Origin of the sequence: Williamsia sp. (assembly GCF_036566845.1) — a bacterium.
Classification (GTDB): domain Bacteria; phylum Actinomycetota; class Actinomycetes; order Mycobacteriales; family Mycobacteriaceae; genus Williamsia.
Genome location: NZ_DATCVM010000235.1, coordinates 1 through 46,421 on the forward strand (window position 1 = coordinate 1; position 46,421 = coordinate 46,421).

The 46,421-nt window shown below is 64.5% G+C and carries 49 protein-coding genes and 1 pseudogene; 34 read left to right on the forward strand and 16 right to left on the reverse strand.

The features are described from left to right. Nucleotides 1-1,264: lipase family protein (locus VIQ49_RS22185; RefSeq protein WP_331888723.1), on the forward strand; the 1,264-nt coding region annotated here is incomplete at its 5' end. A 109-nt stretch (nt 1,265-1,373) separates the two neighbouring features. On the opposite strand, the gene VIQ49_RS22190 is transcribed toward VIQ49_RS22185, so the two are convergent. From VIQ49_RS22190 to VIQ49_RS22200, 3 genes are all read right to left on the reverse strand, one after another. Further along, entirely contained in the window at nt 1,374-1,658 is a 285-nt protein-coding gene (locus VIQ49_RS22190) for a CD225/dispanin family protein (RefSeq protein ID WP_331888725.1), read from the reverse strand. A 961-nt stretch (nt 1,659-2,619) separates the two neighbouring features. Next, nucleotides 2,620-3,573 (reverse strand): LysR family transcriptional regulator, encoded by a 954-nt coding sequence (locus VIQ49_RS22195; RefSeq protein WP_331888727.1) that lies wholly within the window; start codon nt 3,571-3,573, stop codon nt 2,620-2,622. After that, nucleotides 3,567-3,701, reverse strand: a complete 135-nt coding sequence (locus tag VIQ49_RS22200; protein WP_331888729.1) for a hypothetical protein — start codon at nt 3,699-3,701, stop codon at nt 3,567-3,569. Before VIQ49_RS22200 ends, VIQ49_RS22195 begins: the two co-directional genes overlap by 7 nt. 196 nt (nt 3,702-3,897) lie before the next feature. On the opposite strand from VIQ49_RS22200, the gene VIQ49_RS22205 reads away from it, so the two are divergent. The 4 genes from VIQ49_RS22205 (at nt 3,898) to VIQ49_RS22220 (ending at nt 6,037) form a co-directional block, all read left to right on the forward strand. Further along, nucleotides 3,898-4,305: a hypothetical protein gene (locus tag VIQ49_RS22205; RefSeq protein WP_331888730.1), complete on the forward strand. Its 408-nt coding sequence runs from the start codon at nt 3,898-3,900 to the stop codon at nt 4,303-4,305. Between the two features lie 259 nt (nt 4,306-4,564). Next, a complete protein-coding gene (locus VIQ49_RS22210) occupies nt 4,565-4,981 on the forward strand; it encodes a hypothetical protein (protein ID WP_331888732.1) in 417 nt (138 codons plus the stop codon). 4 nt (nt 4,982-4,985) lie between these two features. Continuing rightward, the gene (locus VIQ49_RS22215) at nt 4,986-5,765 is read left to right on the forward strand and encodes a GntR family transcriptional regulator (protein WP_331888734.1); all 780 of its coding nucleotides are present in this window, start codon (nt 4,986-4,988) and stop codon (nt 5,763-5,765) included. Next, nucleotides 5,762-6,037 (forward strand): MucR family transcriptional regulator, encoded by a 276-nt coding sequence (locus tag VIQ49_RS22220; RefSeq protein ID WP_331888736.1) that lies wholly within the window; start codon nt 5,762-5,764, stop codon nt 6,035-6,037. The genes VIQ49_RS22215 and VIQ49_RS22220 overlap by 4 nt, the downstream gene beginning before the upstream one ends. A gap of 13 nt (nt 6,038-6,050) precedes the next feature. Here VIQ49_RS22220 and VIQ49_RS22225 read toward each other — a convergent pair whose 3' ends face one another. Beyond that, entirely contained in the window at nt 6,051-6,641 is a 591-nt protein-coding gene (locus VIQ49_RS22225) for an XRE family transcriptional regulator (protein ID WP_331888738.1), read from the reverse strand. A gap of 101 nt (nt 6,642-6,742) precedes the next feature. Then, nucleotides 6,743-7,699, reverse strand: a complete 957-nt coding sequence (locus tag VIQ49_RS22230) for an alpha/beta hydrolase (protein WP_414731689.1) — start codon at nt 7,697-7,699, stop codon at nt 6,743-6,745. A gap of 90 nt (nt 7,700-7,789) precedes the next feature. Between VIQ49_RS22230 and VIQ49_RS22235 the strand changes: the two genes are divergently transcribed. The 4 genes from VIQ49_RS22235 to VIQ49_RS22250 all read left to right on the forward strand — a co-directional run bounded on the left by VIQ49_RS22235 (nt 7,790) and on the right by VIQ49_RS22250 (nt 12,014). Next, entirely contained in the window at nt 7,790-8,938 is a 1,149-nt protein-coding gene (locus tag VIQ49_RS22235) for a pyridoxal phosphate-dependent aminotransferase (protein ID WP_331888740.1), read from the forward strand. A 73-nt stretch (nt 8,939-9,011) separates the two neighbouring features. Continuing rightward, on the forward strand, nt 9,012-9,620 hold the full coding sequence (locus tag VIQ49_RS22240; protein WP_331888742.1) for a TetR/AcrR family transcriptional regulator: 609 nt from the start codon (nt 9,012-9,014) through the stop codon (nt 9,618-9,620). A 68-nt stretch (nt 9,621-9,688) separates the two neighbouring features. Then, nucleotides 9,689-11,116 carry an adenylosuccinate lyase gene (gene purB / locus VIQ49_RS22245; protein WP_331888804.1) on the forward strand — a complete coding sequence of 476 codons (1,428 nt, stop codon included), beginning with the start codon at nt 9,689-9,691 and terminating at the stop codon, nt 11,114-11,116. A 127-nt stretch (nt 11,117-11,243) separates the two neighbouring features. Next, nucleotides 11,244-12,014, forward strand: coding sequence for a glucosamine-6-phosphate deaminase (locus VIQ49_RS22250; protein ID WP_331888744.1), 771 nt, complete (start codon nt 11,244-11,246; stop codon nt 12,012-12,014). Between the two features lie 22 nt (nt 12,015-12,036). On the opposite strand, the gene VIQ49_RS22255 is transcribed toward VIQ49_RS22250, so the two are convergent. Beyond that, a complete protein-coding gene (locus VIQ49_RS22255; protein WP_331888805.1) occupies nt 12,037-12,570 on the reverse strand; it encodes a TetR/AcrR family transcriptional regulator in 534 nt (177 codons plus the stop codon). 44 nt (nt 12,571-12,614) lie between these two features. On the opposite strand from VIQ49_RS22255, the gene VIQ49_RS22260 reads away from it, so the two are divergent. From VIQ49_RS22260 to VIQ49_RS22280, 5 genes are all read left to right on the forward strand, one after another. Further along, nucleotides 12,615-13,133: an MFS transporter gene (locus tag VIQ49_RS22260; RefSeq protein ID WP_331888746.1), complete on the forward strand. Its 519-nt coding sequence runs from the start codon at nt 12,615-12,617 to the stop codon at nt 13,131-13,133. Between the two features lie 173 nt (nt 13,134-13,306). Next, nucleotides 13,307-13,525, forward strand: coding sequence for a hypothetical protein (locus tag VIQ49_RS22265; RefSeq protein ID WP_331888748.1), 219 nt, complete (start codon nt 13,307-13,309; stop codon nt 13,523-13,525). A 92-nt stretch (nt 13,526-13,617) separates the two neighbouring features. Continuing rightward, on the forward strand, nt 13,618-13,983 hold the full coding sequence (locus VIQ49_RS22270) for a metalloregulator ArsR/SmtB family transcription factor (protein ID WP_331888750.1): 366 nt from the start codon (nt 13,618-13,620) through the stop codon (nt 13,981-13,983). Beyond that, nucleotides 13,980-14,432, forward strand: coding sequence for an SRPBCC domain-containing protein (locus VIQ49_RS22275; RefSeq protein WP_331888752.1), 453 nt, complete (start codon nt 13,980-13,982; stop codon nt 14,430-14,432). The genes VIQ49_RS22270 and VIQ49_RS22275 overlap by 4 nt, the downstream gene beginning before the upstream one ends. Continuing rightward, nucleotides 14,429-14,929, forward strand: coding sequence for a pyridoxamine 5'-phosphate oxidase family protein (locus tag VIQ49_RS22280; RefSeq protein WP_331888754.1), 501 nt, complete (start codon nt 14,429-14,431; stop codon nt 14,927-14,929). Before VIQ49_RS22275 ends, VIQ49_RS22280 begins: the two co-directional genes overlap by 4 nt. On the opposite strand, the gene VIQ49_RS22285 is transcribed toward VIQ49_RS22280, so the two are convergent. Beyond that, entirely contained in the window at nt 14,930-15,223 is a 294-nt protein-coding gene (locus tag VIQ49_RS22285; RefSeq protein WP_331888756.1) for a SelT/SelW/SelH family protein, read from the reverse strand. It lies immediately after the preceding gene. Between the two features lie 186 nt (nt 15,224-15,409). On the opposite strand from VIQ49_RS22285, the gene VIQ49_RS22290 reads away from it, so the two are divergent. The 3 genes from VIQ49_RS22290 to VIQ49_RS22300 are packed head-to-tail and all read left to right on the forward strand — an operon-like array spanning nt 15,410 to nt 19,247. Beyond that, the gene (locus VIQ49_RS22290; protein ID WP_331888758.1) at nt 15,410-16,180 is read left to right on the forward strand and encodes a thioesterase family protein; all 771 of its coding nucleotides are present in this window, start codon (nt 15,410-15,412) and stop codon (nt 16,178-16,180) included. Between the two features lie 59 nt (nt 16,181-16,239). Beyond that, nucleotides 16,240-17,133 (forward strand): phosphoribosylaminoimidazolesuccinocarboxamide synthase, encoded by an 894-nt coding sequence (locus VIQ49_RS22295; protein ID WP_331888760.1) that lies wholly within the window; start codon nt 16,240-16,242, stop codon nt 17,131-17,133. Beyond that, nucleotides 17,130-19,247 carry a S9 family peptidase gene (locus tag VIQ49_RS22300; protein ID WP_331888762.1) on the forward strand — a complete coding sequence of 706 codons (2,118 nt, stop codon included), beginning with the start codon at nt 17,130-17,132 and terminating at the stop codon, nt 19,245-19,247. Before VIQ49_RS22295 ends, VIQ49_RS22300 begins: the two co-directional genes overlap by 4 nt. A 78-nt stretch (nt 19,248-19,325) precedes the next feature. Here the strand turns inward: VIQ49_RS22300 and VIQ49_RS22305 are convergent, their stop codons facing one another. Beyond that, nucleotides 19,326-20,783: a DHA2 family efflux MFS transporter permease subunit gene (locus tag VIQ49_RS22305; RefSeq protein WP_331888763.1), complete on the reverse strand. Its 1,458-nt coding sequence runs from the start codon at nt 20,781-20,783 to the stop codon at nt 19,326-19,328. Between the two features lie 68 nt (nt 20,784-20,851). Further along, nucleotides 20,852-21,364 carry a MarR family winged helix-turn-helix transcriptional regulator gene (locus VIQ49_RS22310; RefSeq protein ID WP_331888765.1) on the reverse strand — a complete coding sequence of 171 codons (513 nt, stop codon included), beginning with the start codon at nt 21,362-21,364 and terminating at the stop codon, nt 20,852-20,854. A gap of 172 nt (nt 21,365-21,536) precedes the next feature. Between VIQ49_RS22310 and VIQ49_RS22315 the strand changes: the two genes are divergently transcribed. The 4 genes from VIQ49_RS22315 to VIQ49_RS22330 all read left to right on the forward strand — a co-directional run bounded on the left by VIQ49_RS22315 (nt 21,537) and on the right by VIQ49_RS22330 (nt 24,529). Continuing rightward, the gene (locus tag VIQ49_RS22315; protein ID WP_331888767.1) at nt 21,537-22,241 is read left to right on the forward strand and encodes a DUF2334 domain-containing protein; all 705 of its coding nucleotides are present in this window, start codon (nt 21,537-21,539) and stop codon (nt 22,239-22,241) included. 80 nt (nt 22,242-22,321) lie between these two features. Further along, on the forward strand, nt 22,322-22,570 hold the full coding sequence (purS, locus tag VIQ49_RS22320) for a phosphoribosylformylglycinamidine synthase subunit PurS (RefSeq protein ID WP_331888769.1): 249 nt from the start codon (nt 22,322-22,324) through the stop codon (nt 22,568-22,570). Beyond that, entirely contained in the window at nt 22,567-23,250 is a 684-nt protein-coding gene (purQ, locus tag VIQ49_RS22325; RefSeq protein ID WP_331888771.1) for a phosphoribosylformylglycinamidine synthase subunit PurQ, read from the forward strand. Before purS ends, purQ begins: the two co-directional genes overlap by 4 nt. Nucleotides 23,251-23,257: 7 nt before the next feature. Beyond that, nucleotides 23,258-24,529, forward strand: a complete 1,272-nt coding sequence (locus tag VIQ49_RS22330; RefSeq protein ID WP_331888773.1) for a M18 family aminopeptidase — start codon at nt 23,258-23,260, stop codon at nt 24,527-24,529. Between the two features lie 71 nt (nt 24,530-24,600). Here the strand turns inward: VIQ49_RS22330 and VIQ49_RS22335 are convergent, their stop codons facing one another. From VIQ49_RS22335 to VIQ49_RS22350, 4 genes are all read right to left on the reverse strand, one after another. Next, a complete protein-coding gene (locus tag VIQ49_RS22335) occupies nt 24,601-25,887 on the reverse strand; it encodes a VOC family protein (RefSeq protein WP_331888775.1) in 1,287 nt (428 codons plus the stop codon). After that, entirely contained in the window at nt 25,884-26,378 is a 495-nt protein-coding gene (locus tag VIQ49_RS22340) for an RNA polymerase sigma factor (protein ID WP_331888806.1), read from the reverse strand. Before VIQ49_RS22340 ends, VIQ49_RS22335 begins: the two co-directional genes overlap by 4 nt. 116 nt (nt 26,379-26,494) lie before the next feature. Continuing rightward, nucleotides 26,495-27,769, reverse strand: a complete 1,275-nt coding sequence (locus tag VIQ49_RS22345; RefSeq protein WP_331888777.1) for a PQQ-binding-like beta-propeller repeat protein — start codon at nt 27,767-27,769, stop codon at nt 26,495-26,497. Nucleotides 27,770-27,790: 21 nt separating this feature from the next. Continuing rightward, nucleotides 27,791-28,717: an AraC family transcriptional regulator gene (locus VIQ49_RS22350; RefSeq protein ID WP_414731691.1), complete on the reverse strand. Its 927-nt coding sequence runs from the start codon at nt 28,715-28,717 to the stop codon at nt 27,791-27,793. 71 nt (nt 28,718-28,788) lie between these two features. Between VIQ49_RS22350 and VIQ49_RS22355 the strand changes: the two genes are divergently transcribed. From VIQ49_RS22355 to VIQ49_RS22365, 3 genes and pseudogenes are all read left to right on the forward strand, one after another. Further along, a complete protein-coding gene (locus tag VIQ49_RS22355) occupies nt 28,789-29,631 on the forward strand; it encodes an NmrA family transcriptional regulator (RefSeq protein ID WP_331888781.1) in 843 nt (280 codons plus the stop codon). Then, complete coding sequence (locus VIQ49_RS22360; protein ID WP_331888783.1) at nt 29,631-30,107, forward strand: DUF1772 domain-containing protein; 477 nt, start codon at nt 29,631-29,633, stop codon at nt 30,105-30,107. Before VIQ49_RS22355 ends, VIQ49_RS22360 begins: the two co-directional genes overlap by 1 nt. Before the next feature lie 82 nt (nt 30,108-30,189). Beyond that, nucleotides 30,190-30,703, forward strand: a pseudogene (locus VIQ49_RS22365) (response regulator); the annotation flags it as partial. Nucleotides 30,704-30,937: 234 nt separating this feature from the next. Here VIQ49_RS22365 and VIQ49_RS22370 read toward each other — a convergent pair. Beyond that, a complete protein-coding gene (locus VIQ49_RS22370; protein WP_331888785.1) occupies nt 30,938-31,300 on the reverse strand; it encodes a helix-turn-helix domain-containing protein in 363 nt (120 codons plus the stop codon). A 77-nt stretch (nt 31,301-31,377) separates the two neighbouring features. On the opposite strand from VIQ49_RS22370, the gene VIQ49_RS22375 reads away from it, so the two are divergent. Continuing rightward, on the forward strand, nt 31,378-32,112 hold the full coding sequence (locus tag VIQ49_RS22375) for an NAD(P)H-dependent oxidoreductase (protein ID WP_331888787.1): 735 nt from the start codon (nt 31,378-31,380) through the stop codon (nt 32,110-32,112). Nucleotides 32,113-32,124: 12 nt separating this feature from the next. Here VIQ49_RS22375 and VIQ49_RS22380 read toward each other — a convergent pair whose 3' ends face one another. Then, nucleotides 32,125-32,973 carry an alpha/beta hydrolase gene (locus tag VIQ49_RS22380; RefSeq protein ID WP_331888789.1) on the reverse strand — a complete coding sequence of 283 codons (849 nt, stop codon included), beginning with the start codon at nt 32,971-32,973 and terminating at the stop codon, nt 32,125-32,127. A gap of 60 nt (nt 32,974-33,033) precedes the next feature. Between VIQ49_RS22380 and VIQ49_RS22385 the strand changes: the two genes are divergently transcribed. Beyond that, nucleotides 33,034-33,639, forward strand: coding sequence for a TetR/AcrR family transcriptional regulator (locus VIQ49_RS22385; protein ID WP_331888791.1), 606 nt, complete (start codon nt 33,034-33,036; stop codon nt 33,637-33,639). Nucleotides 33,640-33,924: 285 nt separating this feature from the next. Continuing rightward, nucleotides 33,925-36,462, forward strand: coding sequence for an ATP-dependent Clp protease ATP-binding subunit (locus VIQ49_RS22390; RefSeq protein ID WP_331888793.1), 2,538 nt, complete (start codon nt 33,925-33,927; stop codon nt 36,460-36,462). A gap of 62 nt (nt 36,463-36,524) precedes the next feature. Here VIQ49_RS22390 and kstR read toward each other — a convergent pair whose 3' ends face one another. Beyond that, entirely contained in the window at nt 36,525-37,178 is a 654-nt protein-coding gene (kstR, locus tag VIQ49_RS22395; RefSeq protein ID WP_331888795.1) for a cholesterol catabolism transcriptional regulator KstR, read from the reverse strand. Between the two features lie 220 nt (nt 37,179-37,398). Between kstR and VIQ49_RS22400 the strand changes: the two genes are divergently transcribed. The 7 genes from VIQ49_RS22400 to VIQ49_RS22430 all read left to right on the forward strand — a co-directional run bounded on the left by VIQ49_RS22400 (nt 37,399) and on the right by VIQ49_RS22430 (nt 46,313). Beyond that, nucleotides 37,399-39,603 (forward strand): acyl-CoA dehydrogenase, encoded by a 2,205-nt coding sequence (locus tag VIQ49_RS22400; RefSeq protein ID WP_331888796.1) that lies wholly within the window; start codon nt 37,399-37,401, stop codon nt 39,601-39,603. Nucleotides 39,604-39,695: 92 nt separating this feature from the next. Beyond that, nucleotides 39,696-40,754 (forward strand): acyl-CoA dehydrogenase family protein, encoded by a 1,059-nt coding sequence (locus VIQ49_RS22405; RefSeq protein WP_331888797.1) that lies wholly within the window; start codon nt 39,696-39,698, stop codon nt 40,752-40,754. A gap of 3 nt (nt 40,755-40,757) precedes the next feature. Beyond that, a complete protein-coding gene (locus VIQ49_RS22410) occupies nt 40,758-41,921 on the forward strand; it encodes an acyl-CoA dehydrogenase family protein (RefSeq protein ID WP_331888798.1) in 1,164 nt (387 codons plus the stop codon). Nucleotides 41,922-41,934: 13 nt separating this feature from the next. Next, nucleotides 41,935-42,966, forward strand: a complete 1,032-nt coding sequence (locus tag VIQ49_RS22415) for a bifunctional MaoC family dehydratase N-terminal/OB-fold nucleic acid binding domain-containing protein (protein WP_331888799.1) — start codon at nt 41,935-41,937, stop codon at nt 42,964-42,966. Next, on the forward strand, nt 42,933-43,433 hold the full coding sequence (locus VIQ49_RS22420; RefSeq protein WP_414731690.1) for a beta-hydroxyacyl-ACP dehydratase: 501 nt from the start codon (nt 42,933-42,935) through the stop codon (nt 43,431-43,433). Before VIQ49_RS22415 ends, VIQ49_RS22420 begins: the two co-directional genes overlap by 34 nt. After that, entirely contained in the window at nt 43,433-44,605 is a 1,173-nt protein-coding gene (locus VIQ49_RS22425) for a lipid-transfer protein (RefSeq protein WP_331888801.1), read from the forward strand. The genes VIQ49_RS22420 and VIQ49_RS22425 overlap by 1 nt, the downstream gene beginning before the upstream one ends. Before the next feature lie 37 nt (nt 44,606-44,642). Further along, nucleotides 44,643-46,313: an AMP-binding protein gene (locus VIQ49_RS22430; protein ID WP_331888802.1), complete on the forward strand. Its 1,671-nt coding sequence runs from the start codon at nt 44,643-44,645 to the stop codon at nt 46,311-46,313. Nucleotides 46,314-46,421: the final 108 nt, after the last annotated feature.

Below are 46,421 nucleotides of genomic sequence, written 5' to 3' on the forward strand. Positions count from 1 at the left end.
CCGCCGGCGGCGGTGCAGCCCGGAAATGACCGCGCCTCAACGGCAACAGCCGAGGACCTCACGGGTCCTGGTCATTGTTGCCACCCTGGTCACCTGTGCCTGTGCCGTCCTGCTCGGCGCAGTGGTCATCGATCCCCCGAGCCGCGGTGATCGGCCGCACGCAGCGGCCGGGGCGACGTCGACCACAGCCGGCCGTGCAGGAGACAGGGACGTGGAACCGGGCCCGGGCACGCTTCTCGAGACACGACAGTGGACATCTGCGGCCGGTGGCGTATCGGGACGGTGGGTACGCTATTTGACCGCCGACGACTCGGGTCGGTCGTTGGCCGCGTCGGCAGTGGTTTTCGTTCCCACCGGCGTGCCGCCGCAGCGAGGCTGGCAAGTGGTCGCGCTCGGGCACGGATCGGTCGGCATCAATACCGAATGTGGTCCGTCGCTCACCGGGAACCTCGCCGGTATGACCGCCGCGGTGCGGCGTTACCTCGACCGGGGAATGGCCGTCACCGTGGCGGACTATCCCGGTTTGGGAACTTCCCCCGGATCACACCCGTACCTCGACTCCTACGCCGCGGCGCGGTCGATGATTGACTCGGTCCGTGCACTGCGGGCCGTGTTCCCCCATGTGTCTTCGACCTGGGTTGTCCACGGCATCTCTCAAGGCGGCGGTGCCGCTTGGGCGGCCGCGGAGATCGCGGCCGACTATGCACCCGATCTTCGACTGCGTGGCGCGGTCGCCCAAGTGCCGTCGACAGACAAGTCCTATCTCGTCGACAAGGCAGTGAACGGCGTGCTGTCGGTCGAGCAGCAGGGCATACTCCAGTGGTTGCTTGAATCACTTTCCCGCGGTGACGATCTCGATCTCGATGACCTCCGCACACCAGCGTTGGCGGCGGTGTGGAACGACCTGAGTCGCTGTGGTGGAGATCCTGCCCGCGAACTCGCCTTGCAGTCGGTCAGCGCAAGCGACTTCATACCGGCCGACCGGGTCGTTGCCGATCGTCTACGAGCTCTTCTCGATCCCATGTCCCCACCACACGGCCCCAACGGATCTCCGATGCTGATCCTGTACGGCGGTGACGATCGGTTCCTGGACCGGGGTGGGATCGAAGAGTCCATCAGGAGCGCGTGTACGTGGGGTTCGTCGATCACTGTCGACTACCAGCCCGCCGCCGGCCACCTGACCATCGACACCACCTCGATTTGGCCATTCGTGCAGCAGGTGCTTCATGGTGAACCCGTACCCAACGATTGCAGCGAGTGGTGAGTCACCGACAGCGATATCACCCATCGGCTGGTTCATATGCGCCAGAACAATCTACCGTCGGATGCTCAGCTTAGGTTCTCGGCCAAGGTACGTGCCGATGCGGGTGGGATCAAGCAATCGCAGCGAAGTAGATCACGAATGAGATCAGGCCGAGTATGACGCCCCAGATGAGCCACTTCTTCGCGGACTGCGCTGCGGCATGGGCGCCCGCACGATCTCCCTGTGCCAACAACTTACTGATCTGGGACGACTTCACGATCGCGACGATGCCAAAAGGAATGCAAAACAGCACGGTGCACAGAATCGACAACACCAGGTACGTCGACTGTTTTGGGTCCTGCGCGCCCCCGGGCACTGGGCCTGTATTCCTGTGAGAACCCTGCGATTCTGTCATGGCAACCTTGAGCCTTCTATTCGATTGGCGAACACTGCGCACCATTTCTTGTCGGCCAGTGCTTCGATAGTTGACCACAGTTGGTTCCTGGCAATGCATAACACAGTGAATTGTTGTGTGGCGACAATTGGAAGCTGTGAGTAGGCCCGGAAAGGCAAGAGTGAGAATGTGGAAAGGAGGGAGCCTACGTGGTCAGGTGCCCCACTCGGATCGTTCGGGCTTCTCGTCTGGACACCGCGACCTGGCCCGCGCTGCTTCCCGATCGGCCTTGCTGACAACACGGCCTATGATCCACGCAACGACGATCGAGATTGCAATCCACAATCCCAGGACAATAGCAATCCACCACATAGCGACATCCCGGTTGGCTAGTTTAATGTAGCTGGTGGTCAATGATTTTCGAACAGTTCCGTCAACCGTAGGTCCTGGATTCCAGTTGCGCCCCTTGGCGATACATATTCCATGCCAGCCTTGTTTGCTGTAGCTTACAGCGGGCAAATGGGTATTCACCGACTCTACTCGATGAACAAATGACAGTTGTGTTGTGACAAGAATCTTGTGTACGTAGCGTGGTGCGGATTGATGTGTACCGAACGCGACATATGGTTCAGCTCGGAGTAAGTGTAACGCCGAGTGAGATGAGTCAGTCGGGCCGCCATCGATATGTTCGCTTCGCATGTCCTCCACCTCATCTTCCCAAGTCCCTACTGTAACTTGGGTTTCGGTCCTACTGTCACATCCACTCGCGGATGCTGTACTGGGCGATGTCTACGAGTCGACGACACTTCTGGCCACACGCCTTGCCGCTGGGGGATTGGTGGTAACCAGATGTGCGACAGGGGCAGTGGTGAAGTCGTATCGATTGCCGCTGTGCTCGGTTTACGCTCTTCGTTGACCGGTGCCTACGATTCGGGGCGCGAGAATCGTAGGCATTGCGATGAGAAGCTGTTGCCAGGACAGATCAAGAGACTATTCGCAGACCTGTCTCGGATTGGTTGGTGCTGGTGAGGATGTCGCGGAGTGGCGAGGGTACATGGGGCAACCAAGTGGCCTGGATCGGCGCGACCGGTGGGTCGGTGATCTCGATGACCCTGACCCGACCGTTGTAGGTCAGCCCCGGGCTGTCTGTGACGAATACCGCTGCGCCCGGGTGGGTATCGGCTGCAGTGCAGGGGCGTGTTCCGTGAGTGTTGGTGACGATCAGCCCGGGATCAAATCCGGCTCGGCGGCAGTGGGTGACGATGAAGTCAGTGTGGATCGATTGATTTCGTTGCTGCCACACGATGATCGGATACGGTGCGAGGTCAGCGGTGCCGATCTTTGACCGGCTGGACAGGGGGTGGGTCACCGAGATCGCCGCCCGGAGCGGACTGTGTGCGATGACGGTGCCTTCTTGGCCTGGTGGGCACTCGATCGCGACACGAAGTGCGACATCGATTGTGCCGTTAAGCAACGCCGCGCGGATGTTGCCCATGTAGACGGGCAAAGCCATGAACTGTTGGCTGGGGTATGCCGCGGCAACAGGCGCGATGATCCGATGGACCTCGTCGCTGGAGATTCCGGCGGTATGCCCGACGACAAAGGGCGCGGGCTCCGGCCGGGCGGCCTGGCGCACCGATTCGATGAGTTGTCGGCCACCAGAGAGCAATGGGATGGCGCGCACGTACAGTTCGCGTCCCGCGTTGGTGATCGCCAACGATCGTCCGGCGCGGGAAAACAGTTGCACGCCTGTCTCGGTCTCGAGTTGTCGTATCGACGACGAGAGGGCCTGCTGAGTCAGATGCAATCCTGCTGCCGCAGTCGACAGATTCGGTGATTCGACAACCTTGACGAAGTACTCGAGTCGGCGAAGGTGGAGTTGCGGAGTCCGAGTGCCGGAACCCGGGCCTGCCTTAGGGCTCGTGCTGGTCAGCACGACGGGCCGGCCGGCGACGATGTCGACACTGAGAGGACCTCACGTGTGGTGGCGTGATTGATGACGTGAAAATAGATCTCGTGCTCCAACGGGACATTGAGGTTGAACTGATAGCTGGTGGTTATCACGCTAGCATATGGTTTGCTTCAGTAATACATGAATTTGATGGTCCGCAGGAGGTGCGGGCATCGAGGCGAGCCTTTCGGGATGTGGCGGAACGTGTTGCTGCGGTGAGCCGATCGCTATCCTGGATGGATTTGACATCCAGAAGATGTGGATTGCTATAGTGCATACTCGTTCATTATTCTGGAGGGGAAACATCACATGAGTCGTATCTCGAGACTGTCCGGATCGCTCGCGGCGGGCGCCGTTGCACTTGGTGGCGCGCTGGTTGTGTGTGCGCCGGCCACTGCCGCCGACGTCGAGCATTACCCCGATCACCGTGCGGTAGCCGTCGAATTGAATCACGACGAAACGGTACTTGCGGCCCAGGTGGGAGTCGGCAATGTCATCGACTCGGTACTGGGTAACGACAACTGGTCGGTCGCGCTTGAAAACGACTCGAAGTATCAGGACGACTGGTACTACCGAGCTGACAAGGCCCAGATCTGGAACAACGTCACCGGGCAGCAGGTGATTGCCGAAGCTGCGTCGCGTCCGAATGGAACCGTCACCGTGGGTGTCTACTACGACGGAGAACCCATGCCGCTGTGGGTAGACCAGGACTGGTAATTCCGCCAGTATCGAGAAGGTCTGCGCCCCTTTGGCTGAAGTGCCGATGGGGCGCACCTGCCTTCCAGCGACGCGTTCAAATCGGCGGACCGGCCCGATTCCGACGCGTCGTTGCTCTCGCCTCCGGTGTGGATCTCGGACGAGTTCTCGCACAACGTTCATTTGTTGATAGTCAACGATTTGTCGATGTAGTCGCCTCACGCGCCCCTCCGCACGGAGAATGGCGTTGTATACCGTGCCCGCTCCACAGAAAGTGCCTATGACCTCGGGAGACAGCTTGAGATATCTGGCCACCCGCCAGTGGCAGAGGGGTGTGTTCGGCGCCCGATTACGCCTGCTGTTCGAGTCTGTGCTCGATTTCGATGGAATGCCGTTCACCTCAGGCGAGATCGCCGCGCGGTCTACGAGGATGGGGTTCCCGATCAGTGCGGCCGAGATCGGTGGGCTCCGGTGCGGCAGGTACGAAGCTCCGACGTTCCGGACTGTTGAAGGCATTGCGCGGGCATTCGACATCGATATCTGCTTCTTCCTGGAAAGAGAACCGGCTCAGAACATCCCGGCTTCGGTAGAGCTGCGCGACCCGCGGGTCGCGTCGATGGTCCGTTCGCTGAGTGACCTGTCGGAACAGGCGCTGGCCACGTTGATCGCCGCGATCGATAGGCGCAAGGATTTGTGATCGGATGCGCGACCTCGGTCAGCGAGGACAGCACGTAGTGGTTACGTCGTCGCCACTCTCGAAACCAGCGGACAAGGGCACGTTCAACGGCCGGCCCAGCGCCAATGAACGGCTCCTAGCGGACCTCAGGGCGAAGATTCTGGACGGGATATTGCAGCCGGGGACAGTCCTGTCGATTGCCGAGATGGCGCGCCGCTACCGCGTCAGCGCGATTCCGGTGCGCGAAGTGCTCCAACTACTCGTCGGGCAGGGCCTTGTGTCCCACCAGAGCCGGGGGGACTATCTCATCGCCACACTCTCGTCCGACGAACTGCAGGAGATCTATCACGTCCGTAGCAGTATCGAACTCGCTGCACTCGTACGCGCCTGCGAGCAAGTGACCGCCTCTGATATCGATCGCGCCAGAGTCGAGCACCGGGCGCTGCAAGACTCCACCGTCGCGGGTGATCCCATCGCATTCCATCGGCATTCCAGGCGATTTCATCAGGCAATGGTATTTCCGTGCCGGATGCCGCGGCTGCTGGCGATGCTCAACACCACCTGGGACCTGACCGAACCGTTCCAACTCATGCAGCACGCGCCGAGATCCACTCATCTGCAACTTCACGCGGACCATGACTTGATGCTCACTGCGCTCGCCGACCGCGATGTAGGTGCCCTGACCAAAGCTGCTCAGGCTCACGGCCATCGTCTGACAGTCATCGTCGACCAGGCCGCTGTGACCGGTGACCTTCCGGTAACCAGCTCGGCTGTAGACGATTCAGACGATCAGGATGTCTCATGACGCGATCGGATGACGGTGGCGGGCACGGCGATTTCGGAGTTCTGGACGACGATGGCGAGACTGTTCTGTGCCATGAATGCGGTCGCTGGTTCCGGTCCATCGCAAACCACATCGGTCCTGCACACGGAATAGGCGCCGACGAATACCGGGCACGACACGGCCTGGCATCAGACCAATCGCTGAGTTCGCGATCGACAAAGCGTCGTAAGGCGCACAGCGCCAGGCAGGTCGCCGCATTCGGCCAGTTGCGTGCACAGCACCGCAGCGTTTGACCGGCGGTTACTGTCACACCCCGGTGTGGTTGAGGATGAGTAGAGCATGCGCCGGCTGGTTGTCGACGAGCAGCCAGCGGTGACGGAGGTTCGCGTCGTGCCTGATGAAATCGCCGGCGTTCAATTTCCAGCTACCGGCACCCTCGACCTCGACCTCGAGGACGCCGCTGATCAGGTACACCGCTGCGAGTCCCGCCGATCGAAACCACTCGGAGATGCGGATGTCGGGTTCGAGCTTGTACTCGGTGACTTCCAGACTCGTCTCGCTGTCGAGCAGCAATGCATGACCGATGGCGGCGTCCGGCGCTGTCGACACCGGTATGGGTCTACCGTTACCGGCACGCACGATTCCGATGCGGTTCGAAAGGTTTGGTGGACTCGGCATGAGATCGCCCGGTGTCACCCCCAGGACCTCCGCTATTCGGTAGATGGTGACCATCGAGGGCATGCTTTTGCCACGCTCGAGGTGACTGAGAAAGGGCTGGCTGATGCCGGCAGTCGCCGCCAACGATCGCATGGACATGCCCGAGGCCTCACGCCGGGCACGCACCGCAGCACCGATCGCCGCGGCCAGGGCGAATTCATCTCCGGCCGACTCTGTCATCTGATTCCACCCGATCCGGGTATGCCGATACGGAACACTGTGCTGACTGCGATAGCTGCCAGCTATTGTTCGACCGAATATATCAGGGCCTGATTCGAAGGTCAGTCGGCGAGGCTGCGGCCGAGGAAGGCGATTTGCCCGGGGAGTACGCCCCGCCAATAGCGGTTGGTGTGGCCGCCCGGCGAGGTCCCGAACGCCGGAGGTGGCCGGAGCCCGGCCATCCACTGGCGGGTATAGGTGAAGAACTGGTCGCTCGATCCACATTCGATCAACAGTGGCAGCTGGGTGAACGAATCCTGTTGTCCGAAGAGGGAATTGGCGTGGTAGTCGGCGGGGGTGTCGAAGGCCCGCGGTGGAAAATTGGCGGGGTCTCCCCAGAGTGCCGGTGAGCTGACGGCGATCGCCGCCACCCGCGGGGCCCCGAGCATGGCACCGAGGCGCAGTGCGCCGTACCCGCCCATCGACCAGCCGAAGAACCCGATGCGATCGGTACGCAGGCCCAGTTCGGGGGCACCTTCGAGGAGGGGGAGGAACTCGTCGAGCACCATCGCGCCACCGTCGGTGCCGTCCGTTCGTGGGTGGTAGTAGCTACGGGCCGCGTCCACGGAGGCCAGCGCGAACGGGGCATTGCCCTTGGTTGCCCAGTCCTGCATCAGGCTCTGCATCTCCAGGCCGCCCATGAACGCGGCTCGATGATCGGTGTTGAGCGCGTGCAGGACCACGACCACCGGGAGTTCGCCGGTCACCCCGGCCGGGCGGGCCACCATCCAGTTCGTCTGGCGGCCGAGCATCTTCGCTGATTGGAAACTGCCCGTGAAAATCTCCGCGGCACCGGCGGGTGCAGCGGGTTGTGGTGTCTTGGCGGACGGATCAGCGGCACGCATCGGTTGGGGCGCGACCCGCTGGGCCTTCCCGTCCGAGCAGGCCGCCAGCAATCCGAGGGCTCCGGCCCCGAGCCCGGCACCGAGCAGCGCGCGACGGCCGGTCACCGGGCCACCGCGTGTCTGAGAGTCGCCGGGGAGTCCAGGCCGGGGCGCCTGGTTCGCGGAGGTAGTCATCGCCAGAACACCGTACCTGTGGGTCGCGCAGGAAAGCGTCCGAATGTGGTCGAACTCCCGGTTTTGAAGGGGAACAGATAGTTTCGTGTTATGCGTTCGCAATCCCAGAGATCACAGGTCGACATGTTCCACGTGATGGACGTGCAGGCCGCGATCGCTGCGCGGCGAGCCCGCGGACTCGACGTCATCTCGCTCGCCGCCGGGCAGCCCTCGACCCCGGCCCCGGCGCCGGTCCTGGCCGCGACCACCAGGGCGTTGGGGGAGTCGGTGCTCGGATACACCGAGTCGCTGGGCATCGCGCCGTTGCGCGAGGCGATCGCCGGTCATTATCGCGACACCTACGGCATTCCGGCCGAGCCCGACGATGTCGTCGTCACCACCGGATCCTCGGGGGCGTTCACGCTGATCTTCCTTGCAGCCTTCGACGTCGGGGACACCATCGCGATGGCCCGCCCCGGGTATCCCGCCTACCGCAATGCGCTGTCGGCGCTGGGCTGCGAGGTCATCGAGCTCGACTGTGGTCCGCAGACGCGGTTCCAGCCGACGGTCGAGATGCTCGAAGCCCTGGATCGGCCACCGGCCGGGCTGATCGTGGCGAGCCCGGCGAATCCGACGGGGACGATCCTGGATCCGGCCGAGCTGGCGGGCCTGGCGCGCTGGTGTGACGCCCACGGCACGTTGCTGATCTCGGACGAGATCTACCACGGCATCAGCTACGGCCGGGAGACGACATGCGCCTGGAACACCTCGCGGCAGTCGGTGGTGATGGGTTCGGTCTCCAAGTACTTCAGCATGACGGGATGGCGGCTCGGCTGGATGCTGGTTCCCCCACCGTTGCGCCGTCCGGTCGAACGGCTGACGGCCAACCTGACCATCTGCCCGCCGGCCATCAGTCAGTACGCGGCGGTCGCCGCCTTCGGCGCGGAGTCGAAGGTCGAACTCGACGGTCACGTCACGCGGTACGCCAGGAACCGGGAACTGTTGATCGATGGGCTGGCCGAGCTGGGTGTCGACGACATCGCTCCGCCCGATGGCGCCTTTTACATCTACGCCGACCTCGGCGACCGCACCGACGACTCGCTGGGTTGGTGCGAGGGGGTCCTCGAACAGACCGGGGTGGCGATGGCACCCGGGCTGGATTTCGACACCCGGCACGGAAATCGAACCGTCCGGATGAGTTTTGCCGGGGCAACCGACGACATGGGACTGGCCCTGCAGCGCCTCGCTGCGGTGTTTTAGCGCAAACGCTGGACTATGGCCGGTATTTGGCCGAAACGACCCATCGCCGCGCGGCCTTTGCCACCATGGCGGGGTGAACTCCGCAGGAACTCCCAAAGGCGCGCGTCGCCGGGCGCTGCTGATCGCCGCCGCGGGGGATTTGTTCCTGGAGGGTGGATTTGACGCGGTCCGCCACCGGGCGGTCGCGGACCGGGCCGGCCTGCCGCTGGCATCGACGACCTATTACTTTGCGTCCCTTGAGGATCTGGTTGCCGAGGCCGTCGAGCACGTCTGCGACGACGACCAGGTGGCGATTGCCGCGCGGAGCCGGGCGCTGCCCCGGCGGCGTCGCGGCGCCGAGGCGACCGCGGAAGCGCTCGCCGAGGTGTTCGTCGGCGACGGCACGCCGCGTGCGAGGCTGACCTGCCGGTACGAAGCGGTGATCCTGTGCGCGCGGATGCCCCGCCTTCATCAGATCCTCGCCGATCACCGGAACCGGTTGCGGAACGTCCACTTCGATGTCCTGGAGAAGTCCGGACGTAGTACCGACCTGGCGGGGATCGCCCAACTGATGGCCGTGGAAGACGGCGTGGTGATCGGTGCTCTGGCAGATTCTGTCGACGATGTCTTCTCCGCCGCCAAGATCGCGTTGTGCGAGGTGATCGACCACGTGGCCCCGGTCGCGCCGGTCGCGGTGGGCTGACCTGCGTCGGATGCGGACGGCATTGGCGGGTGCCGCATAATGTACGGGTGTCTGATACCGAGCAAACCCTGACGAAGCCCCGCGTATCCAATGTCCTGGCCGGTCGCTATGCGTCCGTTGACCTGGTGCGATTGTGGTCGGCGGAGTACAAGATCGTGCTGGAGCGTCAGCTCTGGGTTGCGGTTCTGAAGGCGCAGCGGGAACTCGGTGTCGACGTTCCGGCCGAGGCCATCGCCGACTACGAGCGGGTCCTCGACAACATCGACCTGGACTCGATCGCGCAGCGTGAACAGATCACGCGGCACGATGTGAAGGCGAGGATCGAAGAGTTCAACGCACTTGCCGGACATGAACAGATCCACAAGGGCATGACCAGCCGCGACCTCACCGAGAACGTCGAACAGCTGCAGATCCTGCGTTCACTCGAACACGTCCACGCCCACGGTGTCGCCACCGCGGCCCGGCTCGCCGAGCGCGCCGCACAGTACTCGTCTGTGGTGATGGCCGGACGTAGCCACAACGTCGCCGCGCAGGCGACCACGCTGGGTAAGCGCTTCGCCTCGGCCGCCGACGAACTGCTGATCGCGCTGACGCGGCTGCGCGAACTGATCAACCGCTACCCGCTGCGTGGCATCAAGGGCCCGATGGGCACCAGCCAGGACATGCTTGACCTGCTCGATGGCGACGTGGAGAAGTTGTCGGAGCTGGAGTCGAAAGTTGCTCGGCATCTGGGCTTTTCGAAGTCGTTGACCTCGGTGGGTCAGGTCTATCCGCGCTCCCTCGACCACGATGTGGTGTCGGCGCTGGTGCAGGTCGCGGCCGGACCGTCGTCGTTGGCGCAGACGATCCGCCTGATGGCCGGACACGAGTTGGTGACCGAGGGCTTCCAGCCCGGCCAGGTCGGCAGCTCCGCGATGCCCCACAAGATGAACACCCGCAGCTGTGAGCGCGTCAACGGCCTGCAGGTCATCCTGCGTGGCTACGGCTCGATGGCTGCGGAGCTCGCCGGCGCCCAGTGGAACGAGGGCGACGTCTTCTGTTCGGTGATCCGCCGGGTTGCCCTGCCCGACGCGTTCTTCGCGATCGACGGATTGATGGAGACCTTCCTGACCGTGCTCGCCGAGTTCGGTGCGTACCCCGCCGTGATCGCCAACGAACTCGATCGCTACCTGCCGTTCCTCGCGACAACCAAGGTGCTGATCGCGGCCGTGCGTGCCGGCGTCGGACGTGAGGTCGCGCACGAGGCGATCAAGGAGAACGCCGTGGCCGTGGCGCTGGCGATGCGGGAGGACGGCCGCGAACCGGACCTGCTCGACCGGCTCGCCGCCGACGACCGGCTTCCGTTGGACCGGGCGGCACTCGATGCCGCGCTCGCCGACAAGTCGGCCTTCATCGGTGCGGCAGAGCATCAGGTGGCCGATGTCGTGGCGCAGGTCGCCGAACTGGTGGCGCAGTATCCGGAGGCCGCCGCGTACACGCCGGCGCCCATCCTCTGACAGTCCCCGAAAGCTGTTCGACAGCAAGGCGCCGAGGGAAATTCCCCCTCGGCGCCTTCCTATGTCACAGTTTTCAGGGACGAGAAGGGTAGCGAGCTCGGGAGCCGGTAGCCGAGAATGGAATCCGATGGAAATCGTCATTGTCGCCAACGCAGATGCGGCCGGAACGGTGGTCGCCGACATCGTCGACCATGCCGTGAGGTCTGGTGCGACCACCTTGGGCCTGGCGACCGGGTCGTCGCCACAGTCGGTGTACCGCGAACTCGCGCGCCGCCATCGGGACGAGGGATTGACGTTCGCCGGCCTGCAGGCCTTCCTGCTCGACGAGTACATCGGCCTGCCCGAAGGCCACCCCGAATCGTATGCGCAGGTGATCCGGCGGGATCTGGTCGATCATCTGGACCTGGATGCTGATCGGGTTCTCGGCCCGGATGGAGCGGCTGCGGATCCGTTTGCCACCGCAATCGCGTACGACGAAGTCATCGTCGCGAATGGCCCGGTTGACGTGCAAATACTGGGTATCGGCGCGAACGGCCACATCGGTTTCAACGAGCCGACGTCCTCGCTGAAGTCGCGGACCTGGGTCACGACGTTGAGTGAGCAGACGCGACGGGACAACGCGCGATTCTTCGAGAGTCCGGAGGATGTGCCTCGCCACGCGATCACGCAAGGCCTCGGAACGATCTGCGATGCAAGGTATCTGGTGCTGATCGCCACCGGCGAACACAAGGCCACGGCGATAGCCGCTGCCGTCGAGGGACCTCTCGCCGCGGTGTGTCCGGCGTCGGTCCTGCAAATGCATCCACACGCGACCGTGGTGGTCGATTCCGCGGCGGCTTCCCGGCTTCGATTGACCGACTTCTACAAGACGGTTGCCGACCACAAGCTGCAGACGTAGCTGCACTGACCTGCGGCTCGCCTCATCGCGACGGAACCAGCAGTGCGTCGACGCTCTGGCTGACGACGTAGGCGGCGTCCGACGCGGCCAATCTGCCGACTCGCACCTCTGTGGCGGCGCCGTGCAGTAGATAGTGCACCGCGTTGACCAGCCACAATGTCGGGAGGTCGGTACGGAACGCGCCGGAATCCTGCCCGCGGCGGATCAGTCCTTCGAGTTGCTGGGCCGGCGCCTCGTGCAATTCTCTGATGCGCTCTTCGCCGAGTGTGCCCTCCGCGGCGGCCAGCAATGCCGACGACTGCCACACCAGCGACCAGCTCGACAGCAAGAGTTCGCGCAAGACCGCGCGGGGTTCGCCGGTCAGATCTACCTGCTTCAGGACTTCCTCCCCGGAACCCAGAGCGTCGGCCAGGGTGGCCTCGATGAGGTCGGCCCGCGTCCGGAAATGCCCGTAGATGGTCATCCGCCCGACGCCGGCAGCGGTGGCGATGTCTTCGATGCTGGCCCGGGGGTTTGTGGCGAACTGTGCGCGCGCCGCGGCGAGGATGCGGTCGATGCTGTTCTGGGCGTCAGCCCGTCGCCGGGGACGTGCCGGTTGTCATGTCTGATTCGAATCGGGAACCGATCATCTTCGATCCAGAGCCCCATCCGGCCCGGTGGCGCATCCTGGGATTCCTGGGCATCGCACAACTCATGTTGATACTGGACGCCACCGTTGTCGCAATTGCGTTGCCGCACAGCGGTTCTGATCTCGATATCAGTCGCGAGGCGGTCACCTGGGTCGTCAGCGCATACACGCTGACGTTCGGTGGGCTGATGCTCTTGGGCGGTCGGATCGTCGATCTTGTCGGCGCCAAGCGACTTGTCCTGACGGGTCTGGTCGTCTTTGTCGCCGCATCGGCTGTGACCGGATTCGCCAACTCCGCCGAGGCCTTGATCGGCGGCCGCATCGCTGTGGGTGCGGCGTTGCTGTCTCCGGCTGCGTTGTCGCTGGTGGTGACCCTGTTCGCGGGGGACGAGCGCAACAAGGCGCTGGGTGTGTGGTGGTGCTGGTTCTTGTTGCGGCACTGGGGTACGGGTTGTTCGTCTGGCGTCAGCGCACCGCCGCATCACCGCTGAAGGATCTGGGACTCCTGACGCGCCAGCCGGTGACCACGGGTGTGTTCCTGATAGTGATGGCGACCGCGTTGATGGTTGAGGTGTTCTTCCTCGGGACGTTTTACTTCCAGCATTCGCTGGGCTAGGGCGCACTACACACGGGTCTGCTCTTCTTGCCGGTTGCGATCGCAACCATGCTGGGCGCCAACGCAACCGGTCAGATCATCGGACGGATCGGAGCCAAGGCGATGTCGGTGGCCGCGATGTCGAGCACCGCGGCGGCCGGCATCGTCGGGGTCACACTGGCCGGGTTCACCCGCAGCTCTGTCGCCGCGGCGGCGGCTGCCGTGGTTGCGGCGCTCATCGTGTTGATCATCGCGCCGCGTAAGTCACCTGTCACGGCTCGTGAATGACATCGGTGATGAGAAGGGGGTTGACGAATCGCCCACTCGGGCTACTATTCAACTCATTGGTTGATAACCAATAGGTTGAATAACCTGGGCGGGTGAAAGTCGAGGCGGTAGCGGTGGCCGATCAACTCAGCGTCGTGTTCGCGGCGCTCGCCGATCCGACGCGGCGGGCGCTGCTGGAGCGACTGGCCGGTGGTGAGGCGACCGTGTCGGCGCTGGCAGAGCCGTTCGACATGAGTCTGGCCGCGGTGTCCAAACATCTGAAGGTGCTCGAACGGGCCGGATTGATCTCGCGCGGTCGCGATGCCCAGTGGCGTCCGTGTTCGCTCGAGGCGCGTCCGCTCGAGCAGGCCAGTGACTGGCTCGGTGACTACCGGCGTTTCTGGGACGGGAAGTTCGACCAACTCGAAGATCACATCAACCGGATCGCCGGGTCCGGCAACCGGAAGGAAGAATCATGACAGACACAGCAGGCCGAGAGTTCACGATCGTCCGCGAGTTCGCCGCCGGGCCCGAGGTGGTGTTCGACGCCTGGGTGGATCTGGACCAATCGTCACAGTGGATGTCGCCCGAAGGCATGACCACACCGCGCGAGCGCATGTACGGAGATCCGCGTCCGGGCGGCGGGTACGGCGCTGTGATGGTGCTCCCGGACGGGCTCGAAGCAAAGATCGACGGCGTCTACAAGGAGGTCGACCGGCCGAACCGTCTGGTGTTCACGTGGCCGGATCCGACCATGCCGGAGAGTGTTTCGGTCTGCACGGTCACGTTTGCCGAGTCGGCGCCGGGACGGACGACCATGACGTTCCACCTACTTGCGCCCGGACCGATCAGTCCTGATGATGGCGCCGCACTCGGCTGGGGCAGTTGCTTCGACAAGCTGAAGCGCCACGTGGAGCCGGCGTCATGACCACAGCCGTCCCGCTCCCGCAGGGAGATCTCGCATTGCTCGAACACGATGTCGCGCAGGAACTGTTGCACAAGGACATCCCGGCTCGACTCGCGTACGTTGCCGCCGACGGCACACCCCGGGTGCTGCCGATGAACTTCTGGTGGAACGGCACCGAAGTGGTGATGGCAACCTTCACCGGTGCCGCGAAGGTGCCGGCCCTTCGACGCCACCCGGCGGTTGCGCTGACGATCGACACCGTGAGCGACAAACCACATGTCTTGCAGATCCGCGGCGAGGCCGTCATCACCGACGTCGACGGAATCGTCGAGGAGTACGAGCTGATGATGCGCCGCGGGATGCCCGCCGAGGTTGCCGACGGATACTTCGCCGACCTGCGGGCCAGTGGTGCGCGGATGCATCGAATCGCCGTGATCCCGGCGTGGGCGGGTGTGCTCGACTTCCAGACGCGCTTTCCGGGCGCCGCTCCGGCCGCGTTGACGGACCGCCCTGACTAGTCAGTCCGGGTTCACGGCGTCCGCGTGGCCGAGGTTCCAGTCGGGCACCGCGATGTTCCGGACGAGCTTCTTGAGCGTCACGATGTCAGGGAAACCGTTGTCGCGCTTGCGTTCCCAGATCAGCGTGCCGTCCACCTCGATTTCGAACACGCCGCCGGTGCCGGGCACGAGGGTGACCGAGGCGAGCTCGGTTCCGAAGGTGTTGAGCAGTTCGGTGGCCATCCAGGACGCCCGGAGGACCCAGTTGCACTGGGTGCAGTAGGTGATGGTGACGGCAGCTTTCGATTCGCTCACGCGACCATTGTCGCAGCCTCCCGCGAAGGGCGTATCGATCGAAGCGCGGCACCGAAACTGATCGACGGCCCGACCAGGAACATCGATCGCCGGGATCTCGTTCAGGAAAAGCCGTGCAACGATCGAAAATCTGACGAGTACCGTTGGACTTCAGTTAACGGCTGATAACTGAACCGGAGGTATCTCGTGTCCTATTTCGAGCGGCTCGGCCCGTCGACCTTTCTTCCGACACCGCATGTCGGGGGTGCGTGGAACATCGAAGAACAGCACGTCGCCCCGGCGCTCGGGCTTCTGGTCCACGCGATCGAAACCGATCGTGATGCCCGACGCGATGACGGTCTCGTCATCGGCCGTTTGTCCTACGACATTCTCGGCACCGTCCGGATCGAGTCCTGTGACATCGAGATCACCGTGCTCAGGGGCGGGCGCACGATCGAGCTGGTCGAGGCCGTCCTGAGCAATGGGGGACGCGTGATCGTCCGACTCCGCGCGTGGCTGATGCAGGCGGCCGACACGACGTCATACGCCGGGACCGCGCTGGCGCCGATCGATCCGCCGGAGGCGTTCGAATCGTGGAATCCGTCCACCATCTGGCCGGGAGGTTTCATCGCCTCGGCCGAGGTACGTCGAAAGGAACTGGAACCGGGGCGCGCCGCGTACTGGGTCAGGACCACGATCCCGCTGGTCAAAGGCGAAGAGGTGAGCCGGTTGGCCTCCTTCGCGGGACTGTTCGACATCGCCAACGGCATGACCGTCCGCGCGGACCCGCGTGACCTCGCCTATCCCAACATCGATCTCACCGCGCATCTGTTCCGCCGGCCGGTGGGCGAGTGGCTCGGGTTCGACACCGCAGTCTCGTTCGGGCCGACAGGTGTCGGGCTGACCAGCAGCACCTTGCATGACGTGACCGGGCCGCTGGGGGCGCAATCGCAGATACTCACCATCCGGTCCCTCTGACCGGCGTCGCCGGTGACCTGGCAACACCGGGTGATGCTCCGGCCACTAACCTCAATGACATGCGTCCTGCTCTGGAGTCCTATGAACACCTCGCAGCCGGGAAGGTGCGGGATCTCTATTCGATCGACGACAACACCATGCTGATGGTGGCCTCCGACCGAATTTCGGCCTTCGACCACATCTTGTCGACGCCGATCCCGGACAAGGGGCGCATCCTGACCGCGATGAGTGTGTATTACTTCGGTGCACTCGGAGTTCCTCATCATCTGGCGGGTGGGCCCGAGGATCCGCGGATCCCGGCGGAGTTGCTCGGCCGGGCGCTGGTGGTCAAGAAGCTCGACATGCTTCCCGTCGAGTGCGTTGCCCGCGGATATCTGACCGGGTCGGGTCTGCTCGACTACAACGCCACCGGGTCGGTCTGCGGGATCGAACTCCCCGCCGGTCTCGGGGAGTCGAGCAAGCTGCCCGAGCCCATCTTCACGCCCGCGTCCAAGGCTGACATCGGTGAGCACGACGAGAACGTCAGCTTCGACGCGGTGGTGGCCACCGTCGGCGAAGAGCTGGCGAATCGCCTGCGCGACCTGACCCTCGACATCTACTCGCGCGGTTCACAGTTGGCTGCCGACCGCGGAATCATCCTGGCCGACACCAAGTTCGAGTTCGGTCTCGACGGCGACGGTACTGTGGTGCTCGCCGACGAGGTGCTCACCCCGGACAGCTCGAGGTACTGGGACGCCGACACCTACATACCGGGGCAGGTGCAGCCGAGTTTCGACAAGCAGATCGTCCGTAACTGGCTCATCAGCCCCGATTCCGGATGGGACCGGGCCGCTGACACCCCACCGCCGGTACTGCCCGACGACATCGCGCACCGCACTCGAGCCCGCTACATCGAAGCGTACGAACGTATTTCAGGCCTGTCATTTGATGATTGGCCGAGAGGAGAGCAGTGACCGAGACCTCGCAGGATTCCACAGCGATCGTTCCGCGCGCAGCGAAACAGATCCCATTCGAACGCACCCATCACGGTGAGACGGTGATCGACCACTACGAGTGGTTGCGTGACAAAGATGATCCCGAGGTCATCGCGTTCCTCGAGAAACAGAACGAGTACACCGCTGCCCGCACCGCCGAACTGGCCGACCTCCGCGCCGACATCTACGGTGAGATCAAAAGCCGCACACAGGAAACCGACATGTCGGTCCCCACGCGGCGGGGTCAGTACTGGTACTACGCCCGCACTGAGGAAGGCAAGCAGTATTCGCTGAGCGCGCGCTGCCCGATCAGCGGCCCGGACGACTGGACACCACCGACCGTGGAGCCGGGTCAGCCGGTTCCCGGTGAAGAAATCCTGCTCGACTCCAACGTCGAGGCCGAGGGTGCCGATTTCTTCAGCCTGGGAGCGTTGTCGGTGAGTGAGGACGGCACGCTGCTGGCCTACAGCGTCGACAACACCGGCAACGAGCGATACACGATGCGGTTCAAGGACCTTCGTACCGGTGAGCTGCTCGCCGACGAGATCGCCGACACGGCGCCCGGTGCGCTGTGGTCGCTCGACGGGCGTCATGTCTTCTACCAGACGGTCGACGAGGCCTGGCGTCCCGATACGGTCTGGCGGCACGATCTCGGTGCCGGCACACCAGACGTCAAGGTGTTCCATGAACCGGACGAGCAGTACTGGGTCGGTATCGGTGGAACCCGCAGCGACAAGTACCTGATGATCACGATCGGATCGAAGATCACCTCGGAGGTATGGGTCCTCGACGCACACGATCCCACCGGTGAGTTCTCGGTGGTGTGGCCGCGTGAAGAGGGTGTCGAATACGGCGTCGAACACGCCGTGATCGAGGATCAGGACCGCTTCCTGATCCTGCACAACGCCAATGCCGAGAACTTCGAGTTGCTCGAGGCGCCGGTCAGCGATCCCACCGCAACCCGTACGCTGGTCCCGCACGACGCCGCGGTACGCCTCGAAGACGTCGACGCGTTCTCCGGTCAATTGGTCCTGAGCTACCGGCGCGAGGCATTGCCACGACTGTCAATCGCTCCGCTGACCACCGGCGAACCGGTGTTCACCGAGGTCACGTTCGACGAGGAGTTGTACTCGGCCGGTCTCGGCGCGAACCCCGAATGGGCGGCCCCGCGTCTGCGCATCGGCTACACGAGTTTCATCAACCCCACGGAGGTCTTCGACCTCGACGTGGCGACCGGTGAGCGCACTCTGCTCAAGCGGCAGCAGGTCCTCGGCGACTTCGATCCGGCCGACTATGAGCAGCGGCGGGACTGGGCCACCGCATCCGACGGCACCAAGATCCCGTTGTCGGTGATCCGCAAGCGCGGCGCCGACACCGGGCCGGCCCCGACATTGTTGTACGGCTACGGTTCCTACGAATCCAGCAACGACCCGGGATTCTCGATCTCCCGGTTGTCGCTGCTGGACCGCGGCGTCGTGTTCGTGGTCGCGCACATCCGTGGCGGTGGCGAGATGGGCCGTCACTGGTACGACAACGGCAAGACCCTGACGAAGAAGAACACCTTCACCGACTTCGTCGCCGCGGCACGGCATCTCATCGACACCGGTGTCACCGACTCCGATCATCTGGTGGGCGAGGGCGGCAGCGCCGGTGGTCTGCTGATCGGTGCCGTCGCCAACATGGCGCCGGAATTGTTCAACGGAATCCTGGCCGTCGTGCCGTTTGTGGATCCGTTGACGTCCATCCTCGACCCCTCGTTGCCGCTCACGGTCATCGAGTGGGACGAATGGGGAAATCCGCTCGCGGACAAAGAGGTCTACGATTACATGCGGTCGTACTCACCGTATGAGAACGTCGACGCATTGCCTTATCCCGAGATCCTGGCGGTCACCTCGCTCAACGACACCCGGGTGCTATTCACGGAGGCGGCCAAATGGGTTGCCCGGCTTCAGGCCAACACCACCGGTGATGCCCCGATCCTTCTCAAGACCGAGATGAAAGCCGGCCACGGCGGCGTCAGCGGCCGGTACAAGCAGTGGGAAGAGGTGGCGTTCGAGTACGCCTGGGTCCTGCGGCAGACCGGCGCCATCTGATCTGCGCCACAACCGAATTCAGGCAACAGCGCCGCCCGGGAAGATCTCCCGGGCGGCGCTGTACTTCTGCGTCGAACGTCAGTGCATCATGACCGGTGCGGGCTGGTCGCCGTTCTCCATCGTCCTGGCCACCGGCTTGCGCGGCAAGAAGAATGCCGGGATGAAGCAGAGGGCGATCAGGAGGGTGGTGATGACAAATGTGGACCCGAAGCCGTCGGCCATCTCGCTCAGACTGTCGGCGCCCTTCAGGTTGTTCACCAGGATCACCGACGTGATGGCGGTACCCACTGAACCGGCGGCCTGCTGAACCACGTTCATCAGCGTCGAACCGTCCGGCACCTGCTTGTCGGACAGGGTTGCCAGCGCGGCCGACATGATCGGCATCATCGTCATACCCATGCCGAGACCCTGCACGAACAGTGCGGCGCTCAGCAGCCAGAACGATGTGTCGGGGCCGAGGAAGATGAAGGCACCCATGCCCAGTGTGATCAGGACGATGCCCGCCATCACCAACTTGCCGGGGCCCTGCCGGTCGGTCAGTTTGCCCGACATCGGCATGGTCAGCATCGCGCCGAGACCCTGTGGTGCCAGCAACAAGCCGGTCATCAGAGTCGACTCGCCGCGAACACCGATGTAGTACTGCGGGAACAACAGCGCGGCACCGAGGAACGCGATCATGAAGAACGTCATCGTGAGGACGGCCATGGTGAGTTTGCGGTTCTTGAACAGACTCAGATCCAGCAGCGGGTTCTTCGCGCGGGTGGCGTGGAACACGAAGCCGATCATCAGGAGCAGGCCGATACCGGCGGTCACCAGCACCGTGGTGTCGGTGAAGCTGCCGTGCTCGGTGCTCAGTGAGATGCCGTAGAGGAACAGGGCCAGACCCGGTGACAGCAGCAGCAATCCGACGAAGTCGAACGTCGGGCGGGCCTTCTCGGATTGTCCGGGCAGGACGGCAAATGCGTAGAGGAAGGCTGCGATTCCGATCGGTACGTTGATCAGGAAGATCCAGTGCCAGCTCGCGTATTCGATGAGTGCGCCTCCGATGATCGGGCCCATGATGGGGCCGAGCAGCATCGGGATTCCGAGCATTGCCATCACCGAACCGACACGTGCGGGGCCGGCTGCCTTGGTCAGGATCATCATGCCGACGGGCATCAGCATGCCGCCGCCGAGACCCTGCAGGACTCGGAACACGGTCAGGGAGGTGATGTCCCAGGCGAGCGCGCAGAGCGCCGAGCCGATCACGAACAGAACCAGCGACGTCAGATAGACATTCTTGGTACCGAATCGGGCCGCGGCCCAGCTCGACAGCGGGATCACGGCGGCAAGTGCCAGTGTGTAGCCGGTGATGGTCCAGGCGGCTCCGGCCTGGTTTGTGTCGAACTCATCCTGGAATGTGTTCTGCGCCACCGACACAACGGTGGTGTCGAGGATCGCCATGATGGCGCCGAGGACGACGACTACGGCGATCCTCAGAACAGCTGGATCGAGTCTTTGGCTCGGTGGCGCGGCGGCCTTATCGGTCGAGGTCATGTATATGCCTTCTCAAAAGGGTTGAATATCATCGTTTTTCGAGTTCGTCGGCAACGCCGACGGAATGCTTACATCGAGGCCTGGGCGTTGGCACACGGCGAGGGGGCGAGAAAGTCGCCGGCCAGTACAGGCAGCAGCGCGTTGTTGAGATTTGCGCGCAGTTCGCCGGGCAACGCCGTGACCAGGTTCCGGATCGAATCGTGACGCCGATGCACGGCGATCGCAACTGCTTTTTCGCCCGCTTCGGCGAGGGCGACGCGTTTGATGCGGCGGTCGAACTCGTCTTCACGCCGGGTCACCATGTCCAGACCGACCAGCTTGTCGACGGCCCGCCCGGCGGCGGCGAGGGAGAGCCGCAGCTCGTCGGACAGTTCGTTGACCGACAGGGGGCGGCAGTGGCGACCGAGTATCAGCAACGCCTTGAAGTGGCTGAACCCGAGTTCAGTGTCGATGATGTCGTCCATCGTGTCGACGTCCATGGCGGACAACAGGCGCATGAGGAACTCGTGCAGGCTCTGGAAAGCCTCCTCGACCTCGACCTCTTCGGGCGAGGGTCGCGTGGCGACATCAGTTATTGACACCGGCTAACGGTAATGCTGACGCAACTATTGATGCCAGCGCAACCAATGTGCGATCGATTACAGGGGTTCACAACTGTGAGACCTGTCACGGCGGCGATTGTGGTTCAGGTCTTTGCGTGTTGGCCACCTCGACGCAACCGTCCGACCACTTACGACGGCGATACTGATTGCCGTGACGGGACAACTCATCGTGTCCATCTCGGGCATCAGAACGGAAACCCTGGAGGCGACCGCGGCCTTCACCGAGCGCCTCGCCGCGCGCGACGTCCCGGTCTCGTTGCTGGTCTCCCCGCGTCTGAAGGGCCGCTATCGCCTGGTCGACGACGACGCCACCTGCGAATGGCTGCGCGGGCGAAGGGCCGGTGACGACGCGATCGTGCTCCACGGATACGACCAGGCGCCGGTGCGGCGTCGGCGGGCGGAGTTCGCGGTGCTCGGTACTCACGAAGCTGACCTGCGACTACTCGCCGCCGACCGCGTGCTCGAACGCATGGGATTGCGCACGCGGATATTTGCCGCACCTCGCTGGAACTCCTCGCCGGGTGCCCGGCAGGCGCTGCCGGGCCGGGGCTTCCGGACCGATCTCGGTCTGACGTCCATGGACAACCTGGTCACCGGTCATCGGCTGCGTGCCCGGGTGCTGGGCATCGGCGACGGCTTCGGGACCGACGCGTGGTGGTGCAGACTGCTGATCGCCAACACCGTGCGAGTGGCCCGGCGTGGCGGTATCGTCCGGCTCTCGGTGGCGGCGAAGCATCTGGACACCCCGGTGGCCGCCAACGCTCTGATCAATTGTGTGGATCTCGCGCTGCTGCAAGGAGCTTGGCCGACGACCTATCGGACCGTGGAGTCGGCGGCTGCCCGTCGCGCTGCCTGATCGGAGTCCTCCCGCCGGGATGTCTGCGATCAGCCGGTAGAGTTACGTCCAGCAAACCGCAGCTGAAGAGGAGTTCCGAAGTGGCTCGAGTCGTAGTGGACGTCATGCCCAAAGCCGAGATCCTGGACCCGCAGGGGCAGGCGATCAGTGGCGCCCTGGGCCGACTCGGATTCGCCGGTGTCTCCGACGTCCGGCAGGGCAAGCGATTCGAGCTGGAGATCGACGACTCTGTCGACGACGAGGCGCTGGACCGGATCGCCTCCGAACTCCTCGCGAACACCGTCATCGAGGACTACTCGGTGACCCGCGTCGACGGTGCAACGGCGTGACCGGAGCGCGCATCGGGGTCATCACCTTCCCCGGGACACTCGACGACATCGACGCTGCCCGGGCCGTACGGCTCGCCGGCGGTGAAGCGGTTGACCTCTGGCACGGCGACGGCGACCTCAAAGGTGTCGACGCCGTGGTGGTGCCCGGCGGATTCTCCTACGGCGACTACCTGCGTGCCGGTGCCATCGCCCGTTTTGCGCCCGTGATGGGTGCGCTGGTCGAGGCGGCGGGCAAGGGTTTGCCGGTTCTGGGTATCTGCAACGGTTTTCAGGTGCTGTGTGAGGCCGGATTGCTGCCGGGGGCGCTCACGCGTAACCAGGGACTGCACTTCATGTGCCGCGACCAGTGGCTGCGTGTGGAATCCAACACCTCGGCCTGGAGCACCCGATTCGAACAGGGGGCGGAGATCCTGGTCCCGTTGAAGTCGGGTGAAGGCCGTTTCGTCGCCTCTGAAACAGTGCTCGACGAGCTCGAGGGCGAGGGCCGGGTGGTTTTCCGATACGCCGGTGACAACCCCAACGGTTCGATGCGGTCCATCGCCGGTATCTCCAGTGCCGACGGTAAAGTCGTCGGGTTGATGCCGCATCCGGAGCACGCCACCGAAGCGCTGACCGGGCCCAGTGACGACGGGCTGGGTCTTTTCTACTCTGCCCTCGACGCCGTCCTCGCCAACGCCTGAGTCCCACATGGTGACAACGTCCGCCGACGCTGCCGGCCTCTGTAGCTTTGTCGACGCTTCGCCGTCGCCGTTCCACGTTTGCGAATCGGTGGCAAAGATTCTGGAAGCCAATGACTTTCGGGAACTGAAAGAACAGCACCAGTGGCCGTCCGGGCCGGGGCGGCACTACGTCATCCGCGGCGGTTCGATCGTCGCCTGGGACAGCACGGCCCGTGGCCGCAGCTTCCGCATCGTCGGTGGCCACACAGACAGTCCCAACCTGCGTGTCAAACAGAACCCGGACCTTCGTTCGGCCGGGCTGCGGATGGTCGGGCTGGAGAAGTACGGCGGCGCCTGGCTCAACTCCTGGCTCGACCGTGATCTCGGAATCTCCGGACGACTCGCCATCCGTGAGCCCGACGGTCTGCGTGAACAACTGATCCGCATCGACGAACCGGTACTGCGCGTCCCGCAGCTCGCGATCCACCTCTCGGAGGACCGCGGCGGGGTCAGCCTGGATCCGCAGCGTCACGTGAACGCGGTCTGGGGCGTCGGTGTCGACGGACCGCGATTCATGGAATGGATTGCGGCGCAAGCGGGTGTGGCGCTCGATCAGGTTCTCGGTTGGGAATTGATGACCCATGATCTGGCCCCGAGCCGGGTCGTCGGAGTCGGCGGTGACCTGATCAGTGCACCGCGCCTGGACAATCAGGGCACCTGTTACGCAGGTGCCAGAGCGCTCATCGACGCCATCGAATCGGAGTCGTCGGCGGCCATCCCGGTACTGGCACTGTTCGACCACGAAGAAGTCGGCAGCGGTTCGGACCGCGGTGCGTCGTCCGACCTACTGAGCACCGTCCTGGAACGAATTGTGCTGGCGGGCGGTGGATCTCGTGAGGACTACCTTCGGTCGATGGCGATGAGTGCCTGCGCGTCCGGCGACATGGCCCATGCCACGCATCCGAATTATCCCGAACGCCATGAACCGGCCCATCAGATTGCCATCAACGGTGGTCCGGTGCTGAAGGTGAATCAGAATCTGCGCTATGCAAGTGATGCGGCCGGCGAAGCGCTGTTCGCGGTCGCGGCCGACAAGGCCGGGGTTCCACTCCAGCGTTACGTCCACCGCGCCGACCTGCCCTGCGGGTCGACGATCGGACCGCTGACCGCCACGCGCACCGGCCTCAACACCGTGGACGTCGGTGCGCCGCAGCTCGCGATGCACAGCGCTCGCGAGGTCATGGGCAGCGCCGACGTCGGCATGTACTCCGCGGCCCTCGCCGCCTTCCTCGCCCCCTGACCCGCCCGATCTTGGTGGGTTCTGGCGAGCATTTTCCCAGGTGGGCGTCACCAAAACCCACCAAGATGGGGTCAGTACTGGCCGAGGTAGAACCGCGCGCCCTGGTCGTCGAGGCATTCTGCGGAGATGGCGTACGGCTGCTGTGACGGTTCGGCGATCACGGTGCCACCGCCATCGCGGACCCGCTGCACTGCCACCTCGATGTCGTCGACAACCCACATCGGGACGGCCGCCGAACGGTCTTGTCCGCCGACGAAGCCGGTCATCGGGTGCATGCCCTCGACCTCCCAGCCGTCGTCGACCCGTCCACCGCTGAACGTCCAGCCCAGTACCCGGCCGTAGAAGTCGCGTAGCCGTGCACTGTCCGGGGTGTAGAACGTCATGTACGTGAGCTCGCCGTGGCCGGTGGCGTTGAGTGACGGACGCGGATTGGTGCCGGCCGGCCGGTACACCGCAAAGGCGACGCCCTGGTCATCCACTGCGTCGAGGAGTTCGCCGAAGTAGAACTGCTGCACATCGTTTGCGGTACCGCCGGCCGCGACAATGTCGGCCCGTGCCTCGGCGATGTCGTCAACGGCGTACGCGCACAACATGGTCGGGTCACCTGGTACCGAGAAGATGCCGAGACGATGGGAAAGGTTGGTGACCTGGCCGGTGGCGGCGTCGAACTCCCAGCCGAGGACCGATCCGTAGAACTCTGCGGCCCGGTCGACGTCGTTGGTCCAGAGTGAGCAGTAGCCGATGTCCCCGCGATGGATCTGCTCCACCTTCTGACCGGTCATCGGTCCGGTGATCATCCACCGGTGACCGAACGGGTCGGTGATGACTCCGGTACGCGTACCGTGATCCTCGTAAGGCTCGCTTTCGATCTTCGCGCCACCCTCGCGTGCCTGCCCGAAGACAGTGTCCGTGTCGGAAACCGGCAGCATGAGTGACACCGATACCGACTGTGGCTGTGGAGCTTTCAGTCCCAGCTCGGCGAACTCCCCGGCCAGGTAGATCACTCCACCGCCGATCAGAAGCTCCGCGTGGCCGATCTTGCCGTCGGCCATCACGATGGGTTCCCCACGGAGACGGGCGCCGAGATTGGCCACGTACCAGTCGATCGCTGCGGAAGGGTCGGCAACGGTCAGGTAGGGCAGCGCCCCCGGACGTTCGACGGCAGTGAGGATTTCCGGGGTGCGACTCTCGGCGGTCGGCGCAGAGCTGATGTCGGTACTCATGGTGACTCCTTCGGGTAGTTCGAGTCCGCGCTCGAGGCGGGTCCGCAGGCGACGTGCGAAGTCGGCGTCGGGTGACACCGGCACGTCCGCGGTGGCCAGGACCGTGAACGGGTCAAATGAGTTGGGAACGTTCATGACTGGCCTCCCTTCACTACGGGCGCGGTGTGGTCGGGGTAGGCCGCGCGGAATGCCCGTTTGGCCCGGGTGAGTAGTGCTTCTGTCGCGGTGACGGTGCGCCCGAGAATCTCGGCGCATTGCGGCACGGTGCAGTCGTCGACGTATCGCAGCGTCAGAACGGAGCGATGGGTGTTCGACAGCCGGGCCAAGGTGTATTCGGCGAGCATGCGGTCGAGGTGAACGTCCCATTCATCTCCGCCCGGATGATCCGGGACCTCTTCCACCGGTGTCGGGGTGCGTTGCATCTTGCGCCAGTGGTCGGCCAGTTTGTGCCTGGCGATACCGATGAGCCAGGCGACCGTGGGTTCGACGGGATCGTCGCCCCGCGCCCGGTCCATCGCGGCGAGGAACGTCTCCGAGGTGACGTCCTCGGCGACGTTCTTGTCACCGGCCCGTCTGATCACGTATCCGTACACCGCCGGCAACGCCTCGTCGTAGAGAGCGAGCAGCGCGGTACCGGCCGGCGCAGGGCCGGACGGTTCGTGGGTATTCCCACCCGTTGAACTGCTCACGTACATATAGTCGTCCGCGACGGGGGTTTTCCGACGCCTAACCGGATAAGTTCTTACGACGGAGCGAGCAGCGAGAGCGTGGTGCCCTCCTCGAGCACGAGGTAGCCGTCTACAACCGCGGGCTGGCCCCCGACGACCGAGCGCTCCCAGACAACCTTGCCTGTGGTGATGTCATATGCCGTCAGCTGGGAGTTGCCGCCGAACACGATGGTGTTCCCGCCCTGTCCGACGCAGCCGAGGATGTCGATGTTGGTGGCGGGACTCATCGCCTCGCCGCGCGGCAGTTCTCCCAGTTTGGTCGCGGATGCGAGATCGAGAACCGCTCGCGTACCGTCTTTGCGGGCGAAGGAGACCGTGTCACCGCAGGGCCGGGCACCGACCTTCGACAACTCGGCTTCGGAGACCTGCCAGAGTCTGGTCGCCTGTTGCGGGTCGAATGCGGCGTAGGTGCCCTGGGTCTGGAAGATCTGCTCGCTGCCCGCGCCCGTCGTGACCGCAAGGGTCGAAGGGCCCGGCACCAATTGCTGTTTGTCGTTGTTCGACGTCCTCGTGCCGTCGGGGAGGAGGAACTCGACGTGCTGCGCTCCACGCTCGGAGAACTGGGCCGCGATGCCGGTCGGGTAGACCACCAGATCGCAGGCGCATCCGAACCGGTCGTCACCGGTGGCCGGGTCGATGAGGTGTTGCGTGCCGTCCGAGGACCTCACGATCGCCACGTCGCCGCTCACCTCGACGGTCGCCGCACCGGCGAATGTCCGGGCCCAGATCTCGGTGCCGTCCGGGGCATTGCGGCTCACCTGGTAGCCCGAACTGTTCACCCGCAGGAAGTCGGGTCCGTATCCGGTGACGGCCTGCGTGTTGTCGAGGTCTGAGGCGGATTCGAGTGATCCTGTCTCCAGGTCCGCGGTGTAGAAACCGTCGGGGCGATCCGCGAGCCGCACCGCGCAGCCGACCTCACCGCGGGCATTGAGGGCGCAGCTGCCGAGCCCGGCGTCGATCGGCCGCGACCAGAGACGGTCACCGTTTGATCGATCGATGGCCAGGTAGGTGTTGCCGAGTCCGGACGGGTAGGCGATCAGCCAGGTGTCCTGGAAGGTGCCGGTCACCAGGGGCGTCGCACCGGCGTCGTAGGCACGCATGTCGCTGAGGTTTAGGCTCCACCGCTCTTCGGGTTCGCTCGGATATGACCGGAGTTGACCGTTTCGGTAGTCGGAGGTGCGTTGCGGCGGGGTGTCTATCGCCATCACGGCACCCACGGTCACCACCATGAGGATCGACAGCAGGAATACGACGAATCCGATTCCCGGGGCGGACCGGCCTGTGAGCATGAGGCCCATCCAATCATGGGATCAGCCGGCCAAGGACCTGCGGTAGTCGCGGGGGCTGACGCCCCGGACCCGTTTGAACGCGGAGCTGAGCGCATAGGCGCCGCTGTAGCCGACCTGCGCCGCAACGGTATCGAGCGTGAGGTCGCCGCCGGCGATCAGGTCGGCCGCCATCGACAGACGCCAGTCGGTCACGTAGGCCATCGGTGATTCGCCGACCAGTTCGGTGAACCGCTTGGCCAGCACCGCCCGGGACACCGCACACCGGGTGGCGAGACCGGCCACCGTCCACGGATGTTCCGGATTGTTGTGGATCAGCGTCAGCGCCCGTCCCACGATCGGGTCTGTCTCGGCGGCAATCCAATTCGACCCGGACTCGGCCGAGGCGAACCACGACCGCAGCGAGTCGATCAACACCAGGTCGAGGAGCCGGTCCAGCATCACCTCCTGGCCTGGGGAGTCGCGCAGGATCTCGGTCCCCAGGAGATCGAGTAGCGGAGAACTGTTGTTCTGCACGATGACCAGTCTGGGTAGCGCGCTGAGAAGGCGGGCGGACACCTCCCCGGCGACACCGTATGAACCGACCAACGACACGGATTCGCCGTCCGCGCTGTTGCCCCAGCTGCGTACTCCCAGGCACATCTCGTCGATCAGTTCGGCACCGTCGTCGCTGACGCAGCGCTGGCCCTCTTCGATGATCGCCGTGGCCTCGGACGTGCCGTCGCCGAAGGTGTACGGGTCGGGGCCGCGGATGATGGCGACGTCGCCGGGGTGCACGGCCGACTGCTCCCCGTCGTCGAATGCGATGGTGGCGATGCCGGACACGGTCACCACCACTGTCAGCGGGGCCTGGTCTTCGACCCGGACCGACCACGGCGGAGACATCACCACCCGCAACAGGAACGCATTCTGTGCACGTGGTCCGTTGAGCACACTTCCGAGGACATCCACAAGACGATTAGACATGAAATCGAGCGGATAAGCCATGGAAACGCTCGCAGGGGTCGCCTGTACTGGAATGTATGACAAACACCACAGCACCCCAACAGCAACGTCCCGTCCTCGTCGTCGGTGCCACCGGCAAAACCGGTGGCAGAGTGGCCGATCGACTGCAGCGATCGGGTCTGCCGGTCCGGCTTGCCAGCCGCACGTCGACCACACATTTCGACTGGACCGATCGCAGTACCTGGAGGCCTGCCCTCGACGGTGCCGGCGCGGTCTACATCACCTATCAGCCGGATCTGATCGTGCCGAACGCGGCCGACGACCTGGCCGCCTTCGTGACGGCGGCCGGCGACGCCGGGATCGAGCGGCTGGTGCTGTTGTCCGGACGTGGCGAGCCGGAGGCGCAGGCGTGCGAACAGATCGTCCTGAACTCCGGCATCGGAGCAACGGTGTTGCGGTGCAGCTGGTTTGCCCAGAACTTCAGCGAGGCGTTCCTGGTCGACGGGATCCGCGGCGGTGAGGTGGTGCTGCCCGTCGGGTCGGTGGGCGAGCCGTTCCTCGACGCCGACGACATCGCGGACGCCGCCGTCGAAGCGCTCACCGGAGGAACCGGCCATGCCGGACGTGTGTATGAACTGACCGGCCCCCGGTTGCTCAGCTTTGCCGACGCCACCGCAGAGATCGCGGAGATCCTCGGGCGCGACATCGCCTTCGTGACGGTCCCCGCCGCCGACTACCGCGCCGCGATGCTGGCGGAGGGCATGGGAACCGAGGACACCGACATGGTGATGGCCCTGTTCGGAACGTTGTTCGACGGGCGCAACGAATCGGTGACCGACGGAGTCCGCGCGATCCTGGGGCGCGAACCGACCGACTTCGCCGATGTGGCGAAAAGAGCTGCCATGCAGGGAGTCTGGTGATGATTGTGGTGCGTGAGTCGGTGCTCGTCCTCTCCGTGGTGACGGTGGGGCTGATGGCGGGGCTGTATTCGGCATTCGCCTACGCGGTGATGCCGGCTCTGCGAAGGGTCGACGACAATTCCTTTGTGGCGACGATCCAGCGGATCAACGTGGCCATCGTCAACCCGCTGTTCCTGCTGATCTTCTTCGGTGGGCTCGGGTTCACGGTGATCGCGGCGGTGCTCTACCGCGACGAGCGGATGCTGTGGTGGATCGTTGCCGGCGCGGTCCTGTACGGCGTGACGCTGGTGATCACCGTGGCATTCAACATTCCGCTGAACAATCAGATAGCGGCAGCCGGAGACCCCGATCGGGTCAGTGATCTGCGCGCCGTCCGGGAGGCCTTCGAAGACCACTGGGTGCGGTGGAACCTCGTCCGGGCAGTGGCGGGCACTGCAGCATTGGCCGTGCTCGTGGCCGGTCTGGTGACCGCGTAACCGGCCACTTCCCGGCGGCTGGCCTCTGGCAACGGGATTTTCGATAGGCCGACGATATGCGACGGCTCCTAGCATGGACGGCATGCGAGTACTGGTGGTCGAGGATGAGCCGTACATGGCGGAGGCGGTACGCGATGGGCTGCGCCTCGAAGCGATCGCAGCCGATGTGGCCGGAGACGGCGACACGGCCCTGGAACTGCTCGGCATCAACACCTACGACATCGTTGTACTCGATCGGGACATCCCGGGTCCCTCCGGCGATGAGATAGCCGAGAGCATCGTCGCCTCCGGCAGCGGCATGCCGATCCTGATGCTCACGGCCGCCGATCGGCTCGATGACAAGGCCTCCGGATTCGAGCTCGGCGCGGACGACTACCTCACCAAACCGTTCGAAGTGCGAGAGCTCGTGCTCAGGCTCAGGGCGCTCGACCGCCGGCGTACACAAGGCCGCCGGTGCGGGAGGTCGCGGGGCTCCGACTGGATGCGTTCCGCCGCGACGGCCGGTACGTTGCACTCACCCGGAAGCAGTTCGCGGTGCTCGAAGTCCGATCACCGCGGAGGGTGGGGTCGTCAGCGCCGAGGAACTCCCCGAACAAGATCGCCTCGTCCTGATCGCATCCATAGACCGTGAGGCCCGTCACCGGAAGCGTCTTGACGGGCGATCCCGGTGTTTCGCTGCGGCATAACGCTCTTCGCGCGGGTTCGTGGTTGTTCATGGGTCCCATTCAAGGGACGTCGGCGTTGTCGGGGCGTATCAGCTTTTCGATATGCCGGCGATATGTGCCGGCGCAGACGTGGCCGACCCGTCAACAACACCTGCGAGCAGTGGGTCAGCGGGTGGAAGCGGCGCTGCCGCCGGGTTCTCCCGCTGCGTCGAGATAGGACTTGCCCCAGTCGTTCAGGGCATCGACCATCGGCCCGAGTGCGTGTCCCATCGGTGTCAGGGAGTATTCGACCTTCGGTGATACCTGTGAATGGACGGTGCGTACCACGATGCCGTCGGCTTCGAGTTCCCGGAGTTGCCGGGCGAGGACGCGCGGTGTCACCGGGCCCACGGCTCGCCCGAGTTCGCCGAAGCGATGAGCGCGTTCGGCGAGCTGTTTGACGACGGTCATCTTCCAGGCTCCGCCGAGCACGGCGATGGCGACTTCGACGGGGCAGACCTGCGCGGCGCGTTCCACTGGCTGTCGCATTGCACTATCCATTCGGTCACCATGGACAAATTTGTACGTACTGTTGCTATCGCTCCTGTGAATGCAGACTAGTGGACATGGCCTCACACAGTGGAAAAAAGGTTCTCTGGGTGCATGGGCATCCGCGCGGTGGCTCCTTGAATCATCAACTGGTGCAAGCAGGTTCGGAGACCCTCGGTCACGTTGCAGACCTCACGGTGGTCGATCTCCACGCCGTCGGATGGAATCCGGTCCTGAGCGTCGACGAGCTCGCAGGTGTCACACCCGACGATGTCGCCGAGCAACAACAACTCGTGCGCGACGCCGACTTGTTGGTTGTGCAATTCCCCATGTGGTGGCACTCGATGCCGGCGATCGTCAAAGGATGGTTCGACCGGGTGTTTGCCAAAGGGTTCGCGTTCGGGATCAAGGATCCGCGGACCGGACGGACGTTGAAGATGGGGGACGGCGGACTGGTCGGACGTCGGGCACTGACGATCGTCACCGCTGGTGACCGGCCATCGTCGTTCGCTGCCCGCGGAATCAACGGCGATGTCGACCTGCTGCTCTTCGGATTGCTGCACGGCACGTTCTGGTATTCCGGGATCGCACCGCTCGAACCACATTTGATCGCCGGAACCGACCAGCCGGGCTGGGATGGGGCCGAGACCGAGATCTCGCGGCTGGCCGGGCGCCTGAGGGGAGTCTTCGGGGAACCACCGATTCCCTATCGGACACTCGCCTCGGGCGACTACGGCGCCGATCGGATCCTCGATCCGGGCATCGCGCCGCGGGAATCCGGGCCCGCAATCCACGTCCGGTGCTGCGGCTGATCGCGTCGGTGTCTAGCGATGCGACTTCGCCGAGATCCTCGCGATCTCGTCCACCACAGTGCCCGGATCATCGAGTGAGACAAATGTTCTCGCGCCCGGGACCGCGGAGAAGCGGGCGTCGGGGAATTGGGCGGCGAGGCGGCGGCCGAGGTCGGGCGTGAAGCATTTGTCTGCTGCGCCCCAGACCAACGACACCGGTTTGTCGAATGCGCCGAGCCGGCCGGTGACCTCGTTGAGTTCGGATGGGCTGATGGTCGCGAACAGTCGGGTGAGGTCGCGCCGGATCTGTGCGGATTCGCGTGCCGGTGCCACCCAACGCTCGGTGAGGCCGGCCGGGAGGTCGTTCGCGAGCAGGCCGAAGCCGATCGGTGAATGCCGAATTGTCCTGAACCTCATCAATTTCATCGACGGTGCCAGAACGGCCGGCATCTTCAGGAGCGAGAAGATCGCGCTGAAGGGGAACGGCGGGAACGTGTCGAACGCGTCGCAGTTGGTGAGCAGCAGCCGTCCGACGCGATCGCCGTGGGCGTCGACGGTGTACTGGCACAGCGCACCCCCGGTGTCGTTGCCGACCAGCGTCACATCGTCGAGGTCCAGGCCGACCATCAGTTCACGGATCACGCCGGCGATCCCGGTGGGGCTCAGGTCGGCATCCGGCTTCATCGGTATCCGATGTGAACCCAGCGGGAGAGTCGGTAGGTAGCAGCGGAAGCCCGCTGCCGCGAGGCCGGTGGCCACGTCACGCCACAACTCCGCGTCGACAAGTGCTCCGTGGATGAAGAGCACCGGGGGTGAGGGGGAGTCCGCCGGGCCGACGGACGTGTATTCGATGGTCCCGAGTGTGGTCTCGATGGTTGGCATTTTGGGTATCCTTCGCAGACAACTTACGTACACCTAGCATGAAAGTTACATACAGTCTGTATGGAAGTCAATCGTCGTACCCAAGCCGACCGCACCGCCGCGACGCGGACCGCGTTGATCGGTGCCGCTCGCGCCCTCTTTGCCGAAGACGGGTTCAGCGCCGTCGGAACCCAGACGATCGTGGCGAAGGCAGGCGTGACCCGCGGAGCGCTCTATCACCAGTTCGCCGACAAGGCCGAACTGTTCGTCGCCGTCTTCGAGCAGGTGGAGGAGGAGGTGATGGCCGCAGTCGCTACCGCCGTCGCCGACGCTGCCGCCGACGGCCCCATCGAAGCTTTGGAAGTGGGTGCCGCGGCGTGGCTGGAACTCTGCGCCGACCCGCAGGTGCACAGGATCGTGCTCATCGAGGCTCCGGTGGTGCTCGGCTGGGAGCAGTGGCGCGAGGCGGGTCAGCGTCATGCGCTCGGCATGGTCGAGGCGCTGATCGCCGAAGCGGTCTCCAGCGGCGCCGTTGCGGAGCAGCCGGTACGTCCGCTCGCACACGTCATGATCGGCGCCCTGGACGAGGCGGCGATGTACGTGGCGCGGTCACCCGAGCCCGGTAAAGCCCGCGCCGAGATGCTCGATGTCACACGAAGGTTGATTAGAGCCATGACGATCGAATGACTCTCAACCGTTCGCTGACGGCGTATCGCAGATCGAACACCCCGCGTAAGCTGCGGTGTTGATGAGGTTCCGGATCAAAAACCGGGTCCGTGGGACGAACAGGGCGACACATCTGCGGTGCCGGTGACCTGCGGCCATTAGAGTGGAGTCAAGGCCGCTGAGGGCGAGATCTCGATGTCGTCGTCGGCATAGGCCCACCCTGGGAAGAACGACGCCGATGGACCAGTCAGACTGGGACAAGAAGCAGTAGGCCGAGGTCGACCCATTGAAACGTAAGGGAGAACAATGTTCGAACGGTTCACCGACCGCGCTCGTCGGGTTGTAGTCCTGGCTCAAGAAGAAGCGCGGATGCTCAATCACAACTACATCGGTACCGAGCACATCCTGCTGGGTCTGATCCACGAGGGCGAAGGCGTTGCCGCCAAGTCACTCGAGTCGTTGGGGATCTCCCTCGAAGGCGTGCGCAGCCAGGTCGAGGAAATCATCGGCCAGGGTCAGCAGGCACCGTCCGGGCACATCCCCTTCACCCCCCGAGCCAAGAAGGTCCTCGAGCTCTCGCTGCGTGAGGCACTGCAGCTCGGCCACAACTACATCGGCACCGAGCACATCCTGCTCGGCCTCATCCGCGAGGGTGAGGGTGTCGCTGCCCAGGTGCTGGTCAAGCTCGGCGCCGACCTCAACCGCGTGCGCCAGCAGGTCATCCAGCTGCTGTCGGGCTACCAGGGCAAAGAGCCCCAGGAAGCCGGCACCGGCGGTCGCAGCACCGAAGCGGGCACACCCTCGACGTCGCTGGTCCTCGACCAGTTCGGTCGCAACCTGACCGCGGCCGCGTCCGAGGGCAAACTCGATCCGGTCATCGGGCGCGAGAAGGAAATCGAGCGCGTGATGCAGGTGCTGAGCCGCCGCACCAAGAACAACCCGGTGCTCATCGGTGAGCCCGGCGTCGGTAAGACCGCCGTCGTGGAAGGCCTGGCCCAGGCCATCGTGAACGGCAACGTTCCCGAGACCCTCAAGGACAAGCAGCTCTACACCCTCGACCTCGGTTCGCTGGTCGCCGGTAGCCGTTACCGCGGTGACTTCGAAGAGCGCCTGAAGAAGGTCCTCAAGGAGATCAACACCCGCGGCGACATCATCCTGTTCATCGACGAGCTGCACACGCTCGTCGGCGCAGGTGCTGCCGAAGGCGCGATCGACGCCGCCAGCATCCTCAAGCCGAAGTTGGCTCGCGGTGAGCTGCAGACCATCGGTGCGACCACCCTCGACGAGTACCGCAAGTACATCGAGAAGGATGCCGCCCTCGAACGTCGCTTCCAGCCCGTTCAGGTCGGCGAGCCCAGCGTCGAGCACACCATCCAGATCCTCAAGGGTCTGCGGGACCGTTACGAGTCGCATCACCGCGTCTCGATCACCGACGGTGCCCTCGCTGCCGCTGCGACGCTGGCCGACCGGTACATCAACGACCGGTTCCTGCCGGACAAGGCGATCGACCTGATCGACGAGGCCGGCGCCCGGATGCGCATCCGCCGGATGACCGCACCGCCAGATCTGCGCGAGTTCGACGATCGCATCGCCGATGCCCGCAAGGAGAAGGAATCGGCGATCGACGCCCAGGACTTCGAGAAGGCCGCGAACCTGCGCGACAAGGAGAAGCAGCTCGTCACCGAGCGCGCCGAGCGTGAAAAGCAGTGGCGCAGTGGCGACATGGACATCGTTGCCGAGGTCGATGACAACGAGATCGCCGAGGTCCTGGGTAACTGGACCGGCATCCCGGTGTTCAAGCTGACCGAGGAGGAGACCACGCGTCTGCTTCGCATGGAAGATGAGCTGCACAAGCGGATCATCGGCCAGACCGAGGCGGTCAAGGCGGTGTCGAAGGCGATCCGTCGTACCCGCGCCGGTCTGAAGGATCCCAAGCGTCCGTCGGGTTCGTTCATCTTCGCCGGCCCGTCCGGTGTCGGTAAGACCGAGCTGTCCAAGGCGCTGGCCAACTTCCTGTTCGGCGAGGACGACGCGCTCATCCAGATCGACATGGGCGAGTTCCACGACCGCTTCACCGCGTCGCGGCTGTTCGGTGCACCTCCCGGGTACGTCGGCTACGAAGAGGGTGGCCAGCTCACCGAGAAGGTGCGCCGCAAGCCGTTCTCCGTCGTCCTGTTCGACGAGATCGAGAAGGCCCACCAGGAGATCTACAACACGCTCCTTCAGGTCCTCGAGGACGGCCGTCTCACCGACGGTCAGGGTCGTACGGTCGACTTCAAGAACACCGTCCTGATCTTCACCTCGAACCTCGGTACGGGTGACATCTCCAAGGCCGTGGGTCTGGGCTTCTCGCAGTCGAATGCGGAAGGCTCGAACTACGAGCGGATGAAGCAGAAGGTCAACGACGAGCTGAAGAAGCACTTCCGTCCTGAGTTCCTCAACCGTATCGACGACGTCATCGTGTTCCACCAGCTCACGAAGGACGAGATCATCAAGATGGTCGACCTGATGATCGCTCGCGTCGAGACGCAGCTGAAGAACAAGGACATGGCCATCGAGCTGACCGAGAAGGCCAAGAGTCTGCTCGCCAAGCGTGGATTCGATCCCGTCCTGGGTGCCCGGCCGTTGCGCCGCACCATCCAGCGCGAGATCGAGGATCAGCTGTCGGAGAAGATCCTCTTCAACGAGATCGGTGCCGGCGAGATCATCCTGGTCGACGTCGAGAACTGGGACGGCGAAGGCGACGGCGACGACGCCAAGTTCACCTTCAAGGGTTCGAAGAAGCCGATCGAGCTTCCGGACACCCCGGTGGAGCTCGCCAAGACCGGCGACTCCGAGAAGTAGAAGTCGACAAGAAGGGGCGCAACCACGAAAGTGGTTGCGCCCCTTCTTTGTTGTGGGTGTGGTCAGGCCTGGGGTTCGCGGTCTTTGTCGCGGCCGGCGAGCAGAAGCGTGATCGTCAGCTCCAGGCGATTGGTGACGTCGGTGGCCGAGGCGCGGCGGGTCAGCCACTGGACGAGGTTGGACATCCAGACGTCGGAGACGACGCGGGCGATCTTGAGGTCGAGCTCGGTCGGCTCGCCTTCCACCATGGCATTCGCCAGCAGGCGGTCGATGATGGTTGCCACCTTGTCGACCTCGGCGGAGGCGGAGGCGTCGGCGAACATGAACGCTCGGGTCATAGCCTCGGTCAGCAGCGGATCCCGTTGCATCGCAAGGGTGATCATGTCGAGGACGTGACGCAGGCGCTCGAGGGCGGTGTCGCCGCGCAGCCGCGTCTTGTCGGCCCGGGCTTCGACGGCCTCGAACTCGCGGGCCAGTGCGGTGACAAGCAGGTGGACCTTCGACGGGAAGTACCGGTACAGGGTGCCGACGGCGACGTCCGCGCGGTCGGCCACAGCACGCATCTGCACGGCGTCGTAACCGCCTTTGGATGCGAGAGCGAGGGTCGCGTCGAGGATGCGTCGTCGGCGTTCACGCTGGGCGCTGGAGCCGAGGTCGACCTCGGAACCGACGGCAGCGTCGCTGACCGATGCGGCGGTCGGATTCGGGCTTGCCATCAGTGGACTGACCTCTTTCGTCTCTGCGCCCCGGGGTGGGACCTGGAGCTATCGCTGAACGCGAAGTGCATCTGGCCAACTACACATTAATCGCTACTGCCGAAAATGTGATTCGTTGCCGCGTGCCACGGCCCCCTTCATTCTGAGGCGTTGAACGTGCAATATTAGAACAGGTTCTACAACGCACCGACAACCCCGAGTAGTCAGGATGTTCAGGTCTATGACGATCGCTTCCACTCAAGAACATACCGCTGTGGCCGACGCAATTGGTCGATGGTCCAAAAAGGTGTCGGTGATCACCTCGGTCCGTGCGGCCGAGCCGGACTCCGCCGTTCAGGCTGACGCCTGGCCTGCACTGTTCCCAGAACTCGCCGCGCTCGGTGTGTTCGCGGCAGCGGTACCGGAGAGTCTCGGCGGAATGGACGCGATGTTCATGGACCTCGCGGTGATACTGGAGCGAACTGGACACGATCTTGTCCCGGGTCCGGTGGCGGGAACGGCGATCGGGGCTCTGCTGGCGGCGGTGGCCGGTGGCCCGAATGAGAACGCGTTACTCGGGCAATTGCTGACCGGGGAGGTGGGGGTTGCGATCGCAACAGGGGTGTTAACCGGTCGCGAAGCCGCCCAGGCGAGCGAATCCGAACGGGGCGTGTTGTCCGCCGACGGCGATCTGGGACTGGTGGCCGGCTACGCCGACGGCGTTGCGTTGCTGGCGCAGGTGGACATCGCCGGAAGTCATCGATGGGTGTTGCTGGAACCGAAGACGCCCGGGGTGGTCACCGAGAAGGTCGAGGGCATCGACTTCTCGATGGACCTGTCGCGGGTCCGGCTGGATCAGGTTCGGATACCCGCCCGTGAGGTGCTGCACGTGTCGGATTCGTTTGTGCGGGCGACGGTGATCGCAGGCATTGCCGCGCAGGCGGCCGGAGTCGCCCGCTGGTGCCTCGACACCGCCGTGGAGTACGCGAAGGTGCGCGAGCAGTTCGGGGCGCCGATCGGGAGCTTTCAGGCCGTCAAACACATCTGTGCGGAGATGCTCTGCCGCAGCGAGCTGGTGGGCGCCGCGGCCTGGGATCTCGCGGTGGCCATCGACGAACTCACCGAAGCCGAAGGCCCCGACCGCGCCGCGGCCACCGAGCAGCTGGAGATCAGTGCGGCGGCCGCCGCGGCCGTGGTCGCCGATCTGACCGTGGCGAATGCCAAGGACTGCATCCAGGTGCTGGGCGGAATCGGGTTCACCTTCGAGCACGATGCGCACCTCTACCTGCGCCGGGCATTGGCGTGGCAGGCCCAGCTGGGTAGTCCGGGGCAGTGGCGCACCCGGGTCGCGGAGCTGAACCGGGCCGGAGTTCGGCGCCGGTTCACGATCGAATTGGGTGAGGCCGAGCGGGACCGACCGCAGGTCAGGGAGCGCGTGGAGTCGATTGTGGAGGCCCCGGATCGGCGCCGCGCTCTGGCCGCCACCGGATATCTCACGCCGCATTGGCCAGAGCCCTACGGTCTCGGTGCCGACGCCTCGCATCAGGTGCTGATCGATTCCGAACTCGAGCGGGCCGGGATCCGGCGTCCCGATCTGGTGATCGCCGGCTGGGCGATCCCGACAATCGTCGCGCACGGCACGGACGCGCAGCGCGAACGGTTTGTCCAGGCGACGCTCGACGGCGAGGTGACGTGGTGCCAGCTGTTCTCGGAGCCGGGCGCGGGCTCGGACCTCGCGTCACTACGCACCAAGGCCACCAAGGTCGACGGCGGCTGGCGGTTGCAGGGACAGAAGGTGTGGTCGTCGCATGCGCATGAGGCCGAATGGGCCATCTGCCTGGCCCGCACGGATCCCGATGCCCCGAAGCACAAGGGGATCACGTACTTCCTCGTCGACATGGCCTCGGCGGGGATCGAGACGCGACCGCTGCGCGAGCTGACCGGGCGCTCCCTGTTCAACGAGGTCTTCCTCGACGATGTGTTCGTCCCCGACGACTGTGTGGTGGGGGAGGTCGACAACGGGTGGCGGCTCGCTCGCACGACGCTGGCCAACGAGCGGGTGGCGATGGGCGGTTCGGCGCTGGGCAAGGAGATGGAAGCGCTCCTCGAGCAGATCGGTGACTCGTCATTGACCGATGCACAAACCGAAGGTCTTGGTGACCTCATCGTTCAGGCGCAGCTCGGACAGGTTCTGGACCTACGGACGGTGCTCGGCTCGATCAACGGCACGGACCCCGGGGCGGTTGCCGGTGTCCGCAAGCTCATCGGGGTTCGGCATCGGCAATCGGTGCCGGAGTTCTCCCAGCACTGCCGCGGCACCGAAGGGCTGGCGCTGTCCGCGGCCGCCGACACGTTCCTGTTGAACCGGTGCCTGTCCATCGCGGGCGGCACCACGCAGATCCTGCTGACCGCGACAGCCGAGAGGCTCTTGGGCCTGCCGCGGTGAACGCCCGATGCAGCTTGGCGCAACTCGAAACAGACACCATGTTCGTCTGATACAACTAGAACAGGTTCTAATTCTTTGGAGGGGTGTAGGACGTGGATTTCACGCTGGATTCCACCGCCCAAACTGTGAGCGATGTCATGGACTCCGTGCTGGAGAGGCACGAGACGGTCTGGGACGCGAAACTGACAGAGCACGGCGGATTCGAGACGGCACTGTGGGCGGCACTGGCCGGTGGAGGCGTGCTCGCGCTGCCTTTGCCCGAGAGCTCGGGCGGCGACGACGTCGGTGTCGGTGGACTGGTCCCCGTCGCCACCGCGCTCGGGAAGTCTGCGGCCGTCACACCGGCCATCGGCACCCTGATCTCGGGGCTGGCGCCGCTTGCTGCCAGGGCTCCCGAGCGTGCCGCCGAACTCGGTGAAGCCGTGCAATCCGGCGGCTGGCTCGCCGCGGCCATCAACGAACCAGGTGCGGCCATGAGCACGACGCCCCACACCACGTTGTCGCGCGGAACGCTGACCGGCACGAAAACCGGTGTGCTGCATGCCGACGGTGCCTCTGCTCTGCTCGTCGCCGCCGATGCCGGTGTTGCCATCGTCGCCGCCGACAGCCCGGGTGTGACCATCACCCGGACCACGTCGTCGTCCGGATGGGGCGAGTACTCAGTCGAATTCGACAACGTCGCGGTCGAGAATGTCGTCGAGGGCGATCCTGGTTGGCTTCTCGATCACTACTCGCTGGGTATCGCCGCCTACGCGGACGGTTTGATCGCCGGCGCGATGAAACTGACGGCCACACATGTCACCGAGCGCGTGCAGTTCGACAAACCCATCGGGACATTCCAGGCCGTACAGCAGCAACTCGCCGACATCTACGTGGTGGCGCGGTCGATGACACTGGCGACCACGGCTGCCGGGTGGCGGCTGTCCGAAGGGCTCGATGCGGGGCCGGACCTGGCGGTGGCGACGTACTGGCTGGCGCAGGAGATCCCGGCGACCATGCGGACGATGGTCCATCTGCATGGTGGCATCGGTGTCGACCTCACGTATCCGTTGCACAGGTATTTCTCGATCGCCAAGGACCTGGCGCGTCTGGTCGGGGGACCCACCAGTCGTCTCGACGCGCTGGCGGAGCAGGTAGAGGCAGGAGCGTAACCGATGTTCATCGATCTCACCCCCGAGCAGCGCAGTCTGAAATTCGAGCTCCGCGAGTACTTTTCGACTCTGATCTCGCCGGAAGACGCGAAGGTGATGCTCACCGAGCGCCACGGACCCACCTATCGCAAGGTGATCCGGAAGATGGGCAAAGACGGCTGGCTCGGGGTCGGATGGCCGGTCGAGTACGGCGGCCGGGGCTTCGGCCACATCGAACAGCAGATCTTTGTCAACGAGGCGGCGCGCGCCGACGTGCCTTTGCCGGCGGTGACGCTGCAGACGGTGGGGCCGACGCTGCAGCTCTACGGCAACGATGAACAGAAGCAGCGGTTCCTGCCGGCCATACTGGCAGGCGAGGTCCACTTCGCGATCGGGTACACCGAGCCTGACGCGGGCACCGACCTGGCATCGCTCAAGACAACCGCGGTCCGCCGCGGTGACGAGTTCATCGTCAACGGGCAGAAGATCTTCACCACCGGTGGCCACGACGCCGATTTCGTGTGGCTCGCGTGCCGGACCGACAAGGATGTGGCCAAGCACAAGGGCATCTCGATCCTGATCGTCGACACCACCGACCCCGGATACAGCTGGACGCCGATCATCACCGCAGACCACGCTCATCATGTGAATGCCACGTACTACTCGGATGTGGTGGTGCCGGCGAACATGGTCGTCGGTGAGGTCAACGGTGGATGGCGCCTGATCACCACGCAGCTCAATCACGAGCGTGTGATGCTCGGTCCCGCCGGACGCCTCGATGGACTCCTGGCACGCATCACAGCGTGGGCCCAGCGGCCGGGTCCCGATGGCACCGTTCCCGCCAAACACGGTGACGTCAAACGCGCCCTGGCCGAACTGCACGCCTACTACCGGGTCAACGAGTTGCTCAACTGGCAGGTTGCGGCCGGTGGGGACTCGATCTCGATGGCCGATGCCGCGGCGACGAAAGTCTTTGCCACCGAACGGCTTCAGCACGTGCACCGGCTGATCGACGAGATCATCGGACGCCACGGCGACTTCTCTGACCCGGAGACCGCCGCGCTCGCCGACTGGTTCGACGTCCAGGCCAAACGCAATGTCGTGATCACCTTCGGTGGTGGGGTGAACGAGGTGATGCGCGAGATGATCGCCACCGCCGGCCTCGGACTACCCCGCGGAAAGCGCTGAGAGGAGCCCTGCCATGACAACCGTTGATGCTTCAGCGATCATCGCGGCCACTGACCAGGTCCGGGCGGCGGGCACCAGTGCCCCTGTCGCGGGCCGGGATCCGATCAACACGGCCATGATCAACAACTGGACCGAGGCAATCGGGGACACCAACCCGATCTACGTCGACGACGAGGCCGCCCGCGCCGCCGGGTATGACGGCATCGTCGCGCCCCCGGCGATGGCGCAGGTCTGGACGATGCGAGGGCTGACCCGCGCCCGCGCCGTCGACGATCCCCTCGGGCTGGTGACGCAGATTCTCGACGACGCCGGCTACAGCTCGGTCGTTGCGACCAACTGTGATTCGACCTATCACCGGTACACGAAGCCGGGCGAAGAGGTGACCATCGAGGCCGCACTCACGGATGTGGTGGGGCCCAAGCAGACCGGGCTCGGGGAAGGCTGGTTCTTCACCACCAGGAATACCTGGAGGGTCGGCGACGAAGTGGTCGCCGAGATGGACTTCCGGATCCTCAAGTTCCGCCCACCGGCGAAGGATCCGGTGTCGGACGAGAATGCAGGGCCATCCACCGACGACTCGGTGATCTCGTCCCTCGGCTCACCGACCGCCGATTTTGATCCGGCGAAGATGATGCGCCCCACGCCTTCTCTCGACACATTGTTCTTCTGGGACGGTGTTCGTGAGCATGAGCTGCGCATCCAGAAGCTGGAGGACGGATCGCTGCGCCACCCGCCGGTGCCGGCGATCTGGAAAGCCAAGGGAGAGAACACCGACTACGTGGTGTCGTCGGGCTTGGGCACCGTCCACAGTTACGTCGTGCACCATGCCCCCAAGGTCCCCGGACGTTCGTTGCCGTTTGTCGTTGCACTGGTCGAACTCGAAGAAGGTGTGCGGCTGTTGGGTGAGCTCCGCGGGGTCGACCCGGCGCAGGTCGGCATCGGACTGCCGGTACGCGTTGAGTTCCTGGACTTTCCGGCGTCGGACGAGGCCGACGCCTGGACGTTGTATGCATGGCAACCTGCCGGAACAGGAGCGCAGTCGTGAGTGCCGATCCCACCGTCCCCCCGACCAACCCGCCCGCCGTTGCCGTCGGCCTCGAACTGCCGGAGCTCACGGTGCGCGCGACGCCCACGTTTGTGGTCTCGACGGCCTTGGCGACCAGGGACTTTCAGGACGTCCACCACGATCGCGACCTCGCTCACCAGAAGGGGTCGAAGGACATCTTTGTCAACATCTTGACCGACACCGGGCTCGTGCAGCGGTACATCACCGACTGGGCCGGCCGGCGGGCGCAGATCCGTTCGATCAAACTGCGGCTGGGTGTGCCCTGGTACGCCTACGACACATTGACCCTCACCGGCACTGTGAGTGCGGTGGACGACGGTGTCGTGACGGTCGACGTCGTGGGCAAGAACAGTCTCGGAAATCACGTGACGTCGGTGGTGACACTGGTGATGGATCATACGGTTGCAGCAGAGTCGGCCGGGAAAAGTGAAGCGGGAGTGAGTTGATGAGCGAGTTGTCCGGCAAGGCGGCCATCGTCGGTATCGGGGCCACCGACTTCTCGAAGAACTCCGGTCGCAGCGAACTGCGGCTGGCCGCCGAAGCGGTGACCGCCGCGATCGCCGACGCCGCCCTGACACCGGCGGATGTCGACGGGCTGGTCTCGTTCACGATGGACACCAACACCGAGATCGCTGTCGCCCGGGCCTCGGGCATCGGGGATCTGAAGTACTTCTCCCGCATCCACTTCGGCGGGGGAGCGGCGTGTTCCACCGTGCAGCAGGCGGCGATGGCCGTGGCCACCGGCGTCGCCGATGTGGTGGTCGCCTACCGGGCCTTCAACGAGCGGTCCGGGATGCGGTTCGGCCAGGTGAACACCTCGCTGGTCGCGCAAGACAACTCGTCGGGCACCGACAACGCCTTCAGCTATCCGCACGGACTGAGTACCCCTGCGGCATTCGTCGCGATGGTGGCGCAGCGGTACATGTACGAATATGGCGCCACCAGCGAGGATTTCGGCCAGATCGCGGTGGTCGACCGCAAGCATGCGGCTGTCAATCCCGAAGCATTCTTCTACGGCAAACCCATCTCGCTCGACGACCACCAGAACTCGCGGTACATCGCGGAGCCCCTACACCTGCTCGACTGCTGCCAGGAATCCGACGGTGGCGTGGCGATTGTGGTGGTGTCGGCGGAGCGTGCCAAGGATCTGCCGCACACCCCGGCGATCATCGCGGGCGCCGCTTCCGGCAGCGGTGAGAACCAGTACATCATGACCAGCTACTACCGCGACGACATCGCCGGACTGCCTGAGATGGGTTTGGTGGGAAGGCAACTGTGGGAGCAGTCGGATCTGCATCCCGATGACATGGACGTGGCCATCCTGTACGACCACTTCACGCCGTACACCTTGATGCAGCTCGAAGAGCTGGGGTTCTGTGGTCGGGGAGAAGCAAAGGACTTCGTCCGTGAGCCCGGTGCGCTCGAAGTCGGCGGCCGCTTGCCGCTCAACACCCACGGTGGCCAACTCGGGGAGGCCTACATCCACGGGATGAACGGCATCGCCGAAGCGGTTCGGCAGATTCGCGGCGCATCGGTCAATCAGGTCGACGGGGCCAACAAGGTGGTTGTCACCGCCGGCACCGGAGTCCCCACCAGCGGTCTCGTGCTCACCGCCTAGTTCTGGCCCAGTTCTCATCGCAGAGGAGAAATCTCAGATGGCATTCAACCTCGCCGACGTCTTCGAAACCGTCGCAGATGCTGTTCCCGATCGGATCGCGCTGACCTACGAGGGCGTTGATCACAGCTATCAGCTCCTCGAGCGTGAGTCGAACCAGGTGGCACATATGCTGTCGAACAGCGGAGTCGCTGCGGGCGAGCATGTTTCGTTGTTCCTCAAGAACAGTCTCGAGCACGTCACCACGATCCTCGGTGTGATCAAACTGCGCGCGGTCCCGATCAACGTCAACTATCGCTACACCCCGGCCGAACTCCTGTACATCTTCGAGAACTCCGACTCCGTCGCGATTGTCGTCGAGGAATCCGAACATCAGGAGAATCTGGCGCAGATCATCGGGCAGATCCCGGCTCTGCGAACCGTTCTGGTGATCGGTGAGGTCTCGGGGGCGCTGGCAGATGCCGCGGCACAGGCGGGTGTGGCCGTGGCTCCCTTTGCGCCGGAAGGACATTCGGATGTCCGCGACTTCGAACCCCGGACGGGCGATGAATTGTGGGTGCTCTACACCGGTGGCACCACCGGCTACCCCAAAGGGGTCATGTGGCGGCACGACGACTTCTTCCACAAGCCGTTGTCGGGCGGCAATCCGTACGAGGACAACAACCCACGGAAGAACCTCGGTGAGGTTGCCGCTGCGGCAAAGGAATTCCCGGACCTCGCTTTTCTGATCGCGGCGCCACTGATGCACGGAGCGGCCCTGTACTCGCTGTTCACATTCTTGACGCTGGGTGCGCGGCTGGTCTTGATGCGTTCGTTCGATCCGGACAAGGTTGTGCGTTCGATCGAGTCGGACAAGGTCAACGTCATCCTGATCGTCGGCGACGGTATGGGTTCGCCACTCGCCGATGCGATGAACGAGCTCAAGGACGAGGTCGACATGTCGGCTCTGTTCTCGATCACCTCTGGCGGTGCGATCTGGTCGGTCGGGGTTCGGGAACGGATGCTCGCGGCGAAGCCGGAACTGTTGCTGCGCGACAACTTCGGCGCGTCGGAGTCGGGCAACGACGGTGCTTTCGAGGTCCGGGAAGACGGCACGCTGGCGATGCCACCCACACCCAAGATGACGGTGCTCGACGAGAAGCTCGAGCCGATCGAACCCGGCTCCGGCGAGGTCGGGATGATCGCCCGGATCGGCAATGTACCCCTGGGCTACTACGGCGACGAGGAGAAGTCGGCGCGAACCTTCCCGACCCTGCCCGACGGCACCAGGGTGTCGGTGCTCGGCGACATGGCGCACGTCGAGGCCGACGGGACGATCGTCTTTCTGGGGCGTGGTTCGCAGTGCATCAACACCGGCGGCGAAAAGGTCTTTGCCGAGGAGGTCGAGGCCTGCCTGCACGCACACCCCGCTGTCGCCGATGCGTTGGTCGTCGCTTCCCCCGACGAGCGGATGGGTCAGAAGGTGTCGGCGGTGGTGGCCGTTCGCCCGGACAAGGCCGCGCCGACGCTCGAAGAGATTCAGGAACACTGCCGAACCATGCTGGCGGGCTACAAGATTCCGCGTCTGCTGGTGTTGGTCGATGAGATCAAACGCACCCCGGCCGGCAAAGCCGACTACCGGTGGGCCAAGGACGCGGCATTGGGCGCATCGGAGTCGGGTGCCGTGAGCAGCGCGGGTACTAGTGTCCTGCGCCTGAAATATCTTGTTTAATTGTAGAATTGGTTCATGGCACGCACTGGTCGGCCGAAGGCGCCGCTGGATCTGACCCAAGCTGAACGCGACGAGTTGAACCGCTGGGTGCGGCGCAGAAAGACGTCC

Excerpts from the sequence above, each read along its gene's own strand:
- VIQ49_RS22190 (WP_331888725.1), bottom strand. The coding sequence starts at position 1,658 with ATGACAGAATCGCAGGGTTCTCACAGGAATACAGGCCCAGTGCCCGGG.
- VIQ49_RS22205 (WP_331888730.1), top strand. The coding sequence starts at position 3,898 with ATGAGTCGTATCTCGAGACTGTCCGGATCGCTCGCGGCGGGCGCCGTT.
- VIQ49_RS22210 (WP_331888732.1), top strand. The coding sequence starts at position 4,565 with ATGACCTCGGGAGACAGCTTGAGATATCTGGCCACCCGCCAGTGGCAG.
- VIQ49_RS22215 (WP_331888734.1), top strand. The coding sequence starts at position 4,986 with ATGCGCGACCTCGGTCAGCGAGGACAGCACGTAGTGGTTACGTCGTCG.
- VIQ49_RS22220 (WP_331888736.1), top strand. The coding sequence starts at position 5,762 with ATGACGCGATCGGATGACGGTGGCGGGCACGGCGATTTCGGAGTTCTG.
- VIQ49_RS22225 (WP_331888738.1), bottom strand. The coding sequence starts at position 6,641 with ATGACAGAGTCGGCCGGAGATGAATTCGCCCTGGCCGCGGCGATCGGT.
- VIQ49_RS22230 (WP_414731689.1), bottom strand. The coding sequence starts at position 7,699 with ATGACTACCTCCGCGAACCAGGCGCCCCGGCCTGGACTCCCCGGCGAC.
- VIQ49_RS22235 (WP_331888740.1), top strand. The coding sequence starts at position 7,790 with ATGCGTTCGCAATCCCAGAGATCACAGGTCGACATGTTCCACGTGATG.
- VIQ49_RS22250 (WP_331888744.1), top strand. The coding sequence starts at position 11,244 with ATGGAAATCGTCATTGTCGCCAACGCAGATGCGGCCGGAACGGTGGTC.
- VIQ49_RS22260 (WP_331888746.1), top strand. The coding sequence starts at position 12,615 with ATGTCTGATTCGAATCGGGAACCGATCATCTTCGATCCAGAGCCCCAT.
- VIQ49_RS22265 (WP_331888748.1), top strand. The coding sequence starts at position 13,307 with ATGCTGGGCGCCAACGCAACCGGTCAGATCATCGGACGGATCGGAGCC.
- VIQ49_RS22275 (WP_331888752.1), top strand. The coding sequence starts at position 13,980 with ATGACAGACACAGCAGGCCGAGAGTTCACGATCGTCCGCGAGTTCGCC.
- VIQ49_RS22280 (WP_331888754.1), top strand. The coding sequence starts at position 14,429 with ATGACCACAGCCGTCCCGCTCCCGCAGGGAGATCTCGCATTGCTCGAA.
- VIQ49_RS22295 (WP_331888760.1), top strand. The coding sequence starts at position 16,240 with ATGCGTCCTGCTCTGGAGTCCTATGAACACCTCGCAGCCGGGAAGGTG.
- VIQ49_RS22305 (WP_331888763.1), bottom strand. The coding sequence starts at position 20,783 with ATGACCTCGACCGATAAGGCCGCCGCGCCACCGAGCCAAAGACTCGAT.
- VIQ49_RS22330 (WP_331888773.1), top strand. The coding sequence starts at position 23,258 with ATGGTGACAACGTCCGCCGACGCTGCCGGCCTCTGTAGCTTTGTCGAC.
- VIQ49_RS22335 (WP_331888775.1), bottom strand. The coding sequence starts at position 25,887 with ATGAACGTTCCCAACTCATTTGACCCGTTCACGGTCCTGGCCACCGCG.
- VIQ49_RS22345 (WP_331888777.1), bottom strand. The coding sequence starts at position 27,769 with ATGCTCACAGGCCGGTCCGCCCCGGGAATCGGATTCGTCGTATTCCTG.
- VIQ49_RS22355 (WP_331888781.1), top strand. The coding sequence starts at position 28,789 with ATGACAAACACCACAGCACCCCAACAGCAACGTCCCGTCCTCGTCGTC.
- VIQ49_RS22360 (WP_331888783.1), top strand. The coding sequence starts at position 29,631 with ATGATTGTGGTGCGTGAGTCGGTGCTCGTCCTCTCCGTGGTGACGGTG.
- VIQ49_RS22370 (WP_331888785.1), bottom strand. The coding sequence starts at position 31,300 with ATGCGACAGCCAGTGGAACGCGCCGCGCAGGTCTGCCCCGTCGAAGTC.
- VIQ49_RS22375 (WP_331888787.1), top strand. The coding sequence starts at position 31,378 with ATGGCCTCACACAGTGGAAAAAAGGTTCTCTGGGTGCATGGGCATCCG.
- VIQ49_RS22380 (WP_331888789.1), bottom strand. The coding sequence starts at position 32,973 with ATGCCAACCATCGAGACCACACTCGGGACCATCGAATACACGTCCGTC.
- VIQ49_RS22385 (WP_331888791.1), top strand. The coding sequence starts at position 33,034 with ATGGAAGTCAATCGTCGTACCCAAGCCGACCGCACCGCCGCGACGCGG.
- VIQ49_RS22390 (WP_331888793.1), top strand. The coding sequence starts at position 33,925 with ATGTTCGAACGGTTCACCGACCGCGCTCGTCGGGTTGTAGTCCTGGCT.
- kstR (WP_331888795.1), bottom strand. The coding sequence starts at position 37,178 with ATGGCAAGCCCGAATCCGACCGCCGCATCGGTCAGCGACGCTGCCGTC.
- VIQ49_RS22400 (WP_331888796.1), top strand. The coding sequence starts at position 37,399 with ATGACGATCGCTTCCACTCAAGAACATACCGCTGTGGCCGACGCAATT.
- VIQ49_RS22410 (WP_331888798.1), top strand. The coding sequence starts at position 40,758 with ATGTTCATCGATCTCACCCCCGAGCAGCGCAGTCTGAAATTCGAGCTC.
- VIQ49_RS22415 (WP_331888799.1), top strand. The coding sequence starts at position 41,935 with ATGACAACCGTTGATGCTTCAGCGATCATCGCGGCCACTGACCAGGTC.
- VIQ49_RS22420 (WP_414731690.1), top strand. The coding sequence starts at position 42,933 with ATGGCAACCTGCCGGAACAGGAGCGCAGTCGTGAGTGCCGATCCCACC.
- VIQ49_RS22425 (WP_331888801.1), top strand. The coding sequence starts at position 43,433 with ATGAGCGAGTTGTCCGGCAAGGCGGCCATCGTCGGTATCGGGGCCACC.
- VIQ49_RS22430 (WP_331888802.1), top strand. The coding sequence starts at position 44,643 with ATGGCATTCAACCTCGCCGACGTCTTCGAAACCGTCGCAGATGCTGTT.